Origin of the sequence: Streptococcus mitis (genome assembly GCF_946188695.1) — a bacterium.
GTDB lineage: Bacteria > Bacillota > Bacilli > Lactobacillales > Streptococcaceae > Streptococcus > Streptococcus mitis_DF.
Genome location: NZ_CAMHWI010000020.1, coordinates 1 through 44,814, shown reverse-complemented (window position 1 = coordinate 44,814; position 44,814 = coordinate 1). Strand labels below are relative to the sequence as shown.

Here is a 44,814-nt window from a genome sequence, read left to right as displayed (position 1 = left end):
TAATTCTAGCATAATTCGTCGTCTGAGACTAACTTCCAGTTTTGGGAGAGAGATGGAAGTTACTTTGAGAAGTTACGCAAATCGTTAGATAATTATTGATGTTAACTTTTCCTTTTTTCTTTCTTAAAAAATATGCTATAATAGAGAGTAAAAAACTTTGAAAGAAAGAAAAAGATGAATTTAAAAGATTACATTGCAACAATTGAAAATTATCCAAAGGAAGGGATTACCTTCCGTGATATCAGTCCTTTGATGGCTGATGGGAATGCTTATAGCTACGCTGTTCGTGAAATCGTTCAGTATGCGACTGACAAGAAAATTGACATGATTGTAGGTCCTGAGGCTCGTGGATTTATCGTGGGCTGTCCAGTTGCCTTTGAGTTGGGAATTGGTTTTGCACCTGTTCGTAAACCAGGTAAATTGCCACGTGAAGTTATTTCTGCTGACTATGAAAAAGAGTACGGTGTTGATACCTTGACTATGCATGCTGACGCTATTAAGCCAGGTCAACGTGTTCTTATCGTAGATGACCTCTTGGCAACAGGTGGAACTGTTAAGGCAACCATCGAGATGATTGAAAAACTTGGTGGTGTTGTAGCAGGTTGTGCCTTCCTTGTTGAATTGGATGAATTGAACGGCCGTGAAAAAATCGGTGACTACGATTACAAAGTTCTTATGCATTATTAATGAAAAACAGTCCCTAGGGCTGTTTTCTCTACATTAGGATATAAAAATAGACTATAGCTAGTTAGAGAAAAACTATAATTGAAAACTATATCTTCTTGCAGTATAATAAAAGGACTAAGTGTTTGAGATTTAGTTTCATACTCAATGAAAATCAAAGAGAAAACTAGGAAACTAGCCGCAGGCTGCTCAAAGTACAGCTTTGAGGTTGCAGATAAAACTGACGAAGTCAGCTCAAAACACTGTTTTGAGGTTGTGGATAGAACTGACGAAGTCAGTAACATATCTACGGCAAGGCAACGTTGACGCGGTTTGAAGAGATTTTCGAAGAGTTTCAAACATATGCAATGATTCCTGAAAGAATACAGTTAGGAGAGGGTTATGCCGATTCGAATTGATAAAAAATTACCAGCTGTTGAGATTTTACGGACAGAGAACATCTTTGTCATGGATGATCAACGTGCGGCCCACCAAGATATCCGTCCTTTGAAGATTTTAATTTTAAATCTCATGCCACAGAAAATGGTCACAGAAACCCAGTTGTTACGCCATTTGGCCAATACACCTCTACAACTGGATATTGATTTCCTCTATATGGAGAGCCATCGTTCCAAGACAACTCGTTCAGAACACATGGAGACCTTCTATAAAACTTTTCCTGAAGTCAAGGACGAGTATTTTGATGGGATGATTATCACGGGTGCTCCAGTTGAGCATTTACCATTTGAGGAAGTGGACTATTGGGAGGAATTCAGTCAGGTAATCGAGTGGTCCAAGACCCATGTCTATTCGACCCTTCATATCTGTTGGGGGGCTCAGGCTGGTCTTTATCTGCGCTATGGAGTGGAAAAATACCAGATGGACAGTAAGTTATCGGGTATCTATCCTCAGGACACCTTAAAGGAAGGTCATCTTCTGTTTAGAGGTTTTGACGATAGCTATGTATCTCCTCATTCACGGCATACGGAGATTTCTAAGGAAGAAGTCTTAAACAAGACCAATCTTGAAATTTTATCAGAAGGACCTCAGGTTGGGGTTTCGATTTTGGCCAGTCGTGACTTACGAGAAATTTATAGTTTTGGGCATTTGGAGTATGACCGTGATACCTTGGCAAAAGAGTATTTCCGAGATCGTGACGCAGGTTTAGACCCACATATTCCAGAAAATTACTTTAAGGATGATGATGTCAATCAGACACCTTGTCTTTGTTGGTCTTCATCAGCAGCCCTCTTTTTCAGTAACTGGGTGAATTATGCAGTCTATCAGGAGACACCTTTTGACTGGAGAAAGATAGAAGATGATGCATCTGCATATGGGTATTTATAAGAGGAATTATGACATATTTAGACGCTTTTAAATCAGGGAACTTGGTTTTGCCGAGTGCCCTGCTCTTGCATTTTAAGGAACTCTTTCCTTCCAGCGATGATTTTCTGGTCTGGCAATTTTTCTATTTGCAAAATACGACAGGCTTAGAAGAAATGTCACCAAGCCAGATTGCTGAAAGGATTGGTAAGGAAATTTCGGATGTCAATCAGGCCATTTCCAATCTGACGGAGAGGGGGCTACTTCAGTATCGTACTATCGAATTAAATGGCGAAATTGAATTGCTCTTTGATGCTAGTTTGGCTTTGGAACGTTTGGATAACTTGCTTGGAGCTCCTACTTCGAGTTCAGACCAGTTGACACCTCAAAACCAGCTCAAGGATTTGGTGGAAACTTTCCAGCAGGAGTTGGGGCGCTTGTTGACACCTTTTGAGATTGAGGATTTGACTAAGACACTAAAAGAAGATGGGACCAGTGCTGACTTGATTAAGGAAGCTCTTCGTGAAGCTGTTTTGAATGGAAAACCAAACTGGAAGTACATTCAGGCCATTTTGAGAAATTGGCGCCATGAAGGTATAAAGAGTGTGGCTCAAATTGAGGCTAAGCGGGCAGAGAGAGAAGTCAGCAATCCTCAGTTGACACAGGTATCTGCAGATTTCAGAAATGCCATGGATCTCTGGAAGGATTAATCCATGTAAGCAGGATTGAAATCCGAGTAAGATTTGCAAGCTGTGTCTAATTGTGATAAAATAAATAGAAAATAAATTGAAAAAAGAGGTATGTGAAATGTCACGTAAACCATTTATCGCTGGTAACTGGAAAATGAACAAAAATCCAGAAGAAGCTAAAGCATTTGTTGAAGCAGTTGCATCAAAACTTCCTTCATCAGACCTTGTTGAAGCAGGTATCGCTGCTCCAGCTCTTGATTTGACAGCTGTTCTTGCTGCTGCTAAAGGTTCAAACCTTAAAGTTGCTGCTCAAAACTGCTACTTTGAAAATGCAGGTGCTTTCACTGGTGAAACTAGCCCACAAGTTTTGAAAGAAATCGGTACTGACTACGTTGTTATCGGTCACTCAGAACGCCGTGACTACTTCCATGAAACTGACGAAGATATTAACAAAAAAGCAAAAGCAATCTTTGCAAACGGCATGCTTCCAATCATCTGTTGTGGTGAATCACTTGAAACTTATGAAGCTGGTAAAGCTGCTGAATTCGTAGGTGCTCAAGTATCTGCTGCATTGGCTGGATTGACTGCTGAACAAGTTGCTGCATCAGTTATCGCTTACGAGCCAATCTGGGCTATCGGTACTGGTAAATCAGCTTCACAAGACGATGCACAAAAAATGTGTAAAGTTGTTCGTGACGTTGTAGCTGCTGACTTTGGTCAAGAAGTTGCGGACAAAGTTCGTGTTCAATACGGTGGTTCTGTTAAACCTGAAAACGTTGCTTCATACATGGCTTGTCCAGACGTTGACGGTGCCCTTGTAGGTGGTGCGTCACTTGAAGCAGAAAGCTTCTTGGCTTTGCTTGACTTTGTAAAATAATCAGTAGCAAAAGCTAGGTGGAACAGCATTGAGATGTCTGTTCCATTTTTTATAGGAGAGGAAAGATTGAAAACAAAGATTGGAAAAATTGGATTAGCAAGTATCTGCTTACTAGGATTGGCAACTAGCCATGTCGTTGCAAATGAAACTGAGGTAGCAAAAACTTCGCAGGATGCAACGACAGTTTCAAGTAGTTCAGAGCAAAATCAGTCTTCTAATAAAACTCAAACGAGTGCAGGTGTAAAGACCACTGCTTCTGCCCACTGGGAGGGGGATTATTATGTAAAGGCTGATGGATCCAAAGCAAAGAATGAGTGGATTTTTGATAACTACTATAAGGCTTGGTTTTATATTAAGTCAGACGGTCGTTATGCTCAAAATGAGTGGCAGGGCAATTACTACCTGAAATCAGGTGGTTATATGGCCCAAAATGAATGGGTTTATGATAACGCCTATAAGAACTGGTTTTACCTGAAGTCTGATGGCTCTTATGCTAATCAAGAGTGGCAAAAGGTAGATGGCAAGTGGTACTATTTTAAGAAATGGGGCTATATGGCTAAAAGCCAATGGCAGGGAAGTTATTTCCTAAATGGTCAAGGTGCCATGATGCAAAATGAATGGCTTTATGATCCAGCCTATTCGTCTTACTTCTATCTCAAGTCTGATGGCTCTTATGCTAATCAAGAGTGGCAAAAGGTAGACGGCAAGTGGTACTATTTCAAGAAGTGGGGTTACATGGCTAAAGATGAGTGGCAGGGTAACTACTATTTGACAGAAAGTGGTGCTATGGCGACTGGTGAATTAGTCATGGATGATGCTCGCTATATTTTTTCTGACTCAGGTGAGTTAAAAGAAAAGAAAGACTTGAATGTTGGCTGGGTTCACCGAAATGGCAGACGTTATTTCTTTAACCATCGTGAAGAACAAGTTGGGACTGATCAAGTTAAAAAGGTCATCGATGTCAGTGAACACAATGGTCGTATCAGTGACTGGAAAAAGGTCATCGATGATAATGGCGTTGATGGAGTCATTGTTCGTTTGGGCTATAGTGGAACTGAGGACAAGGAATTGGCTCATAATATTAAGGAGTTAAACCGTCTTGGAATTCCTTACGGTGTTTATCTCTATACTTATGCTGAAAATGAGACTGATGCTGAGAATGATGCTAATCAGACCATTGAACTCTTGAAAAAATACAAGATGAACTTGTCTTACCCTATCTACTACGATGTTGAGAACTGGGAATATGGCAATAAGACCAAGAGAGCTCCAAGTGATACTGGAACTTGGGTCAAGATTATCAATAAGTATATGACAACAATGAAACAGGCTGGGTATCAAAATGTGAAAGTTTATAGTTATCGTCAACTTTTGCAAACTCGTTTGAATCATCCTGATATTTTGCAACACGTTAACTGGGTAGCAGCCTATACGGATGCGCTTGATTGGAATAATCCTCACTATTCAGGTGAAAAAGGATGGCAATATACTTCATCTGAATACTTAAAAGGAATTCGTGGTCGTGTTGACGTCAGCGTTTGGTATTAAGATATAAGTTTGAGAAAGGAGTGTGCAAGAAAATTGCATCCTCTTTTTCTTTATTTTGTCTCAGTTAATACTCTTTGAAAATCAAATTCAAACCACGTCAACGTCACCTTGCCGTACTCAAGTACAGCCTGCGGCTAGTTTCCTAGTTTGTTCTTTGATTTTCATTGAGTATAAGAGAGGTGTAAGGGGACTGGGTTTTATTCTAAAAAATTCTTAAATTATCAGTCTATTGCAACTTTTCTCATGTGAGTCATTTGGCTTGCTATTGGTTATTCTTAGTAGTATACTAAGATAGTAATCATTAAGAAGTGATTACAAATAATAATGAATGAGGTAAAAACAATGGTAGAATTGAAAAAAGAAGCAGTAAAAGATGTAACATCATTAACAAAAGCAGCGCCAGTAGCATTGGCAAAAACAAAGGAAGTCTTGAACCAAGCTGTTGCTGATTTGTACGTAGCCCACGTTGCTTTGCACCAAGTGCACTGGTACATGCGTGGTCGTGGTTTCCTTGTATGGCATCCAAAAATGGATGAGTACATGGATGCTCTTGATGGTCACTTGGATGAAATCAGCGAACGTTTAATTACCCTTGGTGGCAAACCTTACTCAACTTTGACAGAATTCCTTCAACACAGTGAAATCGAAGAAGAAGAAGGAGAATTCCGTAACGTTGAAGAAAGCTTGGAACGTGTTCTAGCTATTTATCGCTACCTCATCACTCTTTTCCAAAAAGCTTTGGATGTGACTGACGAAGAAGGCGATGATGTTACAAACGATATCTTTGTTGGTGCTAAGGCTGAACTTGAGAAAACAGTTTGGATGATTGCGGCAGAACTTGGACAAGCTCCTGGTTTGTAAGATATAGAATAATCATATAAAAATCTGTAGGATTCCTCTTACGGATTTTTTTCTATTCTGTAAGCTATTCCAAACCAGTCTTTTTTTGAGTTTTTTGATAAAATAGTACTATCAGTGAAAAGGATGGAAGCATGACTAAGAAAATTGTAGCTATTTGGGCCCAGGATGAAGAGGGTGTGATTGGTAAGGACAATCGTCTGCCTTGGTATTTGCCAGCAGAATTGCAACACTTCAAAGAAACAACTCTGAATCATGCTATCTTGATGGGGCGTGTGACCTTTGATGGAATGGGACGTCGTCTGCTTCCAAAACGAGAAACCTTGATTTTGACACGTAATTCGGAAGAAAAGATAGATGGGGTTGCTACTTTTCATGATGTCCAGTCTGTTCTGGACTGGTATCAGGGTCAAGACAAGAATCTTTATATTCTCGGTGGGAAGCAAATTTTTCAGGCTTTTGAACCCTACCTTGACGAATTGATTGTCACTCAAATTCATGCTCAGGTGGAGGGAGATACCTATTTCCCTGAAGAGTTTGATTTGTCTCTTTTTGAGACTGTTTCAAGCAAATCCTACGCTAAAGATGAGAAAAATCCTTATGATTTTACCATCCAATACCGCAAGAGAAAGGAAGTCTAATGGAACGTAGTATATTTGGTTTTTTCACAGCCATGCTGTGTTTGGTCTGCTTACTTGCAGGAGCGCAGGCTTTTCGTAAAAAGCGCTATGGACTTTCTGTCCTGCTCTGGTTAAATGCCTTTACAAATTTGGTTAATAGTATTCATGCTTTTTACATGACCTTATTTTAGATAGAATGACAGTATAGAATAGAACGGAAGGAAATCATGCCTACAACTAGGAATAATGATATGATGGTTTATTGCTCATTTTGTGGCAAAAGCCAAGAAGAAGTACAAAAAATAATCGCTGGGAACAACGCCTTTATCTGTAATGAATGCGTGGAGTTGGCTCAGGAAATCATTCGGGAGGAGTTGGCTGAGGAAGTCTTGGCAGACTTATCTGAGGTACCAAAACCAATTGAACTTCTCCATATCTTGAACCACTATGTAATCGGTCAAGATCGTGCCAAACGTGCCTTAGCAGTAGCAGTATATAACCACTACAAACGCATCAATTTCCACGATACGCGTGAGGAGTCAGAAGATGTGGATTTGCAGAAGTCAAACATCTTGATGATTGGCCCAACTGGTTCAGGGAAAACTTTCCTTGCTCAGACCTTGGCTAAGAGCTTGAATGTGCCTTTTGCAATTGCGGATGCGACAGCTCTTACTGAGGCTGGTTATGTGGGTGAGGACGTGGAAAATATCCTCCTCAAACTCTTGCAGGCTGCTGACTTTAACATTGAGCGAGCAGAGCGTGGGATTATCTACGTGGATGAAATTGACAAGATTGCCAAGAAAAGCGAGAATGTTTCTATCACACGTGATGTTTCTGGTGAAGGAGTGCAACAAGCCCTTCTCAAGATTATCGAGGGAACCGTTGCTAGTGTTCCGCCTCAAGGTGGACGCAAGCATCCACAACAAGAGATGATTCAAGTGGATACCAAAAATATCCTCTTCATCGTAGGTGGTGCCTTTGATGGTATTGAAGAAATTGTTAAACAACGTCTTGGAGAAAAAGTCATCGGATTTGGTCAAAACAATAAAGCGATTGATGAAAATAGCTCTTACATGCAAGAAATCATCGCAGAAGATATTCAAAAATTTGGTATTATCCCTGAGTTGATTGGACGCTTGCCTGTCTTTGCTGCTCTTGAGCAATTGACAGTGGATGACTTGGTTCGTATCTTGAAAGAGCCAAGAAATGCTCTGGTGAAACAGTACCAAACCTTGCTATCTTATGATGATGTCGAGTTGGAATTTGACGACGAAGCCCTTCAAGAGATTGCAAATAAGGCCATCGAACGCAAAACTGGTGCGCGTGGTCTTCGCTCCATCATCGAAGAAACCATGCTAGATGTCATGTTTGAAGTACCGAGTCAGGAAAATGTGAAATTGGTCCGCATCACTAAAGAAGCTGTCGATGGAACGGATAAACCAATCCTAGAAACAGCCTAGAGGTGACTATGGAACTTAATACACATAATGCTGAAATCTTGCTCAGTGCGGCTAACAAGTCCCACTACCCACAGGATGAACTGCCAGAGATTGCCCTAGCAGGGCGTTCAAATGTTGGCAAGTCTAGCTTTATCAATACCATGCTGAACCGTAAGAATCTAGCCCGAACATCGGGTAAACCTGGTAAAACCCAGCTTCTCAATTTCTTTAACATCGACGACAAGATGCGCTTTGTGGATGTTCCTGGTTATGGTTATGCTCGCGTTTCCAAAAAAGAGCGTGAAAAGTGGGGGCGCATGATTGAGGAGTACCTAACGACTCGGGAAAATCTCCGTGCAGTAGTCAGTTTAGTTGACCTCCGTCATGATCCGTCAGCAGATGATGTGCAGATGTACGAATTTCTCAAGTATTATGAGATTCCGGTCATCATTGTGGCGACCAAGGCGGACAAGATTCCTCGTGGTAAATGGAACAAGCACGAATCAGCAATCAAAAAGAAATTAAACTTTGACCCAAGTGACGACTTCATCCTCTTTTCATCTGTCAGCAAGGCAGGGATGGATGAGGCTTGGGATGCAATCTTAGAAAAATTGTGAGGAAAAGAAAATGGCAAAAACAATTCATACAGATAAGGCTCCAAAGGCTATCGGACCCTATGTTCAAGGAAAAATCGTTGGCAACCTTTTGTTTGCTAGCGGTCAAGTTCCTCTCTCTCCTGAAACTGGGGAAATCGTTGGAGAAACCATCCAAGAACAGACAGAACAAGTCTTGAAAAACATCGGTGCTATTTTGGCAGAAGCAGGAACAGACTTCGACCATGTTGTCAAAACAATTTGCTTCTTGAGCGATATGAACGACTTTGTTCCTTTTAACGAGGTTTACCAAACGGCCTTTAAAGAGGAATTTCCAGCTCGTTCAGCTGTGGAGGTAGCTCGTCTTCCTCGTGATGTAAAAGTCGAAATCGAAGTCATCGCAGAGATTGGATAAGCTAGTTGAAGTTTGGTTCGGCCAAACTTCTTTTGATATAAGGAGAAAAAGATGACAAAGAAACAACTTCACTTGGTGATTGTGACAGGGATGAGTGGTGCAGGGAAAACCGTGGCCATTCAGTCTTTCGAGGATCTAGGTTATTTCACTATTGACAATATGCCACCTGCTCTCTTGCCTAAGTTTTTGCAGTTGGTGGAAACAAAGGAAGACGACCATAAGCTGGCTTTGGTAGTAGATATGCGTAGCCGTTCTTTCTTCTCGGAGATTCAAGCTGTTTTGGATGAGCTGGAAAATAAGGAAGAACTGGACTTTAAAATTCTCTTTTTGGATGCAGCTGATAAGGAATTGGTTGCTCGTTACAAGGAAACCAGACGAAGCCACCCTCTAGCAGCAGATGGTCGAATTTTAGATGGGATTAAGCTGGAGCGTGAACTCTTGGCACCACTGAAAAACATGAGCCAAAATGTGGTGGATACAACTGAACTTACTCCTCGTGAACTGCGTAAAACCATTGCAGAGCAGTTTGCGGATCAGGAACAAGCCCAGTCTTTCCGTATCGAAGTCATGTCTTTTGGCTTTAAATATGGAATCCCTATTGATGCGGATTTAGTCTTTGATGTGCGCTTTTTGCCAAATCCCTATTACCTTCCAGAATTGAGAAACCAAACGGGTGTGGATGAACCTGTTTATGATTATGTTATGAACCATCCTGAGTCAGAAGACTTCTATAAACATTTGTTGGCCTTGATTGAGCCGATTTTGCCAAGTTACCAAAAGGAAGGGAAGTCTGTTTTGACCATTGCCATGGGTTGTACGGGCGGACAACACCGTAGTGTGGCCTTTGCTAAACGCTTGGCGCAGGACTTATCCAAGAATTGGCCTGTCAATGAAGGGCATCGCGATAAAGACCGAAGAAAGGAAACGGTAAACCGTTCATGAGAAAACCAAAGATAACGGTGATTGGTGGAGGAACTGGAATCCCCGTCATTCTAAAAAGTCTGCGGGAAAAAGATGTGGAAATCGCTGCTATCGTAACGGTGGCAGATGATGGTGGTTCTTCGGGTGAACTCCGAAAAAATATGCAGCAGTTGACACCGCCAGGCGATCTTCGCAATGTTCTTGTAGCCATGTCGGATATGCCTAAGTTTTATGAGAAAGTCTTTCAGTATCGCTTTTCTGAGGATGCCGGAGCCTTTGCTGGCCATCCACTGGGAAATCTCATTATCGCTGGCCTGTCAGAAATGCAGGGTTCGACCTATAATGCCATGCAATTGCTGAGCAAATTTTTCCACACAACTGGGAAGATTTATCCTTCCAGTGACCATCCTTTGACTCTTCATGCAGTCTTTCAGGATGGGACGGAAGTGGCTGGCGAGAGTCATATTGCAGACCATCCAGGTATGATTGACCATGTCTATGTGACCAATACCCTCAATGATGATACACCTCTGGCTAGCCGTCGAGTAGTGCAGACCATTCTTGAAAGTGACATGATTGTCCTAGGGCCCGGTTCCCTCTTTACCTCTATTTTGCCCAATATTGTGATTAAGGAAATCGGGCAGGCGCTTTTGGAAACCAAGGCAGAAATCGCCTATGTCTGCAATATCATGACCCAACGTGGGGAGACGGAACACTTTACAGATAGCGACCATGTGGAAGTCTTGCATCGTCACCTTGGCAGACCTTTTATCGACACTGTCTTGGTGAATATCGAAAAAGTGCCTCAGGAATACATGAATTCCAACCGTTTTGATGAATATTTGGTGCAGGTGGAACATGATTTTGCTGGTCTTTGTAAGCAAGTTCCGCGTGTGATTTCATCCAACTTCCTTCGTCTGGAAAATGGGGGTGCCTTCCACGATGGAGATTTGATTGTGGATGAATTGATGCGGATTATACAGGTGAGAAAATGAGTTTCACAGTAGCAGTTAAAGAAGAAATCCTAGGTCAGCACCATCTAAGCCGGCATGAATTATCTGCCATTATCAAGATGTCTGGTAGCATCGGTCTCTCGACCTCGGGCCTAACCTTGTCCGTCGTGACAGAAAATGCTAAGCTAGCTCGTCACCTCTATGAGTCTTTTCTCCATTTCTATGAAATCAAATCAGAAATTCGCCATCACCAAAGAAGTAATCTCCGCAAGAATCGAGTCTATACCGTTTTTACGGATGAAAAGGTGCAGGATTTATTGAGTGACTTGCACTTGGCTGACTCTTTCTTTGGCCTGGAAACAGGTATTGATGAGGCAATTTTATCAGACGAGGAAGCAGGCCGTGCCTATCTCTGTGGCGCTTTCTTGGCAAATGGAAGCATTCGTGACCCTGAATCAGGTAAGTACCAGTTGGAAATCAGTTCTGTTTATCTGGATCACGCGCAAGGGATTGCCTCTCTTCTCCAGCAGTTCTTACTGGATGCCAAGGTGCTTGAGCGCAAGAAGGGGGCTGTGACCTACCTCCAGCGAGCCGAAGATATCATGGACTTCTTGATTGTCATTGGAGCTATGCAGGCGCGTGATGATTTTGAGCGTGTTAAGATTTTGCGGGAAACTCGTAATGACCTCAATCGGGCCAACAATGCCGAGACAGCTAATATTGCTCGGACAGTTTCTGCCAGCATGAAGACTATCAACAATATCAGTAAAATCAAAGATATTATGGGCTTAGAGAATTTGCCAGTGGATTTGCAGGAGGTGGCGCAGTTGCGGATTCAGCACCCAGACTACTCTATCCAGCAGTTAGCAGATAGCCTCAGCACCCCTCTGACCAAAAGTGGTGTCAACCATAGACTCAGAAAGATAAATAAGATTGCTGATGAGTTATAAAGATATAAAACACCTCTTTCTTGACAATTGAATAGAGCATGTGAGATAATAAAGAGGAATTGAGAAGTTCTAGCATTTTAGTGCTAAAACAGAAATCCCCTCGGTACTGCAATACCAAGGGGATTTTTTCTGGGTTAGATAGCACTAACCAGGAAGGTTACTTGTCGAAGTGATCGTCTAACCAACGAGTCACCAGCCATGAGATGATACTCTCGATGACTGCGATAAGTACTATTTTGAGAAGTTCTAGCATCTGTAATACCTCCTTTTCCAAGGCGTATCGTTAGTGCCATTGTTATTATATCACATGCTGTATCAGTTTGATAGGACATTTTTACTTTTTGAAAAAGAAGGGGAAAGGCAAAAAGCAATGTCATTAAGTTAAGAAATTTAGCTCTTTAAAATCAAAAACGCATAATATCAGATATTGAAAACCGTGATACTATGCGTTTTATTGTGAGAAAATTTATTTCATTTTCTCCTGAAATTGAGTTTTTACCCAGTCTCTAATGAGTTATTTCCAAGTGACCAGTTCGCTCCAAACGCTAACATTCGATATAGTAGAGGTTTCACCAGCTGGAACCCATTTGTTGGTGCCTAAGTATCTAACTTCTAGTTTACGAACGTTTACTGTGTAAGATGCTTTTAGTCTAATATAACCATAAGTGTAGGGTGGTACGTTATGGGAGACTGAGTGATTTAAACTAAGTCCAGCTCCAGACTCCGGAGCAGAAAAGCTAACACCTGCACCTACAGTCAGAGTAGCTCCAGCTTTTCCACCATAGGCAGTTGAACTTACAGGACCTGATGTGGTGCTTTTCTTGTAAGAGTGAGAGTATTTAGTTCTATAGTCTGCAACACCAGTTGCATTAGAACGAGTCTGATACGTAGATTTAGACTCTAAATAGGCGTCTCTAAGTTCAGTTGTATAAAATGACAATAACTCTCCTGTGTTGATATCTTTTACAATACGATTAGATACAATTTCATAATTTGTACCAGGATAGACATCAGCAAAAACCGTAGATGTTGTGACTAAGAATAATAGACTTGATAGTAGAGAGAAAAACAATAGTTTCAGTTTAATCATAACAAATTTTTTCTTCATGAGTAAAAGATTATTTTTTCAATCCTTTGAAAGTTATAATGCAACCCGAAATAATACTGAGAGTTCCTACAGGTCTCCAATATAGTTGCCAAAAGAATAAATTTATTCTTTCTTTCAGTGTCGCATAGGGTTCGGCATAATAGGGGTTGATGTGAAATAATAAAAAACCAAAACATAAAACTATGATTCCAGTTAAGAATAAAATGTCCTTATTTACTTTCCTCATAAAACCTCCTTTTATTTTATTTAAAGCGCTTTCTATTATTAGTATACGTCAAAAAAAAGAAAAAAACAAGTCTATTTATTTATTTTTTTATATGGTATAATAGAATAGTTGGAGAGTTTTTATATAGCTTTAAAAGGCTGATATGAATACTTTGTATAATCTAATGATTCTTCAAAAAATTTCTTATTCAAACAAGAGCAAAGAGAAGGTGGGCTGCATATCAGAAGTTAGATGTATTTCTGTCTAACTTTTGAGGTGTAGTTCATTTTAAAACCACGAATCCTATGTGACTCGTGGTTCTTTTTTATAAACTAGTAGAGTGTTTTGGTTGTACTTTTTGTTCAGGGTCAATGTAATTAATAGCATTGTTGACAGCGGTTGGGGCTTCTCCGAGACCTGTCGCAATCAAATCAATTTTTCCGTCATAGTAGCAGCAGTCACCGATAGCATAGATACCTGCTTGGCTGGATTCCTGTTTGCTGTTGACGATAATCTTGTGGCGGTTGAGGTCCAGACCCCAGTTTTTGAGGTTACCGACAGAAGATTTGAAACCATAGTTGACAAAGAGGTGGTCTAGGTCAATCGTTTCGGTTTCGTCAGATTTGACTTTTGTGATTTCAAGTTTATCGAGCGTTTTTCCATCTCCAAGGAGTTGGCTAGGGACGAATGGTGTCTTGATGGTCACAGATGATTCCTGTAAGGCTTGGACACTGTGTTCCAAGGCGCGGAAATTATCTCTGCGGTGAACAAGGATAGTTGGCGCAATTTTTTCAAAAGCCAGAGCCCAGTCCACAGCTGAGTCTCCCCCACCAAGAATCGTCACTTTCTTACCAGCATATTGCTGAATGTTGGAAACGTGGTAGTGGATATTTTCATAGCCCTCAACGCCTTCTAGTTCCAGCGGACGTGGTTTAAAGGCACCGCCACCCATAGCGATGATGACTGTTTTAGACAGGTGACTTCCTTTAGAAGTTGTAATGGCAAAGCCTTGATCTTGTTTTTCAATCTCAAGAACTGTTTCATTGAGATGAATAGGGGTATCAAAGCCGTTTAGCTGTTCAATCAAGCGGTTAGTCAACTCTTCTCCAGTCAGATTTGGGAAACCTGGGACGTCTAGGATTTCCTTTTCAGGATAGAGAATAGCGGGCTGTCCACCTAGTTGGGGAAGGGAATCGATGATTTGGACCTTGGCTTGGCGTAGGTGGGCATAGAAGGCCGCAAAAAGCCCGACTGGACCACCACCTACAATGGTAATATCGTATAGTTGAGACATGATTTCTCCTTTGTTTTTTCTAGTCAGTTTATTTTATCATATTTTTTCTTTAATTTAAAATGAAGTAGGATAGGGAAAAAAATGTCAGAAAAATGGTATAATAGAAAGGAACGTGTTTGGACAGAGAGGAGACAGCAGATGAACTTTCAACAATTATCCAACCTGCAATATTGGACTAGCTTGTTTTCTAGTCCTTGGAGTATTGCCATCAATCTGTTTGATATTTTGATTGTGACCTATATTTTATATCGTTTTACAAAAGCGATAGCTGGTACCAAGATTATGATTTTGGTACGGGGAGTCTTGATCTTTGTATTAGCCCAGGTTGTGGCCAATATCCTTGGTTTAACAACGATTTCTTGGTTGATTAACCAGATTATCACTTATGGGGTTATTGCTGCGGTTGTTATCTTCTCTCCAGAGATTCGGACTGGTTTGGAACGTTTGGGAAGGGCGACAGATTTCTTTTCTACTACTCAAATTAGTGCAGAAGAGAAAATGATTCGTGCCTTTGTTAAGTCAGTTGAATACATGAGCCCTCGTAAGATTGGTGCTCTGGTTGCTATTCAACGAGTTCGTACCTTGCAAGAATACATCGCGACAGGAATTCCCTTGGATGCCAAAATTTCGGCAGAACTCCTCATCAATATTTTTATTCCCAACACTCCTCTACATGATGGTGCTGTGATTGTTAGAGAAAATCGGATTGCCGTCACCTCTGCCTATCTGCCCTTGACAGAAAGTACAGGAATTTCCAAGGAATTTGGGACCAGACACCGGGCGGCTATCGGTTTATCAGAAGTGTCTGATGCCTTGACCTTCATTGTCTCAGAGGAAACAGGTGGTATTTCTATTACCTACAACGGGGTCTTCAAGCATGATTTGACGATTGAAGAATTTGAAGCAGAGCTACGAACAATTCTTGTGCCAGCTGTTGAGGAAAAAGTCAGTTTCAAGGATCGTTTGCTAGGAGGTTGGAAATATGAGAAAAAATAGTCTATATATCATTTCATCTCTCTTTTTTGCTTGTGTCTTATTCATTTATGCAACGTCGACCAACTTTCAAAACAACAATACGGTAAGGCAGGTCAAATCGGAAACCTACACCAATACGATAGCAAATGTTCCTATCGATATTCATTATGATGACGACCAGTATTTCATTAGCGGATTTGCATCAGAAGTTTCCGTTGTGTTGACAGGTGCTAATCGTGTGACCTTGGCAAGCGAAATGCAGGAAAGTACTCGTAAGTTTAAGGTGACAGCGGATTTGACAGATGCTAGTGTTGGAACGATTGAAGTTCCCTTGAACATTGAAAATCTTCCAAGTGGATTGACCGCTGTGGCAACGCCTCAAAAGATTACAGTGAAAGTTGGGAAGAAGGTTAAGCGAGATGGGATGATTGTTGTGCCGCAAGTTGACCAAAGCCAGATTGGTCCCAAGCTACAACTTGATAGTGTAACCGTATCAAACGAACGAGTTTCAGTTACAACTGACCAGGAAACATTAGCTAAGATTGACAAAATTATTGCACTTTTACCAACCAGCGAACGCATAACAGGTAATTATAGTGGCTCAGTACCCTTGCAGGCAATCGACCGCAATGGGGTTGTCTTACCAGTAGTGATCACTCCGTTTGATACGACAATGAAGGTGACTACAAAACCTGTATCACCAAGTTCAAGCACAAGCAGTTCGTCGGAGACATCTTCGTCAACAAAAGCAACTAGTTCAAAAACGAATTAAAAATAGGAAAAGGATTTTATAAAAATGGGTAAATATTTTGGGACTGATGGAGTCCGTGGAGAAGCTAACGTAGAATTAACGCCAGAATTGGCCTTTAAACTAGGACGTTTTGGAGGCTATGTTCTCAGTCAACATGAAACGGAAGCACCGAAAGTCTTTGTAGGACGTGACACACGTATTTCCGGGGAAATGTTAGAATCAGCCTTGGTGGCAGGTCTCCTTTCAGTAGGGATTCACGTATACAAACTAGGCGTTTTGGCAACACCAGCAGTAGCTTACTTGGTTAAAACTGAAGGAGCAAGTGCAGGTGTCATGATTTCTGCTAGCCACAACCCAGCCCTTGATAATGGGATTAAGTTCTTTGGTGGTGATGGCTTCAAACTAGATGACGAAAAAGAAGCAGAAATTGAAGCCTTGCTAGATGCTGCAGAAGATACTCTTCCTCGTCCAAGTGCAGAAGGCTTGGGAACCTTGGTAGATTATCCAGAAGGCTTGCGTAAGTATGAAGGATACCTTGTTTCAACTGGAACTCCTCTTGAAGGAATGAAGGTTGCCTTGGATACAGCCAATGGTGCAGCTTCTACAAGTGCCCGTCAAATTTTTGCAGATCTTGGTGCTCAATTAACAGTTATCGGGGAAACACCAGATGGTCTTAACATCAACCTTAATGTTGGTTCAACCCACCCAGAAGCCCTTCAAGAAGTGGTCAAAGAAAGTGACTCAGCTATCGGTTTGGCCTTTGATGGAGACAGTGACCGTTTGATTGCTGTTGATGAAAATGGTGAGATCGTTGATGGTGACAAGATCATGTACATCATCGGGAAATACCTTTCTGAAAAAGGACAATTGGCTCAAAATACAATTGTGACAACTGTTATGTCTAACCTTGGCTTCCACAAGGCCTTGGATCGCGAAGGTATTAACAAGGCAGTTACAGCAGTTGGTGATCGTTATGTTGTTGAAGAAATGCGAAAATCAGGCTACAATCTTGGTGGTGAACAGTCTGGTCACGTCATCTTGATGGACTACAATACAACAGGTGATGGCCAATTATCTGCTGTTCAATTGACCAAAATCATGAAGGAAACTGGTAAGAGCTTGTCAGAGTTGGCTGCAGAAGTAACCATCTATCCACAAAAATTAGTCAATATCCGAGTGGAAAATGCCATGAAGGAAAAGGCTATGGAAGTTCCAGCTATTAAGGCTATCATCGAGAAGATGGAAGAAGAAATGGCAGGGAATGGCCGTATCCTTGTTCGCCCAAGTGGAACAGAGCCCCTTTTGCGTGTTATGGCAGAAGCGCCTACGACAGAAGAAGTAGGCTACTATGTTGATACCATCGCAGACGTAGTTCGAGCTGAAATCGGGATTGACTAAATCCTAGAAAACTAGATGAAAATTAAAAATTATGGTACAATAGCTTATAATATTGTAGCCGAGGGAGAAAGACATGAATCTTAAACGTGAACAAGAATTTGTTAGTCAGTATCATTTTGATGCGCGTAATTTTGAATGGGAAAATGAAAATGGAGCTCCTGAAACTAAGGTGGATGTGAACTTCCAATTGCTCCAACATGATCAAGAAAATCAAGTGACTTCCTTGATTGTCATCTTGACATTTATGATTGTATTTGATAAGTTTGTCATCAGTGGAACCATTTCACAGGTAAATCATATCGATGGCCGTATTGTCAATGAACCAAGTGAATTGAGCCAAGAAGAAGTGGAAACTTTGGCCCGCCCATGTTTGAATATGCTCAACCGTTTGACTTACGAAGTAACTGAAATTGCATTAGACTTACCAGGAATCAATTTGGAGTTCTAATATGAAACTAGCTGTTATCACAGATTCTTCTGCCTATCTCAGTGCAGAGACCTTGCAAAGAGAAGATTTGTATGTCTTGGATATTCCTGTCAATATTGATGGTGAGGAGTATGTCGAAGGTATCAATCTGTCTGCTGAGGAATTTTATCAAAAAATGGCTCAGGCATCTGAATTACCTAAGACCAGTCAACCAAGTATTGCCAAGTTAGATGAAATCTTAACTTTGCTCAAAGAACAAGGTTATACACATGCCTTGGGGCTTTTCCTATCTTCTGGAATTTCAGGTTTTTACCAAAATATCCAGTATATGATAGATGAATATGAGGGCTTAACCATTGCTTTTCCAGACACTTTGATTACAAGTGCTCCTCTGGGTATCATGGTTGAAAGCGTCTTTAATTGGCGTGACCAGGGCGATGATTTTGCCAGCATTCAGTATAAGCTAGCCATTCAAATCAGCCGTACGTCAGCCTTTATCATGGTAGATGATTTGGACCATTTGGTGAAAGGTGGGCGCCTTTCAAATGGGGCTGCCATTTTGGGCAATTTGCTTAGCATTAAGCCAATCCTCTATTTCAATGACCAAGGTGTGATTGAAGTTTACGAAAAAGTTCGTACTGAAAAGAAAGCAACCAAGCGCTTAATTGAAATTATCAAGGAGACAACGGCTTCAGGCCAATATCGGGTCATTGTCATTCACGGAAATGCTCCTGAAAAGGCTGAAGAGTTGCGTCAACACTTGCTTGAATCTGGAGTGGGTACGGATATTTCACTAGCTACATTTGGTAGTGTCATTGGGACACACCTAGGATCAGGAAGCATTGCTCTGGGTTATATTCCAGTGATTTAGTTGGCGCTTCTAGGCTAGTTAAGATGCCTTGTATCTTAGAAATTGAACACGGACTATCTGCCTCATGAAAAAAGATGCCTGTCTGGCCTTTCGTGGAAAGTCAGCGCAATTCCCTATTTTTCATGGGCAGCCAACGTCCTTTGTATCTTAGACAGGAGTAGAGATGAGTATTCGAGTAATTATTGCTGGTTTTAAGGGAAAGATGGGCCAAGCTGCTTGTCAGATGGTCTTGGCTGATCCAGACTTGGCCTTGGTAGCAGTTTTGGATCCTTTTGAGTCTGAGTCAGAATGGCAGGGTATTCCTGTTTTCAAGGATAAGGTTGATTTAGCAGGCTTTGAAGCGGATGTCTGGGTAGATTTTACTACTCCAACTGTTGCCTACGAAAATACACGCTTTGCTCTTGAAAATGGATTTGCTCCAGTAGTTGGGACAACCGGCTTTACTAGTGAAGAAATTGCAGAGTTAAAAGCATTTTCCCGTGCCCAAGATTTGGGTGGCTTGATCGCTCCTAACTTTGCCTTGGGTGCTGTCTTGCTCATGCAATTTGCGACGCAGGCTGCCAAATATTTCCCAAATGTGGAGATTATTGAGCTCCATCATGACAAGAAAAAGGATGCTCCGAGTGGAACAGCTATTAAAACAGCTGAGTTGATTGCAGAAGTTCGAGAGTCTACCCAGCAAGGTGCGCCTGATGAGGAAGAGTTGATTGCAGGTGCTCGTGGTGCTGACTTTGATGGCATGCGCATCCACTCAGTACGTTTGCCAGGCTTAGTAGCCCATCAGGAAGTCATCTTTGGCAATCAGGGAGAAGGATTGACCCTCCGTCATGACTCCTATGATCGCAGCTCCTTCATGACAGGGGTGAATTTGGGAATTAAAGAAGTTGTCAAGCGTCATGAGCTTGTCTATGGATTAGAACACTTATTATGAGATTAACGCAAATGCCTTCTGAATTTCAGAAGGCTTTACCAGTATTAGAAAAAATTAAAGAAGCAGGATTTGAAGCCTATTTTGTTGGGGGCTCTGTTCGAGACGCCCTCCTCAATCGCCCTATCCATGATGTGGATATTGCGACGTCTTCTTATCCAGAAGAAACCAAGAAGATCTTTCCGCGAACAGCCGATATCGGAATCGAGCATGGAACCGTCTTGGTCTTAGATGGGGATGAGGAGTATGAGGTAACTACCTTTCGGACAGAGGATGTCTATGTGGACTATCGCAGACCCAGTGCGGTCTCCTTTGTGCGCTCGCTAGAAGAAGACCTCAAACGCCGTGATTTTACAGTCAACGCCTTTGCCTTAGATGAGACAGGAGAAATCATTGACTTGTTTCATGGTTTAGAAGATTTGGAAAAGCAAGTCTTACGAGCAGTTGGAGTGGCTAGTGAGCGTTTTAACGAAGATGCTTTGCGTATTATGCGTGGTTTCCGTTTTCAGGCCAGTCTTGGCTTTGAACTTGAGCCAGAAACCTTTAAAGCTATGAAGACCTTGACGCCACTTTTGGAGAAAATTTCTGTGGAGCGTACCTTCGTTGAGTTTGATAAACTCTTGCTGGCTCCGTTTTGGAGAAGGGGTTTGGCTTCCATGATTGAGAGTCAAGCTTATGATTATCTCCCTGATATGGAATCTAGCCAGGACAAGCTCAATAGACTGTTTGATTTGGAGACTGATTTTATCTTTGAATCCTCTGAACAAGCTTGGTCGGCTCTACTGTCGGCTTTGGAGATTGAAAATGCGCAGCCATTTTTGAAAGCTTGGAAGACCTCACGTCAGTTTGCCAAGCAAGTTCAGGATTTGCTGACTATTTTGGCCTTGCGTGAAAAGGGAGAATTGAGTAAGCGCGATTGTTACCGCTTTGACTTGAATTTACTTTTACAGGCTGAAAATCTTCGTCAGGCTCAAGGAAAAGAAGTTAACCCGCAAGTCATCACAGAAGCTTACCAGAGTTTGACCATTCATGACAAGAAAGAGATCCAAATCAACGGTGGTATTTTGATCAAGGAATATGGCTATCAGCCGGGCCCAGACTTGGGAGAGATTTTAACAGAGATTGAATATGCCATTGTCGATGGAGAATTGGAAAATGACCGTCAAGCCATCCATGCTTATCTGAGGGAGAAAAAATGAGTGATTTTATTGTTGAAAAACTAAGTAAATCCGTCGGTGACAAGACCGTTTTTAAGGATATTTCCTTTATCATCCATGACCTAGACAGAATTGGTTTGATTGGTGTCAATGGAACAGGGAAGACCACCCTTTTAGATGTTCTTTCTGGTGTTTCTGGCTTTGATGGGGATGTCAGTCCTTTTTCAGCTAAGAATGATTACCAGATTGGTTACTTGACTCAGGATCCTGATTTTGATGATAGCAAGACGGTCTTGGATACGGTTCTATCTAGCGACCTCAAGGAAATTCAGCTCATTCGTGAGTACGAATTGATCATGCTCAACTATAGTGAGGACAAGCAGGCACGTTTGGAACGAGTCATGGCTGAGATGGATTCTCTTCAAGCTTGGGAAATTGAGAGTCAGGTTAAGACTGTTCTCAGTAAGCTGGGTATTCAGGACTTATCCACTCCTGTTGGGGAATTGTCAGGTGGTCTGAGAAGACGGGTCCAGTTGGCGCAAGTCTTACTTGGCAACCACGACCTCTTGCTTCTGGATGAGCCTACCAACCATCTGGACATTGCGACTATTGAGTGGCTGACCCTCTTTTTGAAAAATTCTAAGAAGACCGTCCTTTTTATTACCCATGACCGTTATTTCCTAGACGCTTTGTCAACTCGCATTTTCGAATTGGATCGCGCAGGCTTGACCGAATATCAGGGAAATTACCAGGACTATGTTCGCCTAAAGGCGGAACAGGATGAGCGCGACTCGGCTCTTCTCCACAAAAAAGAACAACTCTACAAACAAGAATTGGCCTGGATGCGCAGACAACCGCAGGCGCGTGCGACCAAGCAGCAGGCTCGTATCAATCGTTTCCACGACCTGAAAAAGGAAGTTTCAGGAAATACTGCTGAGACAGACTTGACCATGAACTTTGAAACCAGTCGGATTGGGAAGAAAGTCATCGAGTTTCAGGATGTTTCCTTTGCCTATGAAAATAAGCCCATTTTACAAGACTTTAATCTCTTGGTGCAGGCCAAAGATCGTATTGGAATTGTTGGGGATAATGGTGTTGGAAAATCAACCCTGCTCAATCTGATTGCAGGCAGTCTTGAGCCGACAGCAGGTCAAGTTGTGATAGGGGAAACTGTTCGTATCGCCTATTTCTCTCAGAAAATTGAGGGATTGGATGAGAGCAAGCGAGTTATCAATTACCTGCAGGAAGTGGCAGAAGAGGTCAAGATCAGCGGTGGTTCTAGTACTTCGATTGCAGAGTTGCTGGAGCAGTTTCTTTTCCCACGTTCGACGCATGGAACCTTGATTGAGAAATTGTCAGGTGGAGAGAAAAAGCGTCTTTATCTCCTCAAACTGCTCTTGGAAAAACCAAATGTTCTTCTTTTAGACGAACCGACAAATGACCTAGATATTGCAACCTTGACAGTTTTGGAGAATTTCTTGCAAGGCTTTGCTGGTCCAGTTTTGACTGTTAGTCACGACCGCTATTTCTTGGATAAGGTGGCGACCAAGATTCTGGCTTTTGAGGATGGCAAGATTCGTCCTTTCTTTGGTCATTACACCGACTATCTTGATGAGAAAACCTTTGAAACAGAGATGGCCAATCAAGTGCAAAAAGCCGAAAAGGAAAAAGTCGTCAAGGTTCGAGAAGATAAGAAACGCATGACCTACCAAGAAAAGCAGGAGTGGGCAAGCATTGAAGGCGATATTGAATCCTTGGAAAACCGTATCGCTGCTATTGAAGAGGAGATGCAGGCCAACAGCTCTGACTTTGGCAAACTGGCTACTCTTCAGAAAGAGCTAGATGAGAAAAACGAAGCACTCCTTGAAAAATATGAACGCTATGAATATCTAAGTGAATTTGATAGCTAGAAGAATAGAAAAATCCCGTCTCATGGACAGGATTTCTCTATTCTTTTTTGGTTTCCTGGTGGAAGATATTTTGCCAAGTTTCGTGGCGACGCCAGATACTGGTGTGGATGATACCATCTAACTCATAGCTGATGAGTTTGGTCTTTTGACTGATGGAAGTGATTTGAATATCCTTGATAGCAGAATTCAAGTCTTTTTCGGCTTTATAGGCCTCTTTATCCATCTGTTCTCCATTTTGGCGAATATAAACAAAATCGTCAGCCAAGAGTTCTTCCAGTTGATTTCCTTGGTCAATCAATTGTTCGCGCATAAGTAATTTTTTATAGACATTGTCTAAAATTTCATCTTCAGGGATAGGTGCTGGCTCGATATGGACATCGGTATCAAAGACGCCAAAACGTTCCTCCAGCATAGACTCGACCTGATCCGCAATTTCATGACTCTCAAAAACAGACAAGTCAGGATTCATTTCTAGCGTAATATCAAGGTAAATGTTGCTACCGTAGGTGCGACCTCTTTGCGACTTAACCTTGCTGATTTTGGGGATTTCCATGATAGCCTTTTGGTAATCCTCAAGCAGACGGTCGTCGAAACCATCTGAAAGACTAAAGGAAGACTCGATGAAAATATCATAGGCAGTTTTCAAAATAAAGAAAGTGATGATGATAGCGACCAGTTTATCCACAATCGGATAATTGAAACTGCTAGCTAGTATGGCGATGGTAGTTCCAAGTGAAGTGACAGCATCGGAAAGATTGTCCTTAGCAGCGACCTTCAGTGCCTTGGAGTTGGATTTCTTACTGAGGCGAGTATTGTAGAGATAAACTAGAAACATAATCGTTGCAGAAATGATTCCTAGGGTTGCACCAAGAGGGTCAATGACCGTTTCTTCACGACTGAGAATCTTCTGAATGGTATCCCTTAGAACATCAAATCCAACATAGAACATAATGATGGAAGTGATTAAGCTAGCCAAATCTTCAATTTTCCAGTGACCAAAACGATGGTCACGGTCTGCAGGCTGGCGCGCCAATCGAATCCCAATTAAGAGGGCCACATTTCCAATGATGTCCGAGACGTTGTTAAAACCATCGGCTACCAAACTGGATGAATGAAGGAGATGCCCAGTAGCCAATTTTGCTGCAGATAAGAGCAGGTAGGTTGAAATACTGATAATGGCACCACGTTCCGCCAACTTGAGATTTGAAATAGATTGCTTCATTCAACTTCCTTTCTAGTCATATAGCATTCTACCATTATACTGGTTTTCAAGGGAAAATTCAAATAAGGCAATTTTTACTCTTTGAAAACTTTCCAAAATTTGGTATAATAGTACTACTCAAGGGAGTAGCTGGCAGAAACCTGTGATAGTGTCGTCATTCCGAATTTTATACTGAAAAGTATGCTTTCCGGCCCTATCTTAAACAGCGAGACTTGTTATGATTAACAGGTCTCTTTTTGTTTATCGTGAAAAGATACGATGAGAAAAAGAGAAACTGTTTTGCACACAATGTCAAGGAGGAGACACATGTCAAAAGAACAAAAACGCCAAGCGTTTTACACTCAGAGTCCTGAAGAGGTCTTGAAGTCGGTTGAAGCAACTGAGCAAGGTCTTTCGTCTAGCGAAGCGCAGAAACGCCTTGCCGAATTTGGCCACAATGAACTCGAAGAAGGCGAGAAACGATCAATCCTGGTCAAATTCATCGAGCAATTTAAGGATTTGATGATTATCATCCTAGTTGCGGCGGCCATCTTGTCAGTTGTGACTTCTGGTGGAGAAGATATCGCAGATGCCATTATTATCCTAGCCGTGGTTATCATTAATGCTGCCTTTGGTGTTTACCAAGAAGGAAAAGCAGAAGAAGCTATTGAAGCCCTCAAGTCTATGTCTAGTCCAGCTGCCCGCGTTCTTCGTGATGGGCATATGGCGGAGATTGACTCTAAAGAATTGGTACCTGGAGATATCGTTGCCCTTGAAGCTGGTGATGTGGTACCAGCGGACTTACGTTTGCTAGAAGCCAACTCTCTCAAGATTGAAGAAGCTGCCTTGACAGGTGAGTCTGTTCCAGTTGAAAAAGACTTGACAGTCGAGCTTGCTGCAGATGCTGGTATTGGTGACCGTGTCAATATGGCCTTCCAAAACTCAAACGTGACCTATGGTCGTGGAATGGGTGTTGTTGTTAATACAGGTATGTACACAGAAGTCGGTCATATCGCAGGCATGCTTCAAGACGCAGATGAGACAGATACACCACTCAAACAAAACTTGAACAACCTTTCTAAGGTCTTAACCTATGCTATCTTGGTCATTGCCCTTGTTACTTTTGTAGTTGGAGTCTTCATTCAAGGGAAAAATCCACTTGGTGAGTTGATGACCTCTGTTGCGCTTGCCGTTGCAGCCATTCCAGAAGGACTTCCTGCAATCGTAACCATCGTTCTTGCCCTTGGTACTCAAGTTTTGGCCAAACGAAACTCTATCGTTCGTAAGTTGCCAGCAGTAGAAACACTTGGTTCAACAGAAATCATCGCTTCTGATAAGACTGGTACGCTGACTATGAACAAGATGACAGTCGAAAAAGTCTTCTACGATGCGGTTCTACATGACTCAGCTGATGACATTGAACTAGGTCTTGAAATGCCACTACTTCGTTCCGTTGTTTTGGCCAATGATACGAAAATCGATGTGGAAGGAAACCTGATCGGAGACCCAACCGAAACAGCCTTCATTCAATATGCCTTGGACAAGGGCTATGATGTCAAAGGTTTCTTAGAGAAATATCCTCGTGTAGCTGAGTTGCCATTTGACTCGGATCGTAAGCTCATGTCAACGGTTCACCCATTGCCAGATGGTCGTTTCCTTGTAGCAGTCAAAGGTGCACCAGACCAACTTTTGAAACGTTGTGTTCTTCGTGATAAGGCTGGGGATATTGCTCCGATTGATGAGAAGGTTACAAACCTCATTCATACAAACAACTCTGAAATGGCTCACCAAGCCTTGCGTGTCCTTGCAGGTGCTTATAAGATTATCGATAGTATTCCAGAAAACCTCACTTCTGAAGAGCTTGAAAATGATTTAATCTTCACTGGTTTGATTGGGATGATTGACCCTGAACGTCCTGAAGCTGCTGAAGCTGTTCGTGTAGCCAAGGAAGCGGGAATCCGTCCAATCATGATTACAGGTGACCACCAAGACACAGCAGAAGCTATTGCTAAACGTTTGGGAATCATTGACGCAAACGATACAGAAGGTCACGTTTTAACTGGTGCTGAACTCAATGAACTGTCAGATGAAGACTTTGAAAAAGTGGTAGGTCAATACTCTGTTTATGCCCGTGTGTCTCCAGAACACAAGGTTCGTATCGTCAAGGCCTGGCAAAAACAAGGTAAGGTCGTTGCCATGACAGGTGACGGGGTCAATGACGCACCAGCTCTGAAAACAGCAGATATCGGTATCGGTATGGGAATCACTGGTACAGAGGTTTCTAAGGGAGCTTCTGATATGATTCTTGCAGATGATAACTTTGCGACTATCATCGTAGCAGTTGAAGAAGGGCGTAAGGTCTTCTCAAACATTCAAAAGACTATTCAGTACCTACTTTCTGCCAATACTGCTGAAGTACTAACCATTTTCCTATCAACCTTGTTTGGTTGGGATGTCTTGCAGCCAGTTCATCTTTTGTGGATCAACTTGGTAACCGATACTTTCCCAGCTATCGCTCTTGGTGTTGAACCTGCTGAGCCTGGTGTCATGAACCATGAACCACGTGGACGCAAGGCAAGCTTCTTCTCAGGTGGTGTTTTGAGTTCTATCATCTATCAAGGTGTACTTCAAGCAGCTATTGTTATGAGTGTCTATGGTCTTGCCCTTCTTTACCCAGTTCACGTGGGTGACAATCATGCCATTCATGCGGATGCCCTTACTATGGCCTTTGCAACCCTTGGTTTGATTCAGCTCTTCCATGCCTACAATGTGAAATCTGTTTACCAATCCATCTTGACAGTTGGCCCATTCAAGTCTAAGACCTTCAACTGGTCCATCTTGGTATCCTTCATCCTTCTCATGGCAACAATCGTTGTAGAACCGCTTGAAGGAATCTTCCACGTAACCAAACTAGACTTATCACAATGGAGAATCGTTATGGGCGGAAGCTTCTCAATGATTATCATCGTCGAAATTGTTAAGTTTGTTCAACGTAAACTCGGTTTTGACAAGAATGCGATTTAAAAAAAAGTCATCTTCGGATGGCTTTTTGCTACAGTTGAAGGAAAGGGCTTGCAGTTATCGGCTTTTGTGCTATAATTGCTATAATATAGTAAAAAACAAGAGGAGTGTGAGCAAGTGGAAAAGAAAATTGTGAAGGATATTTTGTTTTTATCTCAGGTATCTCAGCTGGCAAGTCAGGATGATCTGTATCTTGCCAGAGATTTGCAGGATACACTCTTAGCAAATCGTGAGACTTGTGTCGGTCTAGCTGCCAATATGATTGGGGTGCAGAAGCGCGTGATTATTTTTAATCTTGGCTTGGTTTCCGTGGTCATGTTTAACCCAGTGCTCCTGTCATTTGAAGGACCTTATGAGGCAGAAGAAGGCTGTTTGTCCTTGGTAGGTGTGAGATCAACTAAGCGTTATGAAACCATAAGGGTTGCTTATCGGGACAGCAAGTGGCAGGAACAGACCATGACCTTGACGGGTTTCCCAGCTCAGATATGCCAGCATGAACTGGATCACTTAGAAGGACGAATCATTTAGGAGGAAAGCAAATGAAACGAATAGTCTTTGAACTTATTTTTATCGCAACGACCTGGTATATCTTTTTACCGCCTCTTAACCTGACCAGCTGGGAATTTCTCTTTTTCCTCTGTGGGCATTTGTTGGTTGTGGCTATCTTATTTGGCTTTTGCAAGGGAATCAATCTGGTCAAAACGGTTCATGTGCGCCACGGCAAGGCGGAAGCTGCTTTAAATTTTGAGGGTTTCAAAATCAATCGGTTAGGGAAAATTCTTTTAGCTTCTATTGGAGGGATTCTTCTCTTGGCAGCTTTGGTTTCCTTGGTGACTTCTAGCATTTTTCAGGCTAAAAATTATGCCAATGTAGTTACGGTTACGGAAAAAGAGTTTACTGAATTTCCTAAGAGTGACACCAGTAAGGTTCCTATCCTAGATAGAAGTACTGCTGAAAAAATTGGGGACCGCTACTTGGGTTCCCTAACGGATAAGGTGTCACAGTACGTGGCGGCAGACACCTATACTCAACTAACGATTGATGGGAAACCTTATCGAGTTACACCGCTAGAATACGCTGACCCTATCAAGTGGTTTAATAATCAGGCCAAGGGAATCGGTGAGTATATTAAGGTGGACATGGTGACCGGAAATGCGGACTTGGTGGACTTGAAGACACCAATCAAGTATTCGGACTCGGAGTATTTTAACCGTGATGTCAAACGTCACCTGCGCTTGAAGTACCCAACCAAGATCTTCAAAACTCCCTCTTTCGAGGTGGACGATGAGGGCAATCCTTTCTATGTGGCGACGGTTTACCAAAAGCAATTTGGCTTAGCGGTTCCTCGTCCTGTTTCAGTCATTATCTTGGATGCCACAAATGGAGAAACCAAGGAATACAGCTTGGCAGATGTTCCAGAATGGGTGGACAGGGTTTATCCAGCTGAGGAAACCATTGAGCAAATCAACTACAACGGCAAGTACAAGGATGGTTTCTGGAATGCTATGATTTCCAAGAAAAACGTGACCCAGACTACCAAGGGCTATAATTACTTGTCTATCGGAAATGACATTTATCTCTACACAGGTGTGACGTCGGCCAATGCAGATGAAAGTAATCTCGGTTTCATCCTTGAGAATATGCGAACAGGAGAAATCACCAAGTACAGCTTGGCTTCTGCGACCGAAGAATCGGCCCGTGAATCAGCAGAAGGTGCTGTACAAGAGAAATCCTACAAGGCAACCTTCCCAATCCTAATCAACCTCAATGACAAACCTCTGTATATCATGGGCTTGAAGGACAATGCTGGTTTGGTCAAAGAGTATGCTCTGGTAGACGCAGTCGAGTACCAGAATGTCATCGTAGCTACGACAGTGGAAGAACTGCTCAGCAAGTACGCCAATAAAAACGACCTTGAAATTGACAATGCAACAACAGAAAGCATCAAGGGTGTGGTAGCAGACCTCAAATCAGCTGTTATCAAAGGTGATACTGTCTACTTCTTTAAAGTTGATGGCAAGATATACAAGGTCAAGGCCTCAGTATCAGATGACCTTCCTTACCTTGAAAATGGTAAAACCTTCGAAGGTCAAGTAGGAAAAGACAACTATCTCAAGACCTTTAAAGTGCAGTAAAAAAGGTTTATTTAAGAAATATATGTTATAATAAAGTAAATTAAGCCTAATGGAGGACAAACAAATGGGGTTTTATTTGATGCTTGCTTCAATGCTACTCGGACTGCTCGCTTTGAAGATAGGTTTTTCTCAGTTCAAGGAGAAAAAAGATAAATTCTTATCTATCTTAACAAGTTTAGCTGGCCTAGCCCTTGTTCTCGTGGCTGTCTGGTTAGGATGGCCCAAATAAACAGAGAAACCTCGGTCAAACCGAGGTTTTTCAGATGAATTTCTTGGTTGTGGCTAAAAAATATGCTACACTATTAATATGAAAATTTTAATCCCAACAGCAAAAGAAATGAACACAGATTTGCCAAGTATTGAAGCCGCTCCTTTAAAACCAGAAAGTCAGGCCGTGCTGGATGCCTTGGCCCTCTATTCTGCTAGTCAATTGGAGAGTTTTTACAAGGTATCAGCCGAGAAGGCGGCGGAAGAATTTCAAAATATCCAAGCTTTGAAAAGGCAAACTGCTCAACACTACCCAGCCTTGAAACTTTTTGATGGGCTTATGTACCGTCATATCAAGAGAGATAAGTTGAGCGAGGTAGAACAAGCCTATCTTGAAAATCATGTCTTTATTACTTCGGCTTTGTACGGAGTCGTTCCAGCCTTGTCACCTATAGCTCCTCACCGTTTGGATTTTTTGATGAAGTTGAAAGTCGCTGGTAAGACTTTGAAGAGCCATTGGAAGACAGCCTATGATGGAGCTCTGAGGCAGGAAGAAGTGATTTTCTCTCTCTTGTCATCCGAGTTTGAGACTGTGTTTTCTAAGGAAATCAGAGAAAAGATGGTGACCTTCAAATTCATGGAGGATAGAGGCCGCCAGCTGAAAATTCACTCAACTATTTCTAAGAAAGCACGTGGTGACTTCCTGACAGCCCTTATCGAAAATCAAGTACAGACGGTGGAGGAAGCTCGTCGTTTAAGCTTTGCAGGATTTAAGTACCGAGAAGATTTGTCACAACCACAGGAATTGGTTTTTGTAAAGGAAGTTTAGAAATAAGATATTTTGTATTGGACAATATGTATCATCAGCTATTTTATACTCTTCGAAAATCAAATTCAAACCACGTCAGCTTCGCCTTGTCGTACTCAAGTACAGCCTACGGCTAGCTTCCTAGTTTGCTCTTTGATTTTCATTGAGTATTAGTTTATAAATGAGAAAAAAGCGAACAAGCTAGTCTTCTGAGTGTCAGAAAAGTAGTCGTGTTCGCTTTTATTATGTTAGTTACTTGATCGCATTGACCAAGTCTTGAGCTTGTTTTTCAAGTGAGTTTAGGACTGATTCTTCGAGAACCAATTTTCCGTCTGCCCAGGCAGAGTCATTAACACGTGCAGCCGTGAAATCACCAACGACTTGCGTACGGATAAATGGCAAGAGGTCTTTATAGATAGCGAAGAGTTGATCGTGACCTGCATTGGCTACAGATGATACTGTGACAAACTTGTCTTGAAGGGCAGAAGCGCCACGTGTATCAGACAAGTCAAGGGCGCGAGATAGCCAGTCAAGCAAGTTTTTTACTGTTCCAGGGATAGAGAAGTTGTAGACTGGAGAGAAGATCCAGATGGCATCCGCAGCGAGAACCGCTTCACGAGCAGCCGCTACAGCTGGATGAGTTGGAACTTCCAAATCTTGGCTGAAGAGAGGAATAGTTGAATAATCAAGATAGCTAACTTCCGCTTTACCAGCAAGTGCTTTCTCAGCTTCGAGAGCCATTTGGTGGTTGAAAGAACCTTGACGTAGGGATCCGACGATAAATAATACTTTTTTAGACATGATGTGTCTCCTTTTTCTTAAATTTTCGAGAACTCTCTCGTTGTTATAAAATATATTACAACAAAACAAAAGGACTTGCAAGAAATTTGCTCAGAGTTTATTTGAAAACTATAAAATTGTAGAAACTCTAATCACTTGCGACTGGAATGCATTTGATTTTCGAAGAGTATTCTAACATTCTCTTGTAATATGATGACATAAGTGCTAAAATAAACAAGAAAACTCGCAATAGAAATCGCAGAACAGCTATTTTCCGGTATCATTTCATAAATCATTAAAGGAACAATAATGGCATTGAAGAATGCTTCTAAAAAGGGGTGGAGATCATGTAAGGCAAAGATTAACAAGTGACGGACAAAAGAAATAATAATACACTTGTTAAGGAGAAAAGATGTTAATAAGAAATTATCGGAAAAATATTGGCCTGATGGCCGGAGTTGAGTTTTTTGCATTTCTAGGGATTACCAGTTTTTGGATTCTCTTTCTCAGTCAAAACGGCATGTCTCTTTGGCAGATTGGACTTCTGGAAAGTATCTTTCATACGACCAGTCTTCTCTGTGAAATTCCATCTGGAATGTTAGCTGACCGCTATTCCTATAAGACCAACCTTTATTTAAGTCGTATAGCAGGGATTCTGTCTTCTATTCTCATGTTGGCTGGGCAGGGAAATTTTTGGATTTATGCCTTAGCGATGGCGGTAAGTGCCTTGTCTTATAATTTTGATTCAGGCACAAGCGCAGCAATGGTCTATGACTCGGCTGTAGAGGCTGGACTAAAGGAGCGTTACCTATCCATTTCAAGTTTCCTATCGGGAGTGTCAGAAGGAACTCAGTCTTTGGGGACAGTGTTGGCGGGATTTTTTGTCCATGGTCAATTGCACCTGACCTACTATATCATGATTGCGACTTCTATCATAGTTATTTTCCTGATTTGGATGCTGAAAGAACCAAGTGTCAAAGTAGAAAAAGCTGATAGTGTGACCATGAAACAAATTATTTGGACTGTTAAGGATGAGTTGAAGAGAAATCCCATGCTTTTAAACTGGATGATTTTATCTCAGATTGTCGGAGTACTCATGTGCATGTTTTATTTTTACTATCAAAATCAGTTACCAGATTTAAGTGGTTGGCAAATTTCAGCAGTTATGCTACTTGGTAGTCTCTTAAATATCGTCGCAGTCTATCTAGCGAGTAAGATTGGAAAGAAATATGCTGCCTTGAAGCTTTTCCCTATCCTCGTCCTGCTGACTGGAGTCACCTATATGCTGTCCTACTTTGGAACACCTCTAATCTATATTCTGATTTATTTGATTAGTAATGCTCTGCATGCTCTTTTTAAGCCGATTTTTGACAATGATTTACAAGGGCGCCTTCCAAGTGAAGTAAGGGCAACCATGCTGAGTGTCTATTCTATGATGTTTAGCCTAAGTATGATTGTGTTCTTTCCACTGACAGGCTGGTTGATTGACCATTTAGGCTTTGTAGTAGCATTTCTTTATTTAGGATCCTTCTTAGTCATAATTAGCCTTCTGCTACCTATTTTTTTAGGCAAAATGGCTAAAAGAATGAATGATAAAGTGATCCCATAGATCAAAAAAATTACGAAAACTTGAGTATCAAAGCTCAGGTTTTTTAATAGGTTGATTTTGGAGTTGTCTTTACTTTTCCTGCTCGGTTTTAACTAAGAAAAATCTGTTTCCTTTGAAGGAAGAAATAGAATTGGTTGCTTATACTCAATGAAAACCAAAGAGCAAACTAGGAAGCTAGCCGCAGGTTGCTCAAAGCACAGCTTTGAGGTTGCAGATAAAGCTGACGTGGTTTGAAGAGATTTTCGAAGAGTATTCTTGCATTCACTTGTAATAAAGCCTAATAGATGGTAAAATAGACGAGTGAAAAAAAGACAAAACAAAGCAAAAAATAATCTACTGTGGCAGTATGGTCTAGGGATGACGATTTTGTTTGTGGTTATCAGTGCTTCCTTTCTGTATCTGGTGTTTCTGGGTATGAAACCCTATCAAACAGCTAAAAGTGAAGGAGAAAAATTAGCTCAGCAGTATGCAGGATTAGAGCAGGCTGATCAGGTTGACTTATACAATGGCTTGGAATCCTATTATAGCGTTCTTGGTCGTAATAAAAAACAAGAAGCACTTGCTGTCCTGATTGGGAAAGATGACCATAAGATCTACGTTTATCAGCTAAATCAGGGTGTTTCACAAGAAAAAGCAGAAGCGGTTTCTAAGGAAAAAGGAGCAGGCGAGATTGACAAGATAACCTTTGGCCGTTATCAAGATAAGCCAATCTGGGAAGTCAAGTCAGGCTCTAATTTTTATCTAGTAGATTTTGAAACAGGAGCATTGGTCAATAAGGAGGGCCTATGAAACTATCCAACCGTGTTTTAGAAATGGAAGAAAGTGTGACCTTGGCTGCTGGAGCCCGTGCTAAAGCATTGAAGGCTGAGGGAAGAGATATCCTGTCTCTAACCTTAGGTGAGCCAGATTTCACTACTCCAAAAAATATCCAAGATGCCGCCATTGCATCGATTCAAGATGGGCGTGCTTCTTTTTATACAGTAACCTCAGGTTTGCCAGAACTCAAGGCGGCGGTCAATAGCTACTTTGAGCGCTTTTACGGCTATTCTGTTGCACCAAATCAAGTGACAGTTGCTGCAGGAGCCAAATATTCTCTCTATACCTTCTTTATGGCAGTGGTCAATCCAGGTGATGAAGTGATCATCCCAACCCCATACTGGGTCAGCTATGGAGACCAAGTCAAGATGGCTGAGGGAGTTCCCGTCTTTGTTCCTGCTAAGGAAGACAATCATTTTAAGGTGACAGTAGAGCAGTTGGAAGCAGCTCGCACAGACAAGACCAAGGTTTTGGTGTTGAATTCGCCATCTAATCCGACAGGAATGATTTATACCCGTGAGGAGCTCTTGGCAATCGGAAACTGGGCTGTTGAACATGACATTCTCATCCTAGCAGATGATATTTATGGTCGTTTGGTCTATAACGGGAATGAGTTCGTACCAATCTCTAGTCTATCTGAAGCAATTCGCAAGCAAACAGTGGTCATCAATGGTGTGTCTAAAACTTATGCTATGACAGGTTGGCGGATTGGTTATGCTGTCGGTGAAGCAGACATTATTGCTGCCATGTCCAAGATTGCTGGTCAAACAACCTCTAACCCTTCAGCAGTAGCCCAGTATGCAGCAGTTGAGGCCCTATCAGGTGAGCAAGATACTGTAGAAAGCATGCGTCAGGCCTTTGAGGAACGTCTCAATACCATTTATCCCCTTCTTGCGGAAGTGCCAGGATTTGAAGTAGTCAAACCGCAAGGAGCCTTCTATCTCTTCCCAAATGTTAAAAAGGCAATGGATATGAAAGGCTATACCGATGTGACAGACTTTACAACCGCTATCCTAGAAGAAGCCGAAGTGGCCTTGGTAACAGGAGCAGGTTTTGGAGCGCCAGAAAATGTGCGCCTCAGCTATGCGACAGACCTAGATACGCTTAAAGAGGCAGTTAGTCGCTTGAAAGCATTTATGGGTAGTGAGAATGATTGATCATTTTGAAATTAAGGTAAAAGATTTACACATTTCAGAAGGATTTTATAAGAGATTTCTCGCTCCTTTAGGATATGAATTGGTTTTTAGGACTAGTTCTCTAATCAGTTTTCTTGCCCCGAACAGCCCTCATCCTGGTGGTGATTTTTGGCTGGCTCAGGGGACACAAGATCCTATTCACTTTGCTTTTTTAGCAGAAAATAAGGAAGAGGTTCAAGCTTGTTATGAGGCTGGCCTAGAAGCAGGAGGGCGAGACAATGGGGCTCCTGGTTATCGCAGTGAGCATCCGATTTACTATGCTGCTTTTATGATTGACCCAGATGGGAACAATATAGAAGTGGTTTGCCATAAAGAATAAAAAAGAAAAGGAAAAATAATGACAAAACGTGTAACGATTATTGATGTAAAAGACTATGTTGGTCAGGAAGTGACGATTGGCGCTTGGGTTGCCAACAAATCAGGAAAAGGGAAAATCGCCTTCTTGCAATTGCGTGATGGAACAGCCTTCTTCCAAGGTGTAGCCTTTAAACCAAACTTTGTAGAAAAATTTGGTGAAGAAGTGGGACTTGAGAAGTTTGATGTCATCAAACGCTTGAGCCAAGAAACTTCTGTTTATGTGACAGGGATTGTCAAAGAAGACGAACGCTCTAAGTTTGGCTATGAGTTGGATATCACAGACATCGAAGTGATCGGTGAGTCTCAAGATTACCCAATCACACCAAAAGAACACGGAACAGACTTTTTGATGGATAACCGTCACTTGTGGCTTCGCTCTCGTAAGCAAGTAGCGGTTATGCAAATCCGTAACGCTATCATTTATGCGACTTATGAGTTCTTCGACAAGAACGGCTTCATGAAGTTTGATAGCCCAATTCTTTCAGGAAATGCGGCAGAAGATTCAACAGAACTCTTTGAAACAGACTACTTCGGAACACCAGCTTACTTGAGTCAATCAGGTCAGCTTTACCTAGAAGCAGGGGCTATGGCTCTTGGTCGTGTCTTTGACTTTGGTCCGGTATTCCGTGCTGAAAAATCAAAAACGCGCCGTCACTTGACTGAGTTCTGGATGATGGACGCAGAGTACTCATACTTGACACACGATGAATCACTTGACTTGCAAGAAGCTTATGTGAAAGCTCTTCTACAAGGTGTTCTTGACCGTGCGCCTCAAGCCTTGGAAACCTTGGAACGTGATACAGAACTTTTGAAACGCTACATTGCAGAGCCATTCAAACGTATCACTTACGATCAAGCCATTGACCTCTTGCAAGAGCATGAAAATGATGAAGATGCTGACTACGAGCATCTTGAGCATGGTGATGACTTTGGTTCACCACACGAAACGTGGATCTCAAACCACTTTGGTGTACCAACATTTGTCATGAACTACCCAGCAGCCATCAAGGCCTTCTACATGAAACCAGTTCCTGGAAATCCAGAGCGCGTGCTTTGTGCAGACTTGCTTGCTCCAGAAGGCTATGGAGAAATCATCGGTGGGTCTATGCGTGAGGAATACTACGATGCTCTTGTAGCTAAGATGGATGAACTTGGGATGGATCGTACAGAATATGAATTCTACCTTGACCTTCGTAAATACGGTACAGTTCCACATGGAGGATTTGGTATCGGTATCGAGCGTATGGTCACCTTCGCAGCAGGAACAAAACACATCCGTGAAGCTATCCCATTCCCACGTATGTTGCATCGTATCAAACCGTAAGAATAGGAAACGCCCATTGTGGCGTTTTTTTCTATAGAAATCTCTAGAAACGAAAGGAAATATTATCAGGTTTTCAAAATCGGCTCTTGATAATATGCGCTTTTCGTGAAAATATAGTGTATTGAATCTAGAACAGTACACTGTGTCTGCTAAAATATTTCTAGAAATTAATTTGCCTTTCTTAATCAGTTTGTTCATATCTTATTTTAATCCACTATATTTACTTCCTTTTCTTATAAAATTGAATTTGTGCTAGAAACATACTATTAGTTGTTTAGAATAGAATTCCATATCCTAGCGCATTAATGTTCTTGTTCAAAAATGGGTATTTGTACTATTTTCTTCAAGGAAGTATTAGATTGAAACCATAAATATATACAAGCATGAAACTTGAATTAATAATAGTGGAATGATACAATATTAAGTGATATTGATAATTATTGGGCAACCCTTTTTTAAGATGATAACCTCTTGATATTACTAAAAAATTTAAGGGGGGGGGGCTTTCTATTTGTCTGGATACTTCAATTCAATATTAAAAAACATGCATAAAGGAGGTTCTAAGTCTAATGAAGGGTAAACAACAAGATTTTAGAACGGAAAAGTATATACGTTACGGTATTCGTAAGTATAGTTTCGGTGCGGCATCGGTAGCGATTGCGGCTGGTTTAATGTTTTTGGGAAATGGAGCAGTTTCAGCTATTGAACAAAATCCAGTTTCAGACTCTAAAGAAAATATTCAAAAAGTAGAAAAACCTTCTCCAGAATTAGGAAAAAGTAATATCCAGTTGGTTGATAAGACAATTGAAACACCCAAGAAAGAAGAACTTAAAGTAAATAAGTCACTTCTTGAAACGAGTATTTCAAATTTAGAGGCTGCATTATCTAATGCTAAGTATGCGGATGCCTCAGTTGTAGCCAATGTTCGTGAAGCTTTAGCTACTGCGAAAGCTGTTTTGGCAAATGAAACTGCCAAGCAAGAAGAGGTAAATATTCAAAAAGATATTCTTGCTTCATTGAAAACAGTTGTAACTGAATCAAATAAACTTGGATTCGAGAAAGAACAGGCTGATAAAGATAAGGTAGCAAAAGAAGAAGTAGAAAGAAACGCTACACCAACAGAAAAAGCTCTTTCAGAAGCTAAATCAGAACTCGATAAAGTTTCATCAGAAGCAGATGTAACCAATACACTTGCGGTTACAGAACTTCGTAAGAAGGAAGTAGCAGAAGAGAATCGAGTTGCAATTGAAGCAGCGGTAGCCAAGAACCAATCCGTAATTGACGAATCAAAAATTCTTTTAGCTGACAAGAGTGTCACAAAGGAACAAGTAGATGCCCAATTAGCCCGCTTAAATGAATCAATTCTTGCGGTTTACAGTGAGCTTAAAAAAGCAGGAATTGGTCGTGATGGGAAATTTGCTGTAGTGTTGGCAGCACAAGATTTTTATGCTGAAAGATCTACAAGTACTACTCATGCTTCAGAAATAAATGCAACAATCCATACAGGATCAGATACATATACAATTCCACACCAAGAAATTACACTAACCAAAGGGGCTGGAACTGATACTTCAGGCCTAGAAGTAGTTGTGTATTCTAACCAACGTGATGGAGATCAACAAAATGCTGGAAATGGGATGCATACTGAACAAGGTGGAACAAGAGGACATAATAATACAGGGCGTGTTGATTATCCTTTAACACCAGAGGCTGCTAAAAAGTTAGCAGAAGAGGCTCCTTTATGGAGAAATAAACTTCGTGCAGATGGTTCAAGGATTTCAAATGCAGCAACTGCGATTTATTCAGCTAACGGTGGGTATGAATACCTAGCTACTGAAATTTACGGATATGGATACGAACAAGGAATTGATCGCGTATATATTAAAGGATTAAAAGATCGTATTGCTGTTACAGAGGCTGCTAAGCAAGCTGGCTGGAGTCTTACTTCTGTAACACCAACCAACCTTGTTCCTGGTTTAGCATATGATGAGGCTACAGATACTATTCAAGGGGTGATCTCTGCCAATATTGAAAACGGGGTATATGATTTACGTTTTGATGTAACTGCAAGCCATACTGACGGTCGTTCAGTAACTTTTCGACTTCAGAATTTACGTGCTGGTTGGGTAGGGTGGCAAGACACCACACCTCCTACAATAGAATCTGATTCTGCTCGTTATGAACGTACTGTAGGTGATGATGCGAATATCAATATCCGATTTTATGATGATGCTGGATCAAGTGCGATTCCTAAGGGTACTGCTGGAAACTATAATTATACAACAGCTGAAGGCAAGGTAATTACAGTTCGTAAACAGAATTCACCAGCTGTGACTGGTGTGTCAGGCTATAATACTACAGGAACGACTTTAGATGATTCTAAAGTGTTGATTCCTGGGACCAACTACAGTCTTTCTGATAGTACAAAAGATGAGCAAGCTAATGGTAGAACCAATAAGGGTAATGCTATTATTGGAGGGAAGGTTACGGAGGCAGGTATCTATACTGTCTCAGTATATGCTAAAGATTACGATAAACTGGCTAATAATAATGTTTGGAACCAATCAGGTCAAGAGGCGCATGCTTCCCTCACAGTTGTGGTGAAACCCAAAGTTGAGGTTCAAAACGTTGAAACTTACTCAACAACAGTTCCTGTTAAAATCTCTAAAGGTGCAACAAGTGCAAAAGTAACGATGCCAGATGGAACTGTAACAAATCTAAAAGTGGTTAACGGTAAGTGGCTTGTAGATAGTGGCTCAACCAATACAGCAGTTACTGAAAATCAAGAATTAGGTGCCGTAGATTCTAATACTGTCTTTAATATTCCCGTCACATCAGAAGCAACCGCAAAAGTTGGTGTGGATAACATTAAAGTAGAATCATCATCTGAAAATGTTAAGGGAACTTTCCTACGTGAACAAGTTGAATTAACTGGAACTGACGGTCAAAAACACATCGCAAAATTAAACAGTACATCTGGTCATTGGGAACTTCCAGCTGATTATGCTGAAGTAAAGACACCAAATGGTGATGGAACTACAACGTGGACAAAACGCGAAGTGTATACTGAAGCGCAACAAGATGGAGCAATGAAATTCTACATCTATGAGTATACTCGTCAGCTAGATATAAATGGTAAAGTAACAAGTGTTGATACACCAACTCGCCCACTCACTGTATATTCTTCTCAGAATACTAGTCAAGCAGGTGATGGAATGTCAGTAACAATCACTTATGATAAACATTCCAATACTTGGTCTTCATCAGATGGTACAGAAGTGACTGCTACCAAATTGGGTGACAATTCTTGGGAGGTGCAAACTAAATCAGGATTTGGTGGTATTATTAGAGGCACAATTGCGACAAACTCAGATGTTGCAACTGTAGTTAATACAAAACCAACAGCAAGTTCACAGGATTATACGTCTACAAAAGGAACTGCGGTAGATCTCCGTAATGAAGCAAAAGCTGCAGTGACAATCTCTGATACAGAAGATACTAAGTACGGAAAAACAACTTACATTACTCGTATTACGGTAACATCTCCTTCAGGAGTTCAGAAGGCTTATGATACTAAACAAGATGCAAGTAACTATAATCTTGCCAGTGGTTATACACTGAATGAAGTGGGAGTCTATACAGTAACAGTTGACGTTATTGATAGTAATGGCAATTACACTACAGATGCTACAATAGGTGGAACTGAATCTGGTGTGGATCATGGGGCTGGCTCATCAACAGCTACAACTACTTACCACATTACAGTAACAGACACGATTGAAGGTCACGATGCTACATCATCTGATATCCAAGGAGTTACTCAAACAGGAACACCAACCTTTACTTCTGTAGGTGATGGTTCAACCATCTCACCAAGTGCAACATTACCAGCTAAGTTGGTTGCAACTGACGGTAGTCTAGTTGATACTTTAACAGTTGCAAATGAGGGAACTTATACAATTAACCCAGCAACAGGTGTTGTAACCTTTAAACCACTTCCAACATTCACAGGACCAGCAACTCCAGTAACTGTCAAACTAACTGCTATTTTAGGTACAGATACTAACAATGCTAATATTACTGCAACTGCGACAGCTACATATACACCAACAGTAGTTCCAGTAAAACCAACAGCAGTAGCGTCTCAAACAACTGGACCTCAAGGGAAAGCCCAAACTTCTGCTATTAAGTTTGACGTAGCAGACACAGATGATACAACTGTAAACTTTGCTAAAGGAACAGTTGCTATTGATGCAAATACAACAAAATCTGTTGATCTTAATACAGCATCAGTAACTCTTCTTAATGCAGATGGTGATGCTGTAACATCTGTAACAGTTGCAAATGAGGGAACTTATACACTGGATACAGCGACAAATGTTATTACTTTCCAACCAGTCGCAACATTCACAGGAACTGTTACAAAACCAGTTAGTGTACGTATTGCAGATGCAAATGGTACTACTGTAACGACTACTTACACACCAACTGTCACAGATGTCACTATGACAGCTGAAAATGCAGTATCTACAGACGTTCAAGGCAAAACACAAACTGGAACACCAGAATTTGAAACGTCAGATTCATCAGTAACAATTGCGAAACGTCAGTTGCTTGATCCCACAACTATACAACCAACTACTAGTGTTACAATCGCAAATGAAGGAACATACACAATTAATCCAACAACAGGTGTTGTAACCTTCGTACCAGTTCCAACATTTACTGGAGAAGGGACAGGAGTAACTGTTCAAGCAACAGATTCAAATGGTGAGACAGCAACAGCTACTTATAAACCAACTGTAACACCAATCACGATTACTGGTGAAAATGTAACATCTAAGAATATCCAAGGTGAACAGCAGTCAGAAACACCACCATTCTCATCATCAGATAAGAGTGCTCCAGTATCAAATTACAAACTTGTAGATCCAGCTACTGGAAATCCAACGACTGCAACTTCAGTGACTGTTGAAAACGTTGGTACATACACAATTGATTCAACAACAGGTGTAGTAACATTCCAACCAGTTGCAACTTATAAAGGAACACCAGCACCAGTAACAGTTCAAGCATCAGCGACTATTACTAATGAAAAAGGTGAATCAACAGTCATCACAGGTACAGCTACTTATATTCCAACAGTAGTTCCTGTAGCCCCAACAGCTAAAGAATCAGCGACAGTTGGTAAGCAAGGTCAAGCGCAAACGTCACAAATTGTTTTTGACACCCCTGATACAGATGCTACAACATTGAACTTCGCTAAAGGAGAAACATCTGAAGTACTAGGTGAAGATGGTCAACCAAAATCAGTAGCTCTTGATAAGAATACTGTGACACTTCTTGATGCGAACGGAAACTCTGTAACCACTGTTACGGTTGATGGTGAAGGGACTTACACTCTTGATAAAACAAATAATGTTATTACATTCCAACCAACTGAGGAGTTTACAGGTAAAGCTACACCAGTGCGTGTGCAAATTGCAGATATCAACGGTACTACTGTAACAACTACTTACACTCCAACTGTTGTTGCTGAAGATGGAACGGTCATTGTTGAGTATAAGGATGAAGAAGGTAACGTTATCTCTCCTTCAACAACTCCAGTAAACAACGAAAAAGTAACAACTCCATTTACAACTGAGCCAAAAGAAATTCCTGGTTACACTCTTGTTAAAGTGGCAACAACAAATGGTACGGTTGATGAAGGTACTAAGAATGTTTCAGGTAAGGTTACAAATGATACAACTACTGTAACATATACTTATAGAAAGAATGTTCAAACAGCAACTATTTCTTACTATGATGTGACAACTGGTGCAGAAGTTGCGATAGATTCAGCTAAAGTACCAGCAGCATCTGTTGAGACAGTAGAAGGTGTTTATAACGGTGCTATCGACTTTATTAATCGTGAAAAAGCAATTGCAGCTCTTGAAAAAGCTGGCTATACGTTAGTAGAAGACAGTTTCGCTGCAGCAACGACAGCTGATAAACTGTTTGATAACGACACAGCGGTAAATCAAAACTTCAATGTAATAGTTAAACAACGTGTGGAACCAGTGACTCCAAATGATGAGAAACCTGTTCCAGGACAGCCAGTTAATCCAGAAGATCCAAACTCACCTGTATGGCCAAGTACTGCAGAAAATCTTGAGTTAACTAAGACAGTTACTCGTACAATCAAGTACCGCTACAATGATGAGAATGGTAAAGCAGTAACAGTTGATAAAGTTCAAACAGTAACCTTCACACGTAGCGCAAGTATTAACTTAGTAACAGGAAATGTGGAATATACTGACTGGTCAGCAGCACAAACTCTTGAGGAAGTGGTTTCTCCAGAAGTAGCTAATTATACTTATAATAAGAAAACTGTTCCAAGTCTTGAGGTAACAAACGAGTCAACTGATAGTACAGTGTACGTTATCTATACACCAGTAGCACCAACTACAACACCTGCTACATCAACTGATATCCAAGGTAAGGCACAGACAGGTACTCCAACATATAAACATGCTGATGGAACTGAGTTGAAACCAACAACAGATAATCCAGCTAAGTTCGTTGGAACTGAGGAAACCACTATCCCAGCTACTAAGGATGGTAAGACAGTTGGTACATATACAATCAATCCAACTGGTATAGTAACCTTCACACCAAATAAAGACTTCGTTGGAACACCAGACCCAGCTAAAGTAGTTGTAACAGATCCTACAAATGGTACAACTGTTGAGTCAAGTTACACTCCAACTGTAACTCCAGTTACACCAACAGGTGTGGATACAGGTTCTACAGGTCCTAAGAACACTCCTCAATCTGGTACACCAACATTTGTACCTGGTCATAAAGATGTACCAATGGACAATACTGTTCCTGCTACATTTGAAGATGGTACAACAAGTAAAACAGTTCCAAACGAAGGAACATATACTGTTGATCCAACAGGTAAGGTAACTTTCACACCAAATAAAGATTTCGTTGGAGCTGCAACAGGAGTAACTATTGTACATAAAGATACTAATGGTACTGTAGCGAAAGCTAAGTATACACCAACTGTTTATGAAGTGAAGTCTGATACACAAGTTGCAACTGTAACTTACAAAGATACTAACGGAACAATTCTTGGTGAAGTGGATATCCTTCAAGGTGATTCTGGTTCTGAAATGAACTACTCAACTGCAGAACGTATTAACGCACTGAAAAAACTTGGCTACGAACTTGTGTCTGATGAGTTTACAAAAGCTGATGGCAACAAGCAATCATTTGATAATGATACGAATGTTGTTCAAAAATTTGTTGTCACTGTTCAACCACGCCTTGTTCCAGTTACTCCTAGTGATGTGACACCAGTTCCAGGTCAACCAATTGATCCAGAGGATCCAAATTCACCAGTATGGCCTGAAAACATTAAGGATTTGACAACTTCAGAAGAAGTAACTCGTACAATTACTTATGTTGATGGAGATGGAAAAGAGGTTACTACTTCTGTGACTTCATCCGTTAAATTCACTCGTGATGCTAAGGTGAACTTAGTAACAGGTGAAGTTACTTATGGTGAATGGAAAGCAGCTCCAACTGATGTTCTTTCTGGTAATAAACTTCCACTTGTAAAAGGTTATATTGCAGTAAGTGGAGATATTGAGGCATCTACCAAGGATCAAACTGTTAAGGCTGAAGACAAAGATATCGTTCAAAAAGTTGTCTATAAGAAACTTGGAGCCTTGATTCCAAACGTTCCAGGACAAACAAATTCTCCACGTATTGATTATCCAAATGATCCAAACGGTGATCCAACTAAACCAGGTGTACCAACGGAAGATATTGTAATTCCTTATGTTCCAGGTTACATTCCAAGAGATAAAGATGGAAATCCGTTGAAACCAGTTGATCCAGAAGATCCAACAAAAGGTTATGTGCCACCAACATTACCAACTGATCCGAGTCAAGATACACCAATCAACTATACGAAGATTACAACGTCTTATGTGACAGTTGATCCAAATGGTAAAGAAGTATCTATTCCAAATTATCCAAGAGAAGACGGCGAACAACCTAAGAAAGATATTCCAGGTTACCGCTTCGTAGAAACGAAGAAATTGCCAAATGGAGATACAGAACATGTCTATGAAAAAGTGAATACATTATTCAAAGATAAAGAAGGCAATGAGATTCCGAACTATCCAAGTGAGCCAGGCACAGTAGATAAGAAAGACATCCCAGAATACAGATTCGTAGAAACGAAGAAACTACCAAATGGAGATACAGAACATGTCTACGAAAAAGTGAATACATTCTTCAAAGATAAAGAAGGCAATGAGATTCCGAACTATCCAAGTGAGCCAGGCTCAGTAGATAAGAAAGACATCCCAGAATATAGATTCGTAGAAACGAAGAAACTACCAAACGGAGATGTAGAACATGTCTACGAAAAAGTAACAACATTCTTTAAAGACAAAGATGGAAATGAAATCAAAGAAAAAGAAAGTGGTT

At 41.2% G+C, this 44,814-nt stretch carries 37 protein-coding genes; 33 read left to right on the top strand and 4 right to left on the bottom strand.

The features are described 5' to 3' along the window. Positions 1–174 precede the first annotated feature (174 nt). From N8L33_RS08530 to whiA, 14 genes are all read left to right on the top strand, one after another. Complete coding sequence (locus N8L33_RS08530) at positions 175–687, top strand: adenine phosphoribosyltransferase (protein ID WP_001049318.1); 513 nt, start codon at positions 175–177, stop codon at positions 685–687. A gap of 378 nt (positions 688–1,065) precedes the next feature. Next, entirely contained in the window at positions 1,066–2,010 is a 945-nt protein-coding gene (gene metA, locus N8L33_RS08525) for a homoserine O-acetyltransferase MetA (RefSeq protein ID WP_023943671.1), read from the top strand. Between the two features lie 8 nt (positions 2,011–2,018). Beyond that, positions 2,019–2,696 (top strand): DnaD domain-containing protein, encoded by a 678-nt coding sequence (locus tag N8L33_RS08520; RefSeq protein WP_023943673.1) that lies wholly within the window; start codon positions 2,019–2,021, stop codon positions 2,694–2,696. Positions 2,697–2,793: 97 nt separating this feature from the next. Next, positions 2,794–3,552, top strand: coding sequence for a triose-phosphate isomerase (gene tpiA / locus N8L33_RS08515; protein WP_000087891.1), 759 nt, complete (start codon positions 2,794–2,796; stop codon positions 3,550–3,552). A 33-nt stretch (positions 3,553–3,585) separates the two neighbouring features. After that, positions 3,586–5,100, top strand: coding sequence for a choline binding-anchored murein hydrolase LytC (lytC, locus tag N8L33_RS08510; RefSeq protein WP_261059604.1), 1,515 nt, complete (start codon positions 3,586–3,588; stop codon positions 5,098–5,100). A gap of 342 nt (positions 5,101–5,442) precedes the next feature. After that, the gene (locus N8L33_RS08505; protein ID WP_045604665.1) at positions 5,443–5,961 is read left to right on the top strand and encodes a Dps family protein; all 519 of its coding nucleotides are present in this window, start codon (positions 5,443–5,445) and stop codon (positions 5,959–5,961) included. 131 nt (positions 5,962–6,092) lie between these two features. Next, positions 6,093–6,599: a dihydrofolate reductase gene (locus N8L33_RS08500; RefSeq protein WP_261059603.1), complete on the top strand. Its 507-nt coding sequence runs from the start codon at positions 6,093–6,095 to the stop codon at positions 6,597–6,599. Then, on the top strand, positions 6,599–6,769 hold the full coding sequence (locus tag N8L33_RS08495; protein ID WP_000442260.1) for a hypothetical protein: 171 nt from the start codon (positions 6,599–6,601) through the stop codon (positions 6,767–6,769). The genes N8L33_RS08500 and N8L33_RS08495 overlap by 1 nt, the downstream gene beginning before the upstream one ends. 36 nt (positions 6,770–6,805) lie before the next feature. Further along, on the top strand, positions 6,806–8,038 hold the full coding sequence (gene clpX / locus N8L33_RS08490; protein ID WP_025169664.1) for an ATP-dependent Clp protease ATP-binding subunit ClpX: 1,233 nt from the start codon (positions 6,806–6,808) through the stop codon (positions 8,036–8,038). Positions 8,039–8,046: 8 nt separating this feature from the next. Continuing rightward, a complete protein-coding gene (yihA, locus tag N8L33_RS08485; protein ID WP_000422605.1) occupies positions 8,047–8,634 on the top strand; it encodes a ribosome biogenesis GTP-binding protein YihA/YsxC in 588 nt (195 codons plus the stop codon). 10 nt (positions 8,635–8,644) lie between these two features. Continuing rightward, a complete protein-coding gene (locus N8L33_RS08480; RefSeq protein ID WP_261059602.1) occupies positions 8,645–9,025 on the top strand; it encodes a RidA family protein in 381 nt (126 codons plus the stop codon). Positions 9,026–9,076: 51 nt separating this feature from the next. Continuing rightward, complete coding sequence (gene rapZ, locus N8L33_RS08475) at positions 9,077–9,967, top strand: RNase adapter RapZ (RefSeq protein WP_261059601.1); 891 nt, start codon at positions 9,077–9,079, stop codon at positions 9,965–9,967. After that, positions 9,964–10,941, top strand: a complete 978-nt coding sequence (locus N8L33_RS08470) for a YvcK family protein (protein WP_001231075.1) — start codon at positions 9,964–9,966, stop codon at positions 10,939–10,941. Before rapZ ends, N8L33_RS08470 begins: the two co-directional genes overlap by 4 nt. After that, complete coding sequence (whiA, locus tag N8L33_RS08465; protein WP_000011276.1) at positions 10,938–11,849, top strand: DNA-binding protein WhiA; 912 nt, start codon at positions 10,938–10,940, stop codon at positions 11,847–11,849. The genes N8L33_RS08470 and whiA overlap by 4 nt, the downstream gene beginning before the upstream one ends. A 514-nt stretch (positions 11,850–12,363) precedes the next feature. Here whiA and N8L33_RS08460 read toward each other — a convergent pair. Continuing rightward, positions 12,364–12,789, bottom strand: a complete 426-nt coding sequence (locus N8L33_RS08460; RefSeq protein ID WP_226373187.1) for a hypothetical protein — start codon at positions 12,787–12,789, stop codon at positions 12,364–12,366. Between the two features lie 698 nt (positions 12,790–13,487). Next, a complete protein-coding gene (locus N8L33_RS08455) occupies positions 13,488–14,456 on the bottom strand; it encodes an NAD(P)/FAD-dependent oxidoreductase (RefSeq protein WP_261059600.1) in 969 nt (322 codons plus the stop codon). A gap of 138 nt (positions 14,457–14,594) precedes the next feature. Between N8L33_RS08455 and cdaA the strand changes: the two genes are divergently transcribed. The 8 genes from cdaA to N8L33_RS08415 all read left to right on the top strand — a co-directional run bounded on the left by cdaA (position 14,595) and on the right by N8L33_RS08415 (position 22,873). Continuing rightward, the gene (gene cdaA, locus N8L33_RS08450; RefSeq protein ID WP_261059599.1) at positions 14,595–15,452 is read left to right on the top strand and encodes a diadenylate cyclase CdaA; all 858 of its coding nucleotides are present in this window, start codon (positions 14,595–14,597) and stop codon (positions 15,450–15,452) included. Further along, positions 15,439–16,203 (top strand): CdaR family protein, encoded by a 765-nt coding sequence (locus N8L33_RS08445; protein ID WP_261059598.1) that lies wholly within the window; start codon positions 15,439–15,441, stop codon positions 16,201–16,203. Before cdaA ends, N8L33_RS08445 begins: the two co-directional genes overlap by 14 nt. Before the next feature lie 24 nt (positions 16,204–16,227). Beyond that, complete coding sequence (gene glmM, locus N8L33_RS08440; RefSeq protein WP_261059597.1) at positions 16,228–17,580, top strand: phosphoglucosamine mutase; 1,353 nt, start codon at positions 16,228–16,230, stop codon at positions 17,578–17,580. Positions 17,581–17,653: 73 nt separating this feature from the next. Then, a complete protein-coding gene (locus tag N8L33_RS08435) occupies positions 17,654–18,028 on the top strand; it encodes a DUF1149 family protein (RefSeq protein WP_001050087.1) in 375 nt (124 codons plus the stop codon). 1 nt (position 18,029) lies between these two features. Beyond that, positions 18,030–18,878 carry a DegV family protein gene (locus N8L33_RS08430; RefSeq protein WP_261059596.1) on the top strand — a complete coding sequence of 283 codons (849 nt, stop codon included), beginning with the start codon at positions 18,030–18,032 and terminating at the stop codon, positions 18,876–18,878. A 163-nt stretch (positions 18,879–19,041) separates the two neighbouring features. Further along, positions 19,042–19,809, top strand: coding sequence for a 4-hydroxy-tetrahydrodipicolinate reductase (gene dapB, locus N8L33_RS08425; protein ID WP_261059595.1), 768 nt, complete (start codon positions 19,042–19,044; stop codon positions 19,807–19,809). Beyond that, entirely contained in the window at positions 19,806–21,005 is a 1,200-nt protein-coding gene (locus N8L33_RS08420) for a CCA tRNA nucleotidyltransferase (RefSeq protein WP_314725992.1), read from the top strand. Before dapB ends, N8L33_RS08420 begins: the two co-directional genes overlap by 4 nt. Further along, entirely contained in the window at positions 21,002–22,873 is a 1,872-nt protein-coding gene (locus N8L33_RS08415) for an ABC-F family ATP-binding cassette domain-containing protein (RefSeq protein ID WP_261059593.1), read from the top strand. Before N8L33_RS08420 ends, N8L33_RS08415 begins: the two co-directional genes overlap by 4 nt. Positions 22,874–22,910: 37 nt before the next feature. Here the strand turns inward: N8L33_RS08415 and mntE are convergent, their stop codons facing one another. Then, a complete protein-coding gene (mntE, locus tag N8L33_RS08410; RefSeq protein WP_261059592.1) occupies positions 22,911–24,095 on the bottom strand; it encodes a CDF family manganese efflux transporter MntE in 1,185 nt (394 codons plus the stop codon). Positions 24,096–24,401: 306 nt separating this feature from the next. Between mntE and N8L33_RS08405 the strand changes: the two genes are divergently transcribed. The 5 genes from N8L33_RS08405 to yaaA all read left to right on the top strand — a co-directional run bounded on the left by N8L33_RS08405 (position 24,402) and on the right by yaaA (position 30,266). Then, a complete protein-coding gene (locus N8L33_RS08405) occupies positions 24,402–27,098 on the top strand; it encodes a cation-translocating P-type ATPase (RefSeq protein WP_261059591.1) in 2,697 nt (898 codons plus the stop codon). Between the two features lie 114 nt (positions 27,099–27,212). Continuing rightward, positions 27,213–27,623 (top strand): peptide deformylase, encoded by a 411-nt coding sequence (locus N8L33_RS08400; protein WP_261059590.1) that lies wholly within the window; start codon positions 27,213–27,215, stop codon positions 27,621–27,623. Between the two features lie 11 nt (positions 27,624–27,634). Beyond that, positions 27,635–29,230: a hypothetical protein gene (locus N8L33_RS08395; protein ID WP_261059589.1), complete on the top strand. Its 1,596-nt coding sequence runs from the start codon at positions 27,635–27,637 to the stop codon at positions 29,228–29,230. Between the two features lie 64 nt (positions 29,231–29,294). Beyond that, the gene (locus N8L33_RS08390; protein ID WP_049511965.1) at positions 29,295–29,459 is read left to right on the top strand and encodes a YczI family protein; all 165 of its coding nucleotides are present in this window, start codon (positions 29,295–29,297) and stop codon (positions 29,457–29,459) included. A gap of 78 nt (positions 29,460–29,537) precedes the next feature. Continuing rightward, the gene (gene yaaA, locus N8L33_RS08385; protein WP_261059588.1) at positions 29,538–30,266 is read left to right on the top strand and encodes a peroxide stress protein YaaA; all 729 of its coding nucleotides are present in this window, start codon (positions 29,538–29,540) and stop codon (positions 30,264–30,266) included. 231 nt (positions 30,267–30,497) lie between these two features. On the opposite strand, the gene N8L33_RS08380 is transcribed toward yaaA, so the two are convergent. Then, positions 30,498–31,046, bottom strand: coding sequence for an NADPH-dependent FMN reductase (locus N8L33_RS08380; protein WP_261059587.1), 549 nt, complete (start codon positions 31,044–31,046; stop codon positions 30,498–30,500). Positions 31,047–31,437: 391 nt separating this feature from the next. On the opposite strand from N8L33_RS08380, the gene N8L33_RS08375 reads away from it, so the two are divergent. From N8L33_RS08375 to N8L33_RS08350, 6 genes are all read left to right on the top strand, one after another. Next, on the top strand, positions 31,438–32,634 hold the full coding sequence (locus N8L33_RS08375; protein WP_261059586.1) for an MFS transporter: 1,197 nt from the start codon (positions 31,438–31,440) through the stop codon (positions 32,632–32,634). 300 nt (positions 32,635–32,934) lie between these two features. After that, positions 32,935–33,423, top strand: a complete 489-nt coding sequence (locus tag N8L33_RS08370) for a cell wall elongation regulator TseB-like domain-containing protein (RefSeq protein WP_261059585.1) — start codon at positions 32,935–32,937, stop codon at positions 33,421–33,423. Next, a complete protein-coding gene (locus tag N8L33_RS08365) occupies positions 33,420–34,607 on the top strand; it encodes a pyridoxal phosphate-dependent aminotransferase (protein WP_261059584.1) in 1,188 nt (395 codons plus the stop codon). The genes N8L33_RS08370 and N8L33_RS08365 overlap by 4 nt, the downstream gene beginning before the upstream one ends. After that, complete coding sequence (locus N8L33_RS08360) at positions 34,600–34,965, top strand: VOC family protein (protein ID WP_261059583.1); 366 nt, start codon at positions 34,600–34,602, stop codon at positions 34,963–34,965. Before N8L33_RS08365 ends, N8L33_RS08360 begins: the two co-directional genes overlap by 8 nt. 18 nt (positions 34,966–34,983) lie before the next feature. After that, complete coding sequence (gene asnS / locus N8L33_RS08355) at positions 34,984–36,327, top strand: asparagine--tRNA ligase (RefSeq protein ID WP_419991842.1); 1,344 nt, start codon at positions 34,984–34,986, stop codon at positions 36,325–36,327. A 569-nt stretch (positions 36,328–36,896) separates the two neighbouring features. Further along, positions 36,897–44,814, top strand: a 7,918-nt coding sequence (locus N8L33_RS08350; protein ID WP_261059582.1) for a mucin-binding protein, incomplete at its 3' end; no start/stop codon positions are given.

Coding starts and splice junctions, on each gene's coding strand:
- N8L33_RS08530 (WP_001049318.1), top strand. CDS start 175: ATGAATTTAAAAGATTACATTGCAACAATTGAAAATTATCCAAAGGAA.
- metA (WP_023943671.1), top strand. CDS start 1,066: ATGCCGATTCGAATTGATAAAAAATTACCAGCTGTTGAGATTTTACGG.
- N8L33_RS08520 (WP_023943673.1), top strand. CDS start 2,019: ATGACATATTTAGACGCTTTTAAATCAGGGAACTTGGTTTTGCCGAGT.
- tpiA (WP_000087891.1), top strand. CDS start 2,794: ATGTCACGTAAACCATTTATCGCTGGTAACTGGAAAATGAACAAAAAT.
- lytC (WP_261059604.1), top strand. CDS start 3,586: ATGTCTGTTCCATTTTTTATAGGAGAGGAAAGATTGAAAACAAAGATT.
- N8L33_RS08505 (WP_045604665.1), top strand. CDS start 5,443: ATGGTAGAATTGAAAAAAGAAGCAGTAAAAGATGTAACATCATTAACA.
- N8L33_RS08500 (WP_261059603.1), top strand. CDS start 6,093: ATGACTAAGAAAATTGTAGCTATTTGGGCCCAGGATGAAGAGGGTGTG.
- N8L33_RS08495 (WP_000442260.1), top strand. CDS start 6,599: ATGGAACGTAGTATATTTGGTTTTTTCACAGCCATGCTGTGTTTGGTC.
- clpX (WP_025169664.1), top strand. CDS start 6,806: ATGCCTACAACTAGGAATAATGATATGATGGTTTATTGCTCATTTTGT.
- yihA (WP_000422605.1), top strand. CDS start 8,047: ATGGAACTTAATACACATAATGCTGAAATCTTGCTCAGTGCGGCTAAC.
- N8L33_RS08480 (WP_261059602.1), top strand. CDS start 8,645: ATGGCAAAAACAATTCATACAGATAAGGCTCCAAAGGCTATCGGACCC.
- rapZ (WP_261059601.1), top strand. CDS start 9,077: ATGACAAAGAAACAACTTCACTTGGTGATTGTGACAGGGATGAGTGGT.
- N8L33_RS08470 (WP_001231075.1), top strand. CDS start 9,964: ATGAGAAAACCAAAGATAACGGTGATTGGTGGAGGAACTGGAATCCCC.
- whiA (WP_000011276.1), top strand. CDS start 10,938: ATGAGTTTCACAGTAGCAGTTAAAGAAGAAATCCTAGGTCAGCACCAT.
- N8L33_RS08455 (WP_261059600.1), bottom strand. CDS start 14,456: ATGTCTCAACTATACGATATTACCATTGTAGGTGGTGGTCCAGTCGGG.
- cdaA (WP_261059599.1), top strand. CDS start 14,595: ATGAACTTTCAACAATTATCCAACCTGCAATATTGGACTAGCTTGTTT.
- N8L33_RS08445 (WP_261059598.1), top strand. CDS start 15,439: ATGAGAAAAAATAGTCTATATATCATTTCATCTCTCTTTTTTGCTTGT.
- glmM (WP_261059597.1), top strand. CDS start 16,228: ATGGGTAAATATTTTGGGACTGATGGAGTCCGTGGAGAAGCTAACGTA.
- N8L33_RS08435 (WP_001050087.1), top strand. CDS start 17,654: ATGAATCTTAAACGTGAACAAGAATTTGTTAGTCAGTATCATTTTGAT.
- N8L33_RS08430 (WP_261059596.1), top strand. CDS start 18,030: ATGAAACTAGCTGTTATCACAGATTCTTCTGCCTATCTCAGTGCAGAG.
- dapB (WP_261059595.1), top strand. CDS start 19,042: ATGAGTATTCGAGTAATTATTGCTGGTTTTAAGGGAAAGATGGGCCAA.
- N8L33_RS08420 (WP_314725992.1), top strand. CDS start 19,806: ATGAGATTAACGCAAATGCCTTCTGAATTTCAGAAGGCTTTACCAGTA.
- N8L33_RS08415 (WP_261059593.1), top strand. CDS start 21,002: ATGAGTGATTTTATTGTTGAAAAACTAAGTAAATCCGTCGGTGACAAG.
- mntE (WP_261059592.1), bottom strand. CDS start 24,095: ATGAAGCAATCTATTTCAAATCTCAAGTTGGCGGAACGTGGTGCCATT.
- N8L33_RS08405 (WP_261059591.1), top strand. CDS start 24,402: ATGTCAAAAGAACAAAAACGCCAAGCGTTTTACACTCAGAGTCCTGAA.
- N8L33_RS08395 (WP_261059589.1), top strand. CDS start 27,635: ATGAAACGAATAGTCTTTGAACTTATTTTTATCGCAACGACCTGGTAT.
- N8L33_RS08390 (WP_049511965.1), top strand. CDS start 29,295: ATGGGGTTTTATTTGATGCTTGCTTCAATGCTACTCGGACTGCTCGCT.
- yaaA (WP_261059588.1), top strand. CDS start 29,538: ATGAAAATTTTAATCCCAACAGCAAAAGAAATGAACACAGATTTGCCA.
- N8L33_RS08380 (WP_261059587.1), bottom strand. CDS start 31,046: ATGTCTAAAAAAGTATTATTTATCGTCGGATCCCTACGTCAAGGTTCT.
- N8L33_RS08375 (WP_261059586.1), top strand. CDS start 31,438: ATGTTAATAAGAAATTATCGGAAAAATATTGGCCTGATGGCCGGAGTT.
- N8L33_RS08365 (WP_261059584.1), top strand. CDS start 33,420: ATGAAACTATCCAACCGTGTTTTAGAAATGGAAGAAAGTGTGACCTTG.
- N8L33_RS08360 (WP_261059583.1), top strand. CDS start 34,600: ATGATTGATCATTTTGAAATTAAGGTAAAAGATTTACACATTTCAGAA.
- asnS (WP_419991842.1), top strand. CDS start 34,984: ATGACAAAACGTGTAACGATTATTGATGTAAAAGACTATGTTGGTCAG.